The sequence below is a fragment of the Streptomyces sp. KM273126 genome (genome assembly GCF_004337435.2).
In the GTDB taxonomy this organism is placed as follows: Bacteria; Actinomycetota; Actinomycetes; order Streptomycetales; family Streptomycetaceae; genus Streptomyces; species Streptomyces acidicola.
This window is the reverse complement of record NZ_SJXB02000001.1, coordinates 2013023-2070693: the sequence shown is the minus strand read 5'-3', so window position 1 is coordinate 2070693 and position 57671 is coordinate 2013023. Positions and strand designations below refer to the sequence as shown.

The following is a 57671-nucleotide window of genomic DNA, read 5'->3' as shown; positions in this document are numbered from 1 at the left end:
GCGCCAGCATGTTGGCGCCGAAGTTCGTCTGGAGGTCGGTGTGCTTGTACAGGTTGTTCAGGACGACCTTGGCGACCGCGTCGCGCTTCAGCACGATGACCAGACGCTGGCCCGTCCGGGACGACGTCTCGTCACGGACGTCCGCGATGCCGCCGATCTTGCCGTCCTTCACGAGGTCGGCGATCTTCTGCGCGAGGTTGTCCGGGTTGACCTGGTACGGCAGCTCCGTGACCACCAGGCACTGGCGGTTCTGGATCTCCTCGACCTCGACGACCGCGCGCATGGTGATCGAGCCGCGGCCGGTCCGGTAGGCCTCCTCGATGCCCTTGCGGCCCACCACCAGGGCGCCGGTCGGGAAGTCGGGGCCCTTGATGCGCTCGATCAGGGCGTCCAGGAGCTCCTCGTGGGAGGCCTCCGGGTTCTCCAGGCACCACTGGGCGCCGGCCGCGACCTCGCGGAGGTTGTGCGGCGGGATGTTGGTCGCCATGCCGACCGCGATACCGGCCGAGCCGTTGATCAGCAGGTTCGGGAACCGGGCCGGCAGGACCGTCGGCTCCTGGGAGCGGCCGTCGTAGTTGTCCGTGAAGTCGACGGTCTCCTCGTCGATGTCACGGACCATCTCCATCGACAGCGGTGCCATCTTGCACTCGGTGTAGCGCATGGCCGCCGCCGGGTCGTTGCCCGGAGAGCCGAAGTTGCCGTTCGAGTCCACCAGCGGCATGCGCATCGACCACGGCTGCGCGAGACGGACCAGCGCGTCGTAGATCGAGGAGTCGCCGTGCGGGTGGTAGTTGCCCATGACGTCGCCGACGACGCGGGCGCACTTGTAGAAGCCCTTCTCGGGCCGGTAGCCGCCGTCGTACATGGCGTACAGGACGCGGCGGTGGACGGGCTTGAGGCCGTCCCGTACGTCCGGCAGCGCGCGCGAGACGATGACGGACATCGCGTAGTCGAGGTACGAGCGCTGCATCTCCGTTTCGAGCCCGACGGGCTCGATACGAAGGATGGTCTCGCCCTCGGAAGACTCAGGCGTGACTGGAGTGTTCTCGTCGGCCATTGCTGGTGAAGATCCTTCCTGGTGCGGTCAGCGGAGACCGACTCAGATGTCGAGGAAGCGGACGTCCTTGGCGTTGCGCTGGATGAACTGGCGCCTGGCCTCGACGTCCTCGCCCATCAGGACAGAGAACAGTTCGTCGGCCTGGGCGGCGTCGTCGAGCGTGACCTGGCCGAGGACACGGTGGTCGACGTCCATGGTCGTCACGCGCAGCTCCTCGGCGTTCATCTCGCCGAGGCCCTTGAAGCGCTGGACCGAGTCGTCCTTGATGCGCTTGCCGTTCTGGCGACCCAGCTCGATCAGTGCGTCGCGCTCGCGGTCCGAGTACGCGTACTCGAAGTCGTCACGGCCCCACTTGATCTTGTAGAGCGGGGGACGCGACAGGAACACGTGCCCGGCCTCGACCAGCGGCCGCATGAACCGGAACAGGAAGGTCAGCAGCAGGGTGTTGATGTGCTGGCCGTCGACATCGGCGTCGGCCATCAGGATGATCTTGTGGTAGCGCAGCTTCTCGATGTCGAAGTCCTCGTGGACCCCGGTGCCGAAAGCGGAGATCAGCGCCTGGATCTCCTGGTTCTGCAGGATCTTGTCGATCCGCGCCTTCTCGACGTTGAGGATCTTGCCCCGGATCGGGAGGATCGCCTGGTACTCCGGATTGCGGCCGGACTTGGCCGAGCCGCCGGCGGAGTCACCCTCGACGATGAAGATCTCGCACTTGGTGGGGTCGTTCGACTGGCAGTCGCTCAGCTTGCCCGGGAGGGACGCCGTCTCCAGCAGACCCTTGCGGCGGGTCAGGTCGCGCGCCTTGCGGGCCGCCACGCGCGCGGTGGCCGCCTGGATGGACTTGCGGATGATGTCCGCGGCCTCGTTCGGGTTGCGGTCCAGCCAGTCCGTGAGGTGCTCGTGCACGACCTTCTGCACGAAGGTCTTCGCCTCCGTGTTACCCAGCTTGGTCTTGGTCTGGCCCTCGAACTGCGGCTCGCCGAGCTTGACCGAGATGATCGCGGTCAGACCCTCGCGGATGTCGTCACCCGTGAGGTTGTCGTCCTTCTCGCGCAGCAGCTTCTTGTCGCGCGCGTAGCGGTTGATCAGACCCGTCAGCGCGGCCCGGAAGCCCTCCTCGTGCGTACCGCCCTCGTGCGTGTGGATGGTGTTGGCGAAGGAGTACACGCCCTCGCTGTAGCCGTTGTTCCACTGCATCGCGACCTCGACGGAGAGGAGCTTCTCCTTGTCCTCGGAGTCGATCGAGATGACGGAGGGGTGCACCACGTCTCCCTTACGGGAGTTGAGGTACTTGACGAAGTCAACGATGCCACCCTCGTAGTGGTACGTGACCGTCTTGGCCTCGTCCTTCTCGTCGGCACCCGCCTCGTCCGCCCCGGCGGTGGCCTTGGCCGACTCGCGCTCATCAGTGAGTTTGATCGTCAAACCCTTGTTGAGGAACGCCATCTCCTGGAAGCGCCGGGAGAGCGTCTCGAAGGAGTAGTCGGTGGTCTCGAAGATGTCGCCGTCGGCCCAGAAAGTGACCGAGGTGCCGTGCTCCTCCATGGCCTCGTGCTGGGCGAGCGGGGCGGTCGGGACGCCCAGCTTGTAGTCCTGCGTCCAGCGGTAGCCGTCGGTCTTGACCTCGACGGCGACCTTCGTCGACAGGGCGTTCACCACGGAGACGCCGACGCCGTGCAGACCGCCGGAGACCGCGTAGCCGCCGCCGCCGAACTTGCCCCCCGCGTGCAGCACGGTCAGCACGACCTCGACGGCCGGCTTGCCCTCGGACGGCACGATGCCCACCGGGATGCCACGGCCGTTGTCGACGACGCGTACGCCGCCGTCGGCGAGGATCGTGACGTCGATCGTGTCCGCGTGGCCGGCCAGCGCCTCGTCGACGGAGTTGTCGACGACCTCGTACACGAGGTGGTGGAGTCCGCGCTCACCGGTCGAGCCGATGTACATGCCGGGCCGCTTGCGGACCGCGTCCAGCCCTTCGAGGACGGTGATGGCGCTGGCGTCGTACGAGGCGTTGCCCTCGCTGTTCTCGCCGGCGTCGGTGGACGGGATGTTCTCGTTGGGGTTGCCGGAATCGGCCACGAAGCGCCCTTTCTGGCACAGCACAAGCCAGGCTCCCGGCGGGTTTGCCGGGATGACTGCCGCATGTTGCGGTGGAAGCCTTTGTCAGCGTTGCACGGTGTATCCGAAGCGGTCCCCACAAGTGGGGCGGGATTGGCCTCCAGTCTACCGGTAGCGCTGACAGTGATGGGGGTTTGCCGGTACCTGAGTCCGCATGTGCCGCCCTGAACCGGTCTCGGCCGACTCCCCATATGCGGAACGGGGCTCCAAGAGGCTCACAGAGGCACTCAGCGCTTCCGGGCGTCAACCCATCGCTACTCCCTTACGGGGGCGGCGTTCGCAACCGCGTGCGATCACGAGAACCGGCACGAACGGACAGTCGAAGAGCTATCAAATCGGCTCCAACCATCCCGTGACGGATTCGTCCGTGTGAATCCGGTCACGGCATGGCCGCGCTTCTCGGCGGGCTCAGCCGTAGGTGTCCCCGGGACCCGTGCTCCCGGGCGCGCGCAGCGGGCCGAAACGCCGGGCAGGGCCCGAGGGACCGTGCACCAGGAGCCGCCGCACCCTGCCGTGGCCAAGGTCCTCGTTGAGGCGCGCGACGATCTGGGGAGCCAGCAGGCGCAGGTTCGTCGCCCAGGCCGTGGAGTCGCAGCGCACGGTCAGGACCCGCTCGTCCTCGTCGTACTTCTCCGGGACGCAGTGCTTGGCCACGTCCTCGCCGACGAGCTCGGGCCAGCGGCCCATGACACCGCCGACGGCGGCCGGCGTCTCCCAGCCGCGCTCGGTGATCAGACGGTTGATGGCGGAGCCGAGCGCCATCGGGTCGCGGCCGTCGGCGCGCGCTCCGGAGCGCAGCCCGCCACCGCGCCGGGCCTGCCTCTTCTGCTGAACGGCATCCCCACGCGCGCGTGCCGCCTCTTTCGCGGCCCGCAGCGCCACGCGCGCCAGGTCGACGCCGGACGGCTCGGGGGCCTTCCGCGGCACTGGTCCAGAGGCTTTCGGTGCGGATCCGTCGGTGCTCATGCGCGCTCCACAGTGCCGTCCGACACGGTGTACCGCGTCCCCGTCAGTACATCCGGTACATCGTCCTCGACCGCCGCAGTCACCAGGACCTGCTCCCCAGGGGCCACGAATTCCGCGAGGCGCTCCCTCCTGCGGGCGTCGAGCTCGGCGAACACGTCGTCGAGCACGAGCACCGGCTCGTTCCCCTCCGCCCGCAGCAGGTCGTACGACGCGAGCCGCAGCGACAGGGCGTACGACCAGGACTCGCCGTGTGACGCGTACCCCTTCGCGGGCAGCTGACCGAGTTTGAGAATCACATCGTCCCGATGCGGTCCCACAAGGGTGACGCCCCGCTCGATCTCCTGCTTGCGAGCCTCGGTGAGGGCTGTCACCAGCTGCTCGCAGAGCTCCTCGCGTGCCTGGCCGACGATGCCGGGCGCGGAGGGCTTGTACTCCAGGGCCACCGGACCGCCGCCGGGCGCGAGCTGCTCGTACGCCTTGTCGGTCAGCGGCTGGAGCGTGGCGACCAGGTCGAGGCGCTGCGCGAGCAGTTCGGCGCCCGCGCGTGCGAGGTGCTGGTCCCACACGTCGAGCGTGGACAGGTCCATGGTGCGGCCGCCATGGCGACGGGCCAGCGCGGCCGTCTTGAGGAGGGTGTTGCGCTGCTTGAGGACCCGGTCGTAGTCGGAGCGGACGCCCGCCATGCGCGGCGAGCGGGCGGTGACCAGCTCGTCGAGGAAGCGACGCCGCTCCCCCGGGTCGCCCTTGACCAGGGCAAGGTCCTCGGGCGCGAACAGCACAGTTCGTACGATGCCGAGCACATCACGCGGCCTGACCTGCGAGGACCTGTTGATGCGGGCGCGGTTGGCCCGGCCCGGGTTCAGCTCCAGCTCGACGAGCTGCTGGCGCTCGCCCTGCCTCACCTGCGCCCGGATGACCGCCCGCTCGGCTCCCATACGGACCAGGGGCGCGTCCGACGCCACCCGGTGGCTGCCGAGGGTCGCGAGGTAGCCGATCGCCTCGACCAGGTTCGTCTTGCCCTGCCCGTTGGGGCCCACGAACGCGGTGACGCCCGGGTCGAGCGGGACCTCGACCCGGGCGTACGAGCGGAAGTCGGCCAGCGACAGGTGCGTGACGTGCATGGTCGGGTGCCGACCTCCCCCAACGTGGTGCTTCGGGCGTCCCCTTGCTGCGGGGCCGCCGTGGCCTGCGGGTTTACCCCGGTTGTCCACGGCTTGTGGACAACCGGGCCACTCCTGAGGGTGTCATGAAGGCGTCATCCTCAGGCTGTGGACTGCATCTTGCTGTGGACTACTTCTTCTCGACCGCGTGGCCGCCGAACTGGTTCCGCAGCGCCGCGATCATCTTCATCTGTGGCGAGTCCTCCTGCCGGGAGGCGAACCGCGCGAACAGCGACGCGGTGATCGCCGGCAGCGGGACGGCGTGGTCGATGGCCGCCTCCACGGTCCACCGGCCCTCGCCTGAATCCTGTGCGTAGCCGCGCAGCTTCTCCAGGTGCTCGTCGTCGTCGAGGGCGTTGACCGCCAGGTCCAGCAGCCAGGAACGGATGACCGTGCCCTCCTGCCAGGAACGGAAGACCTCGCGGACGTCCGTCACGGAGTCGACCTTCTCCAGCAGTTCCCAGCCCTCGGCGTACGCCTGCATCATCGCGTACTCGATGCCGTTGTGGACCATCTTCGCGAAGTGCCCGGCGCCCACCTTGCCCGCGTGCACCGCGCCGGAGTCGCCCTCCGGCTTGAGCGCGTCGAAGACCGGCTGCACCTTGGCGACGTGCTCGGCGTCGCCGCCGTACATCAGCGCGTAGCCGTTCTGCAGGCCCCAGACACCGCCGGAGACTCCGCAGTCGACGAAGCCGATGCCCTTGGCGGCCAGCTGCTCCGCGTGCTTCTCGTCGTCCGTCCAGCGCGAGTTGCCGCCGTCCACGACGACGTCACCGGGCTCCAGGAGCTCGGCGAGTTCGTCGATGGTCGCCTGGGTCGGGGCGCCGGCCGGGACCATCACCCACACCACGCGGGGGCCCTGGAGTTTGCCCACAAGCTCTTCGAGGCCCTGGACATCGGCGAGGTCCGGGTTGCGGTCGTATCCGATCACGGTGTGGCCTGCGCGGCGTATCCGCTCGCGCATGTTGCCGCCCATCTTGCCGAGGCCGACGAGACCGAGCTCCATCAGTTGTTCCTTAGGTTGCGACGTGGCATGAGGGCACCTTCGTACCCGTGTCCGAGCCTAAACCCGGACGCTCACGCACATCCGTGGGCATACGCGCTCAAACGTACCGCCCGACCTGCGGCTTCACCGGATCGTGCCCCTACTGCCGTTGCGCGGGGCCCGGCGATCCACCGGGCCCGTCCCGCGCTGTGGACAACCGTCAGCCGCTGAGCCGCACCGGCATGATCAGGTACTTGTAGGCCTCGTCCGCCTCGGCGTCCAGCGCGGGCTTGCCGCTGAGCAGCGCCGGCTTCGTGGACGTCGTGAAGGAGAGCTGGGCCACCGGGGAGTCGATCGCGCTCAGGCCGTCCAGCAGGAACGTCGGGTTGAAGGCGATCGAGATGTCGTCGCCGTCCAGCTGGGCGTCGACCCTTTCCACAGCCTGTGCGTCGTCACTGGAGCCGGCCTCCAGGATCAGCACGCCCTGCTCGAAGCTGAGCCGCACCGGGGTGTTCCGCTCGGCAACCAGGGCCACACGCTTGACGGCCTCGACGAAGGGGGCGGTCTCGATGACGGCCACGCTGTTGAACTCCGTCGGGAACAGCGTGCGGTACTTCGGGAGGTCGCCCTCCAGCAGGCGGGTGGTCGTACGGCGGCCCGCGCCCTCGAAGCCGATCAGGCCCTCGCCCGCGCCCGAGCCGGACAGCGCCAGCGTCACACTGTCGCCGCTGGTGAGCGCCTTGGCGGTGTCCAGGAGCGTCTTGGCGGGGACCAGCGCGACCGCGGACGCCTCCGGGTTCTCCGGCTTCCACAGGAACTCGCGGACCGCGAAGCGGTAGCGGTCGGTGGAAGCCAGCGTCACCGTGTCGCCCTCGATCTCGATGCGCACACCGGTGAGCACGGGCAGCGTGTCGTCGCGGCCGGCGGCGATGGCGACCTGGGCGGCTGCGGACGCGAAGACCTCTCCGGGGACCGTGCCCGTGGCGGTCGGCATCTGCGGCAGCGCCGGGTACTCCTCCACAGGCAGTGTGTGGAGGGTGAACCGCGAGGAACCGCAGACCACGGTCGCCCGTACACCGTCTGTGGAAATCTCCACCGGGCGGTTGGGGAGGGCGCGGGAGATGTCCGCGAGGAGGCGGCCGGAGACGAGGACGGTGCCCTCCTCCTCGACCTCGGCCTCCACCGACACGCGCGCGGAGACCTCGTAGTCGAAGCTGGACAGGCTCAGCTGACCGTCCTCGGCCTTCAGAAGGAGGCCGGCGAGGACAGGCGCCGGCGGACGGGCCGGGAGGCTGCGCGCCGCCCAGGCCACTGCCTCCGCGAGTACGTCGCGTTCCACCCGGATCTTCACTGTTGCCGCCTCCTGCTGTTGCCGGCGCTTCTCGCCCTGCCTGGCTTCGTCGTCTGACTCGGTGTCCCCGGCCCCTGTGAGGGGAAGGACACCGGGGAACAGTCTGACGCACCCCACTCACAGTAGGTGCCTCTCGGGGTCAAGTCGTGATGAGGGGCAGCCGGGAGCCGGACAGCGAGTTGTGCACAGGACCCCCTTCGAAGCGAATTCCCTGCTCTCTCTGGTTGGGAGTAGTAGTAGGGCCTGTGGAAACCGTGGATAACCGCGTTTTCGCAGGTCAGCGCCGAGATTTTGTCCACCGGGCCTGTGGGTGCGGGCAGTGGACAACCAGGTGTCTCTGTGGAGAACAGAAAGTTCTGCACACCCCGTGCACAGCCTCGGGGTACTTCTCCCCAGCGGCGTCCCCAGGTTTACCCGTCTTTCCCACAGCCCAACCCGGCACCTTGGTGTGACGCCTTTCACTCGACGCGGTGAGAGGGCGCGTTGCGTTGCCGAACAGTGGACAGGGCTGTGGAGAAGCCGGGGCTCGCTGGGGACAACCAGCCACTGCCTGTGGGTTGCCGGTGGACAACTCCGTGCACAGCCTGTGGATCTTCTGGTCGTCCACAGTCTGTGGAGATCCTTCGTCCACGAATCCACAAGCAGCTGACCTTGCCTGATGGCTCTTCACCAGGGCCGCCTGTGGACATGATCTGTATAACTTCCCAGTCCCCAGGGTGTGGACGCGAGAAAGTCCCCGAATCTGTGGAGAGCGGCCGTAACGCCACAGGTATTCGAACAGCGCGTGTCGGGCGCGGGGACGAGGAACGACCACCAGCACCCCGCCGCGCGCGTCCGGGAACCGTGGTGGATCGTCCGGGAACGGCGGTGGACGGGCTCGAAAACGGGTGGCGAAGCCCTCGGAGCGCCGTCCTGGGCGGCTTCACCGCGCATGACGAAGGCGCCCTCGGAACCTCTGTCCCGGGGCGCCCTCAGAGGCGTACGGCGGTGGCCGTCAGCCGTTCTTGATGCGGTTCGTGAGCTCGGTGACCTGGTTGTAGATGGAGCGGCGCTCGGCCATCAGCGCGCGGATCTTGCGGTCGGCGTGCATGACCGTCGTGTGGTCGCGGTTGCCGAACTGCGCGCCGATCTTGGGCAGTGACAGGTCGGTGAGCTCGCGGCACAGGTACATGGCGATCTGCCGGGCGGTCACCAGGGCGCGGCCGCGCGAGGTGCCGCACAGGTCCTCGACGGTCAGACCGAAGTAGTCGGCGGTGGCGGCCATGATGGCGGTCGCGGTGATCTCCGGGGCCGCGTTCTCGCCGCCCGGGATCAGGTCCTTGAGGACGATCTCGGTCAGGCCGAGGTCGACCGGCTGCCGGTTGAGCGACGCGAACGCCGTCACCCGGATCAGCGCGCCCTCCAGCTCGCGGATGTTGCGCGAGATGCGGGAGGCGATGAACTCCAGCACCTCCGGTGGGGCGTTGAGCTGTTCCTGCACCGCCTTCTTGCGGAGGATCGCGATACGCGTCTCCAGTTCGGGCGGCTGGACGTCGGTGATCAGGCCCCATTCGAAGCGGTTCCGCAGCCGGTCCTCCAGGGTCACCAGTTGCTTGGGCGGCCGGTCGGAGGAGAGCACGATCTGCTTGTTCGCGTTGTGGAGCGTGTTGAAGGTGTGGAAGAACTCCTCCTGCGTCGACTCCTTGTCCGCCAGGAACTGGATGTCGTCGACGAGCAGGATGTCCATCTCGCGGTACCGCTTGCGGAAGCTGTCGCCCTTGCCGTCGCGGATGGAGTTGATGAACTCGTTGGTGAACTCCTCCGAGCTCACGTACCGCACGCGCGTGCCCGGATAGAGGCTGCGCGCGTAGTGCCCGATCGCGTGCAGCAGGTGCGTCTTGCCGAGCCCCGACTCCCCGTAGATGAAGAGGGGGTTGTACGCCTTGGCCGGCGCCTCGGCGACCGCGACCGCGGCGGCGTGCGCGAAACGGTTCGAGGCGCCGATGACGAACGTGTCGAAGAGGTACTTCGGGTTCAGCCGTGCCGTGGGCTCGCCCGGACCCGCCGCGGGGGCGGGCTGGGCTGCCAGGGGACCGGGGGCGCCACTGGACGCGGGCAGCGCCGAGCCGACCGGTCCGCCACGGTGCACATGGCCCGAGCCCGCCGGAGGATCGGGCAGCTCACGGCGGTCGGGGCGCTGGTTGTAGTCGCCCCGACCCGGATCGAAGTCCGCGCGGGCCTGCTCGTAGTCGGCGCGGGCGTCGTATTCCGGTCGCTGCTGCTCGTACGGCGGCCGTTCCATCGACTGCCCGCGGTAGTCCTGCGAAGGCGATGCGTACGGGTCGCGCTCCGGGAAGCCGAGTCGCTGCTGCTGCCATCCGTAGTCGTCCTGGGACGGGCGCGGCCAGGCGCCGGGCTCGGGGCGCTGGTAGTCCCCGGGGTAGGCGGGGCGGGCGGTCGGGAGCTGGTCCGTGCGCGGGGGCGGAAGCTGGCCGCCAGGGCCGTCGGACAGGTGTTCGGGGCGGCGGCCGGGCGCGCGGTCGTCGGCGCGGTGGCGGCCGTAGTTCTCGTAGGGGTCCCGGGCCCGGCTGTCGTACGTGTCCGGGATCTGGGCGTCGTAGCCGTCGCGGTTCTGTGCCGGTACGGAGGGGAGCTCGGGCTCCTCGTAACGGGACGGAGCCGGGGGTGCCGGGTCGGGCGGTTCGCCGACCGAGCTGTCGACGGTGATCGCGATACGGATCGGCCGGCCGCACTCCCGGCTCAGGGTCTCGCTGACGATCGGCGCGAGCCGGCCTTCCAGTACGCCCTTGGCGAACTCGTTCGGGACCGCGAGCAGCGCGGTGTCCGCGACCAGCGCCAAGGGCTGGCAGCGCCTGATCCAGTGCTCGTCCTTGACCTCGACGCCCTGTCCTCGCCCCTCACCGAGAAGGTGCTCCAGTACTCGTGGCCACACTGCGGCAAGATCGGCAGGCAGGTCAGCCACAGGGCACGCTCTCTCACAGGTCCCACGAACGTGTGGTTCTGGGACGGATTGGGGTTTGAATCGGGTGGGACCTTCGGGGTCCCGGCGGTCGGGTCGGCGCAAAGCCGTTGGGTCAGGGAGCAGGAGACGAATCGGAGTCCAGTCACGGTAGTCAGGGCGACCGGTGCGGTTCAAGTTGTTGTCCCCAGGCTGTGGACAGTGTCCCTCCGTGACCCTTGGTTTGACCGGATGGCGCAGCCCCGCGTACCGTAACCAGGTCGAGTTGTCGATGGCTGCTGCCGCCTGCCTCCGATGGGCACAGATCGCTTTGGGTGATCGGTAAGCGGTGCACTCGGGCGTTGAGCGAGCTACTCGTGGGCGCACGGTGACAGCCAGGACGGCACCCGCAACCACCGATTTCTTTCTGGAGCCCCCGAGTGAGCAAGCGCACCTTCCAGCCGAACAACCGTCGTCGCGCGAAGACCCACGGCTTCCGGCTGCGTATGCGGACCCGTGCAGGCCGCGCGATTCTCGCGTCCCGCCGCAGCAAGGGTCGCGCCCGACTGTCCGCCTGATCCCGGTCAGGTCATGACGTCGTGCTGCCCACCGAGAACCGGCTGAGGCGGCGCGAGGACTTCGCGACCGCGGTACGACGAGGTCGCCGGGCCGGACGCCCGCTCCTCGTCGTCCACCTTCGAAGCGGTGCCACGGACCCGCACGCGCCTGGGGAGAGCGCTCCCCCGACGCGTGCGGGTTTCGTCGTGAGCAAGGCCGTCGGAGGCGCGGTCATACGTAACAAGGTCAAGCGCAGACTTCGTCATCTGATGCGTGAGCGAGTGGCCGTGCTGCCCCCCGGTAGCCTGGTAGTCGTACGAGCGCTGCCCGGTGCGGGCGACGCCGACCACGTACAGCTGGCCCGAGACCTGGATGCCGCCCTTCAGCGGCTGCTGGGAGGGGGCGCGCGATGAAGTATCCGCTGCTGGCGCTGATCAAGCTCTACCAGTGGACGATCAGCCCGTTGCTCGGGCCGGTCTGCAAGTACTACCCGTCGTGCTCCCACTACGGCTACCAGGCCATCGACCGGCATGGTGCGATCAAGGGCACGGCACTCACCGCCTGGCGCATCCTCCGGTGCAATCCGTGGTCACTGGGCGGTGTGGACCATGTCCCGCCGCGCAGGCGCCCGCGATGGCACGAGATGCTGCGCAACGCCTGGCGTGCACGCAAGGGCGGGACCTCCGCCGCCGAACCGGCCACTGAGGGGCACGGGGTGTCCGACCTCTCCTCTAGCCCGGCCGCCGAGAGCCCGTCCCATGCCCAAGGAGCATGATTAGTGGACACGATTGCCAGTCTCTTCAGCTTCATCACGACACCCGTCTCCTGGGTCATCGTCCAGTTCCACTCCGTGTACGGAGCCATCTTCGGTCCTGACACCGGGTGGGCCTGGGGCCTGTCCATCGTGTCCTTGGTGATCCTGATCCGAATCTGCCTGATCCCGCTCTTCGTGAAGCAGATCAAGGCGACCCGGGCCATGCAGACGCTCCAGCCCGAGATGAAGAAGATCCAGGAGCGCTACAAGAACGACAAGCAGCGTCAGTCCGAAGAGATGATGAAGCTGTACAAGGAGACGGGCACCAACCCGCTCTCCTCGTGCCTTCCCATCCTGGCGCAGTCGCCGTTCTTCTTCGCCCTGTACCACGTGCTCAACAGCATCGCGTCGAACAACACCATCGGCGTGATCAACCAGAGCCTGCTGCAGAGCGCGCAGAAGGCGCACATCTTCGGTGCCCCGCTCGCCGCGAAGTTCACTGACAGCGCGGACAAGGTCGCGGCACTCGACGCCTCGCTGACCAACGTCCGCATCGTCACCGCCATCATGATCGTTCTGATGTCGGCGTCGCAGTTCTACACGCAGCGTCAGCTGATGACGAAGAACGTCGACACCACGGTGAAGACGCCGTTCATGCAGCAGCAGAAGATGCTGATGTACATCTTCCCGATCATGTTCGCCGTGTTCGGTATCAACTTCCCGGTCGGTGTCCTCGTCTACTGGCTGACCACCAACGTGTGGACCATGGGTCAGCAGATGTACGTGATCCACAACAACCCGACCCCGGGTTCCAAGGCCCAGGCCTCCTACCTGGAGCGCCTGCAGAAGCACGTCACGCACCACGGCAAGACCCGCAACCGCGGTGAGCGCGCCATCGTGAAGGCGATCGTCGCCAAGGGCCGCGACCGCAACGAGTTCGAGCGCAAGTTCATCAACACTCTGACCAAGGCGGGCCTTGCGGCCCAGGCCGACGGCACCGTGGTCAAGAGCGAGACCTCGTCCGTGGCCGTGGCCGAGGACGGTACGCCGGCCACCGGCGCACCGAAGCGTCAGCAGCCCAAGCGGCAGAGCAAGTCCCAGCGCCAGTCCGGTGGGGCCAAGCCGGCGGGCGGCACCGAGCCGAAGACCACCGCCACGTCGCTGAGCAAGTCCGACGAGCCGTCCGACGAGCCGTCGGACGCCCCGGATGCCCAACCGACGGGCGCTGCCAATGTCAAGAAGACGGCCTCGAAGCCCGGCTCCGGCACCCGCAGCAAGGCCCAGTCCGGCCAGCGCAAGGGCCAGCAGCGTCCCAAGTCCCCGTCCAAGAAGTAAGAAGGAGTCCATCCCGTGACGGAAGGCACCACCTCCGCCGCCACCGAGGGTGGCGACACCCTGACCCGCCTGGAGCAGGAGGGCGAGATCGCGGCGGACTACCTTGAGGGTCTGCTGGACATCGCCGACCTCGACGGCGACATCGACATGGACGTGGAGGCCGACCGGGCCGCTGTCTCGATCGTCAGCGACGCGGGAAGCCGCGACCTGCAGAAGCTCGTCGGCCGGGACGGTGAGGTACTGGAGGCGCTTCAGGAGCTCACGCGCCTGGCCGTGCACCGGGAGACCGGGGACCGCAGCCGTCTGATGCTGGATGTCGCCGGCTACCGCGCCAAGAAGCGTGCAGAGCTCTCCGAGCTGGGTGCCAAGGCCGCGGCCGAGGCCAAGAGCTCCGGCGAGCCGGTGAAGCTGAAGCCGATGACGCCCTTCGAGCGCAAGGTCGTACACGACGCGGTCAAGGCGGCGGGCCTGCGCAGCGAGTCCGAGGGCGAGGAGCCGCAGCGCTTCGTCGTCGTGCTTCCCGCCTGATTCGGCACGTTCCTCCGGCCCCGTCTGTTGTGCAGACGGGGCCGAACTTTGTCAGCTTGATAGTTCCTGTCGGTCGCCGCGGCGCGTGGCGGCCGGTAGTTCCTGATGGTCCTGGTGATCTGCGCCCAGTGCGCCTGTGCGGTACGGAAGGACGGTCCCTCGTGACGGAGGCAGCGGAGCTCCCCCCGGCTCCCGAGCAGGCCCGGGCGGTTTTCGGCGAACGCTTCGCGGACGCGGTCCGGTACGCGGAACTGCTCGCCGAGGCAGGTGTGCAGCGCGGTCTGATCGGCCCGCGTGAGGTGCCCCGGTTGTGGGAGCGGCACCTGCTGAACTGCGCGGTGCTCTCGGAGGTCGTGCCCGAGGGCGTGACCGTGTGCGATGTCGGCTCGGGGGCGGGGCTGCCGGGCATCCCGCTGGCCCTGGTCCGGGACGACCTGAAGATCACGCTGCTCGAACCTCTGCTGCGGCGCACCAACTTCCTCACCGAGGTCGTCGAGCTCCTCGGCCTCGACCACGTCACGGTCGTACGTGGCCGAGCCGAGGAGGTCATGGGGACGATGCCGGCGGTCCACGTCGTCACGGCACGCGCCGTGGCTCCCTTGGACCGGCTGGCCACCTGGGGCATTCCCCTGCTGCGCCCGTACGGGGAGATGCTCGCGCTCAAGGGGGACACCGCTGTGGAGGAGCTGAAGAGCGCGGCCACTGCCCTGAGCAAGCTGGGTGCCGTGGAGACCTCGATCCTTCATGTCGGCGAGGGGGTTGTGGATCCACTGTCCACCGTGGTGCGGGTCGAGGTCGGGGAGAGCCCCGGCGGTGTGCGGTTCGCAGCCAAGCGTGCCAAGGCGGCCAGGACAGGGCGGACCCGACGGCGTCGTTGAGTCTCTCTGGGGGAGGTGGCCCTGTGGTTGATCCGTCCTGACGACGAGACGTACTCCACACAAGCTGCCAAACCTACGCATGTCGGAGTGTCGCGGCACTTCGGTTGCCGCGGCTGTGCATCGTGTTTCACGTGAAACGTCGCTCACTGCTGCACGGCATCATCAGTCGCGGCCGCGCCGCGGCCGACCCCCGCGTCCGTAAGCCTCTCGGGTCACTCGGAGAGGTATCGGAGTTGTCCACAGAGGTGGATTTCTCCACAGAACACCAGGCCTCACTGGTTCACGACCCCAAAGACATGGGAGGCTCTGTTCATTGCGAGCCTGAAGTCGAGGAGAGTGAATCCTTGCGGTCCGACGCCAACATCGCGGGACCGATGACCGATCCGGTCCCCGGCCCCCGTACCGAGTCGATGGGGGAGGATGTTTCACGTGAAACACCACCCCCGATGGACGACACTCCCATCGGTCGTGCTGCCCAACTGGCAGTGGAGGCTCTGGGGCGCGCTGGTGAGGGCCTGCCTCGGCCCGACCAGACGCGCGTCATCGTGGTCGCCAACCAGAAGGGCGGGGTCGGTAAGACCACGACGACGGTCAACCTTGCCGCTTCACTGGCCCTGCATGGTGGACGTGTCCTGGTGATCGACCTCGACCCGCAGGGCAATGCGTCCACCGCGTTGGGCATCGATCACCACGCCGAAGTTCCTTCGATCTACGACGTGTTGATCGACAGCAAGCCGCTGGCCGAAATCGTCCAGCCCGTGCCCGATGTCGAGGGACTCTTCTGTGCCCCCGCCACGATTGATCTCGCCGGTGCGGAGATCGAGCTGGTCTCTCTGGTGGCGCGGGAGAGCCGACTGCAGCGAGCGATCCATGCCTATGAGCAGCCCCTGGACTACATCCTCATCGACTGCCCGCCCTCGCTTGGTCTGCTGACGGTCAACGCGTTGGTGGCCGGGCAGGAGGTCCTGATCCCGATTCAGTGTGAGTACTACGCACTGGAGGGTCTCGGGCAGCTGCTCCGCAATGTCGACCTGGTGCGGGGGCACCTCAACCGCGCCCTGCATGTGTCGACCATCCTGCTCACCATGTACGACGGCCGGACGCGCCTCGCCTCCCAGGTCGCCGACGAGGTGCGTAGCCACTTCGGTGACGAGGTGCTGAGGACGAGTATTCCGCGTTCCGTCCGTATCTCTGAGGCGCCGAGCTATGGGCAGACGGTGCTGACGTACGATCCAGGTTCGAGCGGTGCCCTCTCCTATCTTGAGGCGGCACGAGAAATCGCGCTGAAGGGTGTCGGCGTTGGGTACGACCCGACGCCCGCGCATATCGGCGCACAGAGCAACCCGAGCATGGTGGAGGGGATCCAGTGAGTGAGCGACGGAGGGGGTTGGGCCGTGGTCTCGGCGCACTGATTCCTGCGGCCCCGACCGGGGAGAAGGTGGCGCCACCGGCGGGGGCGTAGGGTCCACGTCCCCTGCGGCTGTGCCCACCCTCACCGCCGAGCGGGGAGTGGCGGCCGCGAAGGTGACAACGCTGCCGCATGTTTCACGTGAAACAGAGGAACCGTCGCCGAACGGTGCCGTGGAGACACCGGCGACGTCTCTCGGCGCCCACTTCGCCGAGCTGCCCCTGGACTCCATCACGCCGAACCCGCGCCAGCCGCGCGAGGTGTTCGACGCGGACCTTCTGCAGGAACTGGTCACCTCCATCAAGGAGGTCGGTCTCCTCCAGCCTGTCGTCGTACGGCAACTGGGCCCCGCGCGATACGAGCTCATCATGGGTGAGCGACGTTGGCGGGCCTGCCGTGAGGCCGGCCTGGAGGCGATCCCAGCGATCGTGCGCGCCACGGACGACGAGAAGCTGCTCCTGGACGCACTCCTGGAGAACCTGCACCGGGCCCAGCTGAACCCGCTGGAAGAGGCGGCCGCCTATGACCAGCTACTGAGGGATTTCAAGTGCACGCATGACCAGCTGGCGGACCGCATTGGTCGGTCCCGTCCACAGGTTTCCAACACCCTGCGTCTGCTGAAGCTCTCGCCAGCGGTGCAGCGTCGTGTGGCTGCAGGTGTTCTCTCCGCTGGGCACGCCCGGGCACTGCTCTCTGTGGAGGACTCGGAGGAGCAGGACCGGCTGGCTCATCGGATCGTCGCCGAGGGACTCTCCGTGCGGGCGGTCGAGGAGATCGTCCACCTCATGGGTTCGCACCCGAAGAGCGCCCCGCCCTCCAAGGGGCCGCGTGCTGGCACCCGGGTCTCCCCGGCGCTGAGTGATCTTGCGACCAGGCTCTCGGATCGCTTCGAGACGCGAGTGAAGGTCGACCTCGGCATGAAGAAGGGCAAGATCACAGTCGAGTTCGCCTCGATGGAGGATCTTGAGCGCATCCTTGGCAGCCTGGCTCCAGGCGAGGGTCCCGTTCTTCAGAAGAGTCTTCTGGATCACGAATCCGACGAGACCGAGTCCTGAGGCTTCAGACTGTAGGACGACTTTCGACCGGTCGACCAGCAGAGCGGGCCGTGTCCGGTGTGTACCGGAACACGGCCTGCTCTTTGCTTTCAGGCGGTATCGATGGAATCACATCGTGGATACGATGCGTTTGGGTATGGCGCATCCACCTGGCGGCACCTTGATCGGGGAGGCGGGCGTCATGCGAAACATGAGCCGTTCCGAGTTGGTGACCGCAGGCTTTGGCCTGGGGGCGGTTGGCGGTTTCGTCGGCAGCCTGCTGAGGGAGCGGAGCGCCCTGAAAGCAGCCCGCGACGCAGCGGGCGAAGGAAGCGAGGAACAGCCTTCATGGGGCGTCGGCTCGTACCGCTCACCCTGGACAACCTTCAGGACCTTCCCCAGCGCTGTCGCTCGTGTGTCTTCTGGGAGTTGGACCCAGTCAGCGGTGAGGCCGCAGTAAATGCGGGTACCTCCGCACTGGAGAAAGAGGCCTGGATTTCCGCGGTCCTGCTGGACTGGGGATCCTGCGGTCGGGTCGTCTACGTGGACGAGGTGCCAGTGGGCTTCGTGCTGTACGCGCCGCCCGCCTATGTCCCACGCTCGACGGCGTTCCCCACGAGTCCGGTGTCTCCCGACGCCGTCCAGCTGATGACGGCCTTCATCATGCCGGGCTATCAGGGGCAGGGCTTGGGCCGTGTGATGGTCCAGACAGTTGCCAAGGACCTGCTGCGCAGGGGCTTCAAGGCCATTGAGGCCTTCGGGGATGTGCGTTGGCAGGCACCGGCGTGTGTGCTGCCTGCTGACCATTTGACGGCAGTGGGCTTCAAGACGGTCCGTCCCCATCCAACATATCCCCGGCTTCGGCTGGAGCTGCGGACGACGCTTTCCTGGAAGGAGGACGTCGAGCTGGCGCTGGACCGTTTGCTCGGCGCCGTACAGAAGGAGCCCGCGCTGCGACCGCTCTGATGGGTGGGCTCTCCATGGACTGTGCGTGCTCTTCTCATGCGAATGGGCCAGTCCTCAAGGGCTGGCCCATTCGTGTTTCACGTGAAACATCGCCGCTGTCGTGAATACGGCGGTGCCGACGACTCGGCTCAGTCAGCGATGAAGTCCTCAAGGTCGCGCACGATCGCGGCCTTCGGCTTGGCACCGACGATGGTCTTGGCGACCTCGCCACCCTGGTACACGTTCAGGGTCGGGATGGACATGACGCCGTACTTGGCGGCCGTACCCGGGTTCTCGTCGATGTTGAGCTTGACGATCTCGATCTTGTCGCCGTACTCGGCGGCGATCGCCTCAAGGGACGGCGCGATCTGGCGGCACGGACCGCACCAGGCGGCCCAGAAGTCCACCAGGACGGGCTTGTCGCTCTTGAGGACATCCTGCTCAAAGGAATCGTCGGTCACGTTCTTCAGGCTGCCGGCCACGGCGGTGCTCCTTAAGTGGTTGGTGCGGTGGGGCGGATGGGGGTCAGACGGCGGTCTTCTCGGGCTCGGCGGCCTGCCCGCTGTCAGCGAGAGCGGAGAGGAAACGCTCGGCGTCGAGGGCGGCGGAGCAGCCGGTGCCGGCTGCAGTGATCGCCTGGCGGTACGTGTGGTCGACGACGTCACCGGCGCCGAAGACACCGGTCAGGTTCGTCCGGGTGGAGGGGGCGTCGACCTTCAGGTAGCCCTCCTCGTCCAGGTCGAGCTGGCCCTTGAAGAGTTCCGTACGCGGGTCGTGGCCGATCGCGATGAACAGGCCAGTCACCGGCAGCTCCGACGTCTCGCCCGTCTTCACGTTGCGCAGCGTCAGGTGGGCCAGCTTCTGGTCGCCCTTGATCTCGGCGACCTCGCTGTCCCAGACGAACTTGATCTTCGGGTCGGCGAAGGCGCGCTCCTGCATGGCCTTGGAGGCCCGCAGGGTGCCCCGGCGGTGGACGACCGTCACGGACTTGGCGAACCGGGAGAGGAAGGTGGCCTCCTCCATGGCGGTGTCACCGCCACCGATCACCGCGATGTCCTGGTCCTTGAAGAAGAACCCATCGCAGGTGGCGCACCAGGAGACGCCTCGACCGGAGAGAGCGTCCTCATTGGGCAGCCCGAGCTTGCGGTGCTGGGAGCCGGTGGCGACGATGACCGCCTTGGCACGGTGCACGGTGCCCGCGGTGTCCGTGACGGTCTTGACCTCACCGCTGAGGTCGACGGCAACCACGTCGTCGGGAAGCAGCTCGGCACCGAAGCGCTCGGCCTGGGCGCGCATGTTGTCCATGAGCTCGGGGCCCATGATGCCGTCCTGGAAGCCAGGGAAGTTCTCCACCTCGGTGGTGTTCATGAGCGCGCCACCCGCGGTGACGGCGCCCTCGAACACCAGCGGCTTCAGCGACGCGCGCGCGGTGTAGAGCGCCGCCGTGTAGCCGGCGGGCCCGGAGCCGATGATGATCACGTTTCGGACGTCGCTCACGGCTTGATTCCTCGTCTCTGGAGACTGCTGCCTACTGCTGCCGGTGGGAGCTTCTCTCATAACTCTCACCCCACCCAACGGATCCTACGGGGCGTGCATTCCCGGTGTGTCCGGGCACACGGAGCCCCGGCATCGCGCAGGGATGCCAAGGGTGGTCGGTGTCGGGACGCGGCAGCTCAGCGACCGGTGGAAGGCGCTGCAGAGGGGCGTGGATAGGAGTGCTTCAGCAGGACGTCACCGGGGGATGCGGGAGTCTTGCCCACACAGGCGGCGTCGACGACGTACGCAGTGACGCGGTCGGTGTTGGAGCCATCGGGCATGACCACGAGATACGCGGTTGCCTTCTTGTACTCGCCTTCCTTGGCCGCCAGCGGGCTCTCGCTGCGGCCGATGCCTTCGGCGATGCAGCCGGGCACGTCGACCGCTGTGAGGGTCTTGTGCGGCCCATCGGTCTTGGAGCCCGGAGGCTTGGTGCTGGTGCCGAAGTCGTCCCGGCCTCCGGAAGCCTTCCCCTCGGTGTGGTTCTCGGCGAGGAGAGTTTCCACCTGGTTCTTCACTGTGTCGCCGGAGAACGTGCTCGCGTCCTGGCGGTGCTCTGTCCCGGGATTGTCTCCGGAGCTGGATTCCCCCATGGACTGGGCGAGCAGCGTGCCGAGCCCCAGGGCAGCAACCGTGAAGACGGCGCTCACTACGACGACCCTCCGGCGGGCGCTGCGCTTGCGGCCCGGTCGACCAGGGCCCGTGGCCCCGCGGGAGTGACCCGCGGGTCGGTCCGCCGACGGCGATGTTTCACGTGAAACATGCGCGCCGCTGTTCTCGTCGAGCTCCGGACGCGACGCCTCGGCAGGTCCCTGCGCTGTCGTGGCGTGGGGGTCGGGTGCCGTGGAGTTCAGCAGAGCTTCGGCCGCCAGGGCTGCGTCGATGCGGCCGGCGATTTCGGCAGGCATGCGTGGTGGCCCCGGCAGCGTGCCGAGCATGCCGCGGATCTCCTCCAGCGAGGCGTACACGTCGGCGCACAGCGGGCACTCGTCCAGGTGCTGTCGCACGTTCGCGGTACGAGACGGCGGGAGCAGACCTTCGGTGAGGTCGGAGAGCTCCGTGATCTCCGGGTGCTCGGCCGCGTCGGTCGTGGATGTCACGCTCGCCCACCTCCGCCCTTCACAGCAGCTGAATCGCTTGGCCCTGCATCATGTGGTCCTGCTGCGGGTGGGACGGATGTCCCCTGCGTCCGGTTCCTTCTCCCCGCCGACTTCTTGCTGTCCGCGCCTGCGCCGCCGTCCGCACGGAGATGGGTGAGCAAGGGGAGCAGTCTGGCTCTCCCACGGGCGCAACGGCTCTTCACGGTGCCGGTCGGCACGTCGAGGATCCTGGCCGCCTCCGCCACCGGGTAGCCCTGCATGTCCACCAGGACCAGGGCGGCACGCTGGTCGGCGGGCAGGGTTCCCAGTGCCTCCAGGAGCTGGCGGTGCAGGTCGTTGCGCTCTGCCGGAGCGGACGCCGACTCGTGCGGCTCCAAGAGCTGCTCCAGGCGCTCGGTGTCGTCGACGGGCGAGGTCTTCCGCGAGGCGGCCTTGCGGGCCCGGTCGAGACAGGCGTTCACCGTGATGCGGTGCAGCCAGGTCGTGACGGCCGACTGGCCACGGAAGGTGTGAGCGGCCCGGTAGGCGGATACGAGCGCGTCCTGGACCGCGTCGGCTGCCTCCTCGCGGTCCCCCAGCGTGCGCAGCGCCACCGCCCACAGCCGGTCCCGGTGCCGCCGCACGAGTTCACCGAAGGCCTCCGGATCGCCCTCGACATGGCGGGCGAGGAGCTCCTGATCGCTCACCCCGTCGTGACCGACGCCGTCTGCCATCCGGCCCCTCCCCTCAGTGCGCTGTCAGCCCTTGAACGTCACGTCGGTGATGGCCTGCTTGAAGCCGGAACCGCTGTAGTCGTCGCCCGGAGCGTAGGGCACATCAGTGATCCACAGGAGTACGTACTGTGTCTTCACCGATTTTGATGCCTTCACGCTCGCGGTGGTGCCGCTCGTCGTTACGGTGCCGATTTTCTTCATTCCGTCCACGGACGTCGAGGGGGTCAGCGAATCCGCGGCGTACAGATGAATCGTCGTGTGGTTGCCGCTGTAGCGGAGCCCTATCGACGCGGCTGAGACGTCCTTGGCCGAGCCGAGGTCGTAAACGATGCCGACGCCGGCCTTGTACGGCGCGAGAGTAGGGCCTTCGTTGTAGCTCTTGGTGCGCCAGTACGTGGAGCTCTTGCCGTCGTACGTGTTGCCCACGTCCCCGGGTGCCTGGGCGGAGCCTTCCGCCACGTACTCCTCGGCGCCCTTGATCGCTATGGGCTTGGTCGGCCTGGTCTTGCTGCCGTCCTTGTCGTTCCCATCCGTCGTCTGGTTCGTGTTCGTGTCGTCCGACGACTTGCCGCCCTGCTCCATGAGGGCGTCGGCAAGCTGCCAGCTGCCGAGGCCCAGGGCAGCGATGAGGAGTGCGGACACGGCCCACTTGAGCGCCTTGCCGGTACGACTCTGCAGCGGGGGCGGCGGCTGGATCGGCTGTGTGACGCCCGGGTGGGGCGTCTGGCGGCCGTACGTCCCCTGGTGGTAGTTGGTGCGCTGGTACTCGGGCGGCGCGGTGAACGCGGGCTCCGGGGGGCGGATGCGGGGCATCTCGCCGATCGCCTTCACCAGGTCCTCCGGCGTCGTGCAGGCGGACTCGTGGCGGGAGGCGGTCGCGCCGTCGTTGACAAGCGCGCGCATGGCGAGCTCCGACAGGCCGCGGTGGACGCCGGCCCGCACCTGGTCGGGAGCGATGAGCCCGACGTCCTTGGGCAGGCCGGAGAGGCCGTATGCGTCCTCCTCGTACGGCCAGCGCTGGGTGAGCGCGGCGTAGAGCAGGGCGCCGATCGCTTCCGTGTCGGCGCGCTGCGGGGTCTCGGAGCTGATCCCGCGCAGCGCGGCGTTCACCGCGAGCCCGCGGATGCGCCACTGACCCGAGCCGGAGCGGAGCACGGCACTGGGGGTGAGCCGCAGATGGGAAAGGCCCTCGCGATGCGCGGCGGCCATGGCGTGGGAGACCTGGGAGACCATCTGGTAGGCGTCGTGCGGCTCCAGCGGGCCTGAGGCGAGCAGTGCCGTCAGCTCCGTCGCGTCCGGCAACCACTCGTGCACCACGTACACGAGGTCGTTCTCCTCGACCGCGTCCAGGACCTGGACGAAGCGTGGGTCGCCCAGCAGAGCGGACGAGCGTGCCGCCGCCAGCACCGAGCGTGCCCGGGCGTGGTCGGCCGGCAGGATGTGTACGCCGACGGCGCGGCGGAGTTTCTCGTCCACCGCACGCCAGCTACTGAAACCGTCCAGACGGGTGACGCACTCTTCTAGCCGGTAGCGTCTGGCGAGCTTGTGGCCGCTGTGCAGTTCGGGCGGTGCGGTCTTCCCGACCTCGGTGCCGCCGCTCCCCTGTGCCTCTTCGCTCGCCGCGCTGTCCGTGTCCCGCTCCCGGTTCTGGGCCACCCCGTCGGCCGTGGACTGGTCCGCCTCTGCGGTCAGCGGCTTGTCGCCGCTGTTGTCTGCCACGTCGACGGCAGCCGTGCTCCGTTCCGCCACCGTCGTTCCTGCCTCCCCATCCGTTGCGCGTTGTCCGACGCCAAAGCCAATTGTGCCCACAGTCCGTCGCTATGAGCGACACACGACGGCGGACGATGGTTGTGCGCTTACCCCCGCCTCAGCGTCCCAGGCGCCCGCGGACCATGCCGACCATTGAGTTGAGCTCCTCGATGCGCATCCGTCGCGCCGCGACGAAGAAGACACCGAGCAGAGCGATTCCGCCGCCGACGAGGGCGAGCATCGAGCCACCGACGCCCTGTCCCAGAGTGCGGGTGATGCCGTAGCAGGCGGCACCGCTGAGCAGGGCCGCGGGCACCGAGGCGATGCACAGCCTCGCGTACGTCCGCAGCACCCTGGCCCCGTCCAGATCACCGCCCAGCCGCTTGCGCAGCCGACGCCAGGCCACGCCGACACCGGTCGCGTACGCCAGTCCGTACGCGGCAGCCATGCCCACCACGGCCCACCGGGCCGGCAGCACGAGGAAGCAGACCGCGGACGCCCCGGCGTTGACGGCCGCCACGATGACCGTGTTGTAGAAGGGCGTCCGGGTGTCCTCGTACGCGTAGAAGGCACGCAGCACGACGTACTGCACGGAGTACGGGATCAGACCGAGGCCGAACGCCATCAGCATGTAGCCCATGTTCGTGGCCGAGCCGGTGCCGGAGGAGCCGAAGATCAGGGTGCACATCGGGATGCCGAGAGAGACGAACCCGAAGGCGATGGGCACGATCGCGACGGCGGTCGTGCGCAGGCCCTGGGAGATGTCGTCGCGGACGGCACCCGGGTCGTCCTCGGCGGCGGAACGCGAGATCCGCGGCAGCAGGGCGGCCATCAGGGAGACCGTGATGATCGCCTGCGGCAGACCCCAGATGAGCTGGGCGTTGGCGTAGGCGCTGAAACCGGTGCCGGGGATGTTCGTGTCCGTGACCGCTGCGGTGGCGAGCTGGGTGACGACGAGGGCGCCCGCCTGGTTGGCGAGGACGAACAGGATCGTCCACTTGGCGAGCATCGCGGCCTTGCCCAGGCCATGGCCCTTCCAGTCGAAGCGCAGGCGCAGTTTGAAGCCCGTCTCCCGCAGGTACGGGATCATCGCGAGGGACTGGACGACGAGACCGAGAAGGACACCGATACCGAGGAGCCGTTCCCCCTCCGGCGGGATGTTCTCGACGGTCATGTGCGAGTTGGCCGCGCTGCCGTAGACCCAGAGGAACGCTCCCAGGGTCACGATGATGACGATGTTGTTCAGGACCGGGGTCCACATCATCGCGCCGAACCGGCCGCGGGCGTTGAGGATCTGCCCCATCACCACGTGGATGCCCATGAAGAAGATCGAGGGCAGGAAGTACTGGGTGAAGGTGACGGCGACCCCGTTGGCCGAGGGGTTGGTGGCGAGGGGGTTCGACAGGGCGCGGACCAGAAGCGGAGCCGCGAACATCGTGGCCGCGGTGAGCAGGCCGAGGACCACCATGACCAGAGTCAGCAGCCGGTTGGCGTACGCCTCCCCGCCGTCGTCGTCCTCCTTCATGGCGCGCACGAGCTGCGGCACGAAGACGGAGTTGAGTCCGCCGCCGACCGTCAGGATGTAGATCATCGTCGGCAGCTGGTACGCCACCTGGAAGGACTCGCCCAGGAGGCCGAGGCCCAGCGCGGAGACGATCATCGCGGAGCGGATGAACCCGGTGAGGCGGGACACCATGGTGCCGGCCGCCATCACGGCGCTGGACTTCAGCAGCCCCGAGGCGCGGCCGCCCTTCTTCGCCGGAGGCGCGGGAGCGGGCGCAGAGGCGGTCTGCTCCGGTTCGGAGCCCTGGGCGGGCATCGACGGCTGGGCGGGACCCGGTACAGAAGGCTGACCCATGGGTGCGTGCGCGCCGCTGGGTCCGTGCGCACCGCCCTGCTGCTGGTCGCGGAAGAGATGGGCGAAGGCATCGGGCTCGTGACGCTGCTGCCCGGCCCGCGTCACGAGATCGTCCACGCCCACGAACTGCGTCGTACGGGGGTCGTCGCCGTACGGCAGATGCTGTGACGGCCCCTCGGGCTCGGGCGGCGGGGTCTGTGCCCACACCCGCGGGTCGGGGGCGTACGGGGAGGACGGCGGCTGGGCGTAGAGCGGCTGCTGCGGCGGGTACGTGCCCGGAGGCGGCGGGGGTGGGCGGCGCGGTCGTAGAACGCCTCGGTGACCGGGTCCTGGGCGGAGAGGTCCTGCGCCCGGTAGGGGTCCTGGCCGTAGGCGTCCGGTCCTTGGGCGTCCTGCGGGTACAGGTCGGTGTGGGGCTGCGGCGGGACATGGCCCGGCCCGGGCTGCGGGCGCTCGGGGTAGCCCGAGTCGGCCGCGCCCTGACCGCGGTCACCGTCGTACGGCGCGTTCATCCTTACCCCACCTCATCGTCCCTGGCCACTGGCCACGACATCGCTCAACGGTCCACTCTCTCACCCGTGCCGGACGGGTCGGCGCTTTCCAGTGCGGTGTCCGTCGCCGGGTCACTCGGGTGCCCCGGCTCGTCTCCCCCGGACCGCGCGCGGGACTCCTCCTTGAGTCCGTCCGCCGCGAGGACTGCGGTGTCGCTCGTCTCCTCGACCGCGGTCTCCTCCTCGGTGCCCTCCTCCTCGGCCTGCTGTGCCGCCGCGCGCTTGCGCTGCGTGTACATCCGGAAGCCGGCGAGTACGAGCAGGAGGACTCCGCCGGCGATGACCAGCATCACCGTGGGTGTGAACTCGGTGACGTTCACGTCGAACGTGACGGAGGGACCATACTTCTGGCCGTCCTCCGTGTAGAGCTGCGCCTCCACGGCGACCTCGCCGTTGGCGTTGGCGTTGGTGTCGAACTTCACCGACTGGCTGTGTCCGCCCGAGACCCGGATGGTCTGCTCCGCGTAGTCCTTGCCGTCGATCTCCAGGCGCTTCGGCTGCAACGACGTGAGGCGCAGCACCAGCTTGTCGACGCCCTGCACGAGGTTGTTCTGCACCGTCACAGGGATCGTGGCGCTGCGGCCCGAGAGCTTTGTCTCCGACTTCTCGATCAGCCTGACCTGGTCGGTGAGGGTGCCCAGGTAGGACTGCACGCTGTCGCGGTAGAGCCCGGCCTCGGTGGCGCGGCCGCGCCAGGAGGTGGACATTTCCCGGTTCATGGCCCGTCCGAAGGGCGTGACGACGCGGGACTTGTCGGTGAGGACCACCTTGAAGCGGTTGAGATCGACCTGCGTGTCCAGGATCGTCTCGAAGGCCGATGTCGGCAGCTGCTGCTTGCGCAGGGAGGCGGGGTACGCGGCGGTCGTTGGGACCTTCGTGGTGGCATTCGGGTCGGGATTGGCGTCCGCGGCCGCCGACAGGTCCTGGGACTGCGACCAGTTTCCGTTCTGGAGAGCTGTGAGGGCCTGCGCCATCGTCTGGGCCTGGCTCGCGGTTGGCATGCGCTGTGGGGCGATCACCACGCTGCGCTGCTTGTCCGGGGCCTGCAGGTCGGTCATCAGGCTCTGTGCGAGGAACTTCTGCACGGCCAGCGTCGCGTTGTCGGCCTTCGTCATGTCGCCCTGGAACGCCGTCGACAGTCGTGAGTCCGCGACGACCGCCGTGGTGCCGCCGCCGATGGGGCGGGCAGCGTTCGGCGTGTACGTCAGGTTTCTGGTGTCCTGGAGGCTGTCACTGCGGGCGATCACCTTGTCGGCGCCCGCCGAGGTGGCGACCTTGACGATCGACGGGTCGACGGCGCCGTCCACGGGCCAGGAGAAGTCCGTCTCCGGTTTCACGTGGAGCACGGTCTCGACGGTGTCGGCGGCCACGTCGGTGGCGTCCTTGAGGTGGCTCAGAGAGCCGGTGACGTTCTTGCCGTTGTGCGCCAGAGAGGCGATGTCGGGGTCGGCGAAGGGGAGGGCGACGACTTCCTCGCCCTGGACGGCCTTCTCCAGTCCGGCGAGCCACCGCTTGGCGACCGCCTGGCTCTTGCCGGCCGTGGTCTCGTTGCCGTTCTTGACCCGGTAGCTGCGCGTCATCGCGTCGACGGAGGCCAGGAGATCCGGGTCGATCACCCAGGTGATGTTGAGTTCCTTGCCCAGGCTCAGCAGCTGGTCCAGTCGGCCACCGGGCGAGATCTCGTGGGCCAGGTCCTCGTTCTGGAAAACGGGCGTCTGCTGCTCGCCCGGACCGGTCTCCGCCATCAGATGGGAGGTGGAGATGAGGGGCCAGAGGTATGTCGTCTTCGTCTTGGTGTCCGCCGTGTCCGGCTGCCAGGGCAGGAAGGTCCGCTGGATGCCGAGCACGCGTTCGTAGGGCGTGGCCGCGGTCCGGCCCGTGAGGGAGACCCCGAGCTGGTAGACGCCGTCGGCACCGAGGTCCAGCTCCTTGACGGGGACCGAGATGCTGAAGGACTGGGCGACGCCCGGGGTGAGCCGGGAGAACTTCTCGACGTACTTCCCGCCGACCTCGGTCCCGTCGGAGTACTGGTTGAAGGCGCCGCGCTTGGCTGCGGCGTCGATCGCTGCACGGCTGGACAGGGACCCGCCCACACGGATGCCCACGTGGGCATCCGTGACCGGCTGCTTGCCGTTGTTCCTGACCGTGCCGGAGATGGTGACGGTGTCGCCGTCGGTGGGGAGACTGGGGGTGAGTGAGTCCAGGGCGACGTCGACCGCGTTCGACCCGCCAGCCTTGGCCAGCGAGGAGCTCTCCGCAGAGTGTGCCTCCGGGGCGGCGGGCAGCTGGAGCAGCCCGGCCAGCAGCGGCGCCCCGGCGACCAGTGCCCCGGTACGCCGGAGCCACCGGCGGGCAGGTGAGGGACTCGTCCCCTGGGTGTCTGCCGCCTCGGCCACGCGTTCGCCCGTCCCTCGTCGTGTCAGTGGTCGTCGGAATGTGCGTCCACGCATGGTAACGATGTGCGCCGAGGGGAAGTGCCGCGGTCTGCCTCACAAGATCGGCTACGGGACCATGAGTGTCCCGTATGTGTGCGTATTAAAGGGAGCGACCAGGGAGCGACTGTGGGGGACGACTGTGCACGTTCCATGGAGGCGCTCCGGGTCGCCGGGGCACGTACCCTTTTCTGTTGTGCCGAACGCCAACGAAGAAAAGCCCAGTGCCCTGAGCCAGGTGCAGCACCGTGCGGTGAGTGAACTGCTGCGGGTGTCCCCTGTTGCCGATGACCTCGCCCGCCGCTTCCAGGAGGCCGGGTTCTCGCTCGCCCTTGTCGGCGGCTCGGTCCGCGATGCACTCCTGGGCCGGCTTGGCAACGACCTGGACTTCACGACGGACGCCCGCCCCGAGGACGTACTGAAGATGGTGCGGCCCTGGGCGGACGCTGTGTGGGAGGTCGGCATCGCTTTCGGCACGGTGGGGGCCCAGAAGGACGGCTACCAGATCGAGGTCACCACGTACCGGTCGGAGGCGTACGACCGGACCTCGCGCAAGCCGGAGGTGTCCTACGGAGACTCCATCGAGGAGGACCTCGTACGGCGTGACTTCACCGTGAACGCGATGGCCGTGGCCCTCCCCGAGAAGGAGTTCATCGATCCTCACGGTGGCCTGGAAGATCTTGCGGAGCGTGTGCTGCGCACGCCCGGCACCCCTGAGGAGTCCTTCTCCGACGATCCCCTGCGGATGATGCGGGCTGCCCGTTTCGCCGCCCAGCTCGACTTCGAGGTGGCCCCGGACGTCGTTTCCGCGATGACCGAGATGGCCAGGCGGATCGAGATCGTCTCCGCGGAGCGGGTCCGGGACGAGCTGAACAAGCTGATTCTTTCCGCGCACCCGCGTAAGGGCCTGAGGCTGCTGGTCGAGACCGGGCTCGGGGACCACGTGCTGCCCGAGCTTCCGGCGCTGCGGCTGGAACGCGACGAGCATCACCGGCACAAGGACGTCTACGACCACACCTTGATCGTGCTGGAGCAGGCGATGGAGCTGGAGGAGGACGGCCCGGACCTCACGCTCCGGCTCGCCGCGCTGCTGCACGACATCGGTAAGCCGAAGACGCGTCGCTTCGAGAAGGACGGCCGGGTCTCCTTCCATCACCACGAGGTGGTGGGCGCCAAGATGACCAAGAAGAGGATGACCGCCCTCAAGTACCCCAACGAACTGATCAAGGACGTCGCGCGCCTGGTCGAACTCCACCTGCGCTTCCATGGCTACGGGACCGGGGAGTGGACGGACTCGGCGGTCCGCCGGTATGTGCGCGACGCCGGCCCGCTCCTGAACCGTCTCCATATGCTGACCCGCTCCGACTGCACCACGCGGAACAAGCGCAAGGCGAACGCCCTGTCGCGTGCGTACGACGGCCTGGAGGAGCGCATCGCGCAACTCCAGGAGCAGGAGCAGCTGGACGCCATCCGTCCGGACCTCGACGGGAACCAGATCATGGAGGTCCTGGGTGTCGGTCCCGGCCCGGTCGTCGGGCAGGCCTACAAGTTCATGCTGGAGCTGCGGCTGGAGAACGGTCCGATGGGGCACGACGCGGCGGTGTCGGCACTCAAGGAGTGGTGGACCGAGCAAGGCTGAACCTGCGGACGACTGGGGCCGAGCCGTGAAACGGGGTCATGTTTCACGTGAAACATGACCCCGGGGGAGCGATCGCGCAGATACCGAGGGGCGATGTTTCACGTGAAACATCGCCCCTCGGTCGTTCTGGCGTCAGTCTTGTTGTGCATGCGGCTGCCCGCGGAGGTGCTCTCGGCGTGGCCCTGACCCAGGTACCCCTTGCGCACTGTGGCGTTGGCGTGACACTTACTGCCGCTCAAAGCGGGCCATGGCCGCTGCAATCGCCGCGTAGACAACGGCAATTGTTACCACCAGGGCGGCTGAGCGGCCGTCAGGAGGGAGCATGAGGGCGGCCACTCCGGCGGCACCGACGAAAGCCACGTTGAATAGCACGTCGTAAACCGAGAAGATCCGGCCACGGAAGCCGTCGTCGATCGTGGACTGGACGATCGTGTCCGTGGCGATCTTGGCGCCCTGAGTGACGAGGCCAAGGACGAACGCCGCGATCAGTATGGGGGTTTCGGCGAACGGCAGCCCCAGAGCGGGCTCCAGAACGGCCGCGGCGGCGGCACAGGTGGCGATCCATATGCCCGGTCCGAGCCGCGAGACCGCCGATGGGGTCACCACGGCCGCTGCGAAGAAGCCCGCTCCCGAGATCGCCACAGCAAGGCCCAGCAGTGCCAGCCCGTCTTTGGCGTCGGACGAGAAGGCGTACCGGCACAGCATCAGCACCATGACCGTCAGGGCGCCGTAGCAGAACCGCATCAGCGTCATCGAGGCCAGGGCCCAGGTGGCTTCCCGCCGTTGGGGCTCCGCGAGATGCCGTATGCCCGCCACCAGGTCCCGTGCGGTGCCGGTGAGTGCCGTTCGTAGCCGTGGTTGCACCAAGTCCGGCTCGGGCCCGAGCAGTTCCCGCGTCATGCGCAGAGAGGCGAGGGCGGAGCACAGGTACAGGGCTGCGCCGAGGAGGACCACCGCGGCGTCGGAGTTCGCCACCACCAGCCGTACGACGAAGGCAAGTCCGCCGCCCGCGGTCGCGGCGAGTGTGCCGGCCGTCGGGGAGAGGGAGTTGGCCATCACCAGGCGATCGGCGTCCACCACGCGCGGCAGGGCCGCCGAGAGCCCGGCCAGGACGAACCGGTTGACCGCGGTGACGCAGAGCGCGGAGACATAGAAGAGCCAGCTCGGCACAGCGCTCAGCACAAGGAGGGCTGTCACACAGGCCAGGGCGGCACGCAGCAGGTTGCCGTACAGGAGGACCTGACGGCGTCGCCAGCGGTCCAACAGGACACCGGCGAACGGGCCGATGAGCGAGTACGGGAGGAGCAGAACCGCCATCGCCGAGGCGATCGCGGCTGCCGACGTCTGCCTCTCCGGTGAGAAGACGACGTACGCGGCGAGCGCGACCTGGTAGACGCCGTCGGCGCCCTGGGACAGCAGCCGTACGGCGAGCAGGCGCCGGAAGTTCCGGAAGCGGAGCAGGACGCGCAGGTCACGCACGACGGACATGAGGCACAGCCTCACATACGGGGAGGGTCCCCGGGGCCATGCGACCCGGGGACCCTCAGCAGGAATCGACGCGAGGTGCTTCGACGCCCCGTTGTGCCGGAGCGAAGCGCCCTGAGCGCTGCTAGCGCTCGACCTCGCCCTTGATGAACTTCTCCACGTTCTCGCGGGCCTCGTCGTCGAAGTACTGGACCGGCGGGGACTTCATGAAGTAGCTGGACGCGGAGAGGATGGGGCCGCCGATCCCGCGGTCCTTGGCGATCTTCGCGGCACGAAGGGCGTCGATGATGACGCCCGCGGAGTTCGGGGAGTCCCACACCTCAAGCTTGTACTCAAGGTTGAGCGGGACGTCACCGAAGGCACGGCCCTCAAGGCGGACGTATGCCCACTTGCGGTCGTCGAGCCAGGCCACGTAGTCGGACGGGCCGATGTGGACGTTCTTCTCGCCGAGGTCCCGGTCGGGGATCTGCGAGGTGACGGCCTGCGTCTTGGAGATCTTCTTGGACTCAAGGCGCTCGCGCTCAAGCATGTTCTTGAAGTCCATGTTGCCGCCGACGTTCAGCTGCATCGTGCGGTCCAGGACGACGCCCCGGTCCTCGAAGAGCTTCGCCATGACGCGGTGCGTGATGGTGGCGCCCACCTGCGACTTGATGTCGTCGCCGACGATCGGGACGCCCGCCTCGGTGAACTTGTCCGCCCACTCCTTGGTGCCCGCGATGAAGACCGGAAGGGCGTTGACGAACGCGACCTTGGCGTCGATGGCGCACTGGGCGTAGAACTTGGCCGCGTCCTCGGAACCCACGGGCAGGTAGCAGACGAGCACGTCGACCTGCTTGTCCTTGAGGACCTGGACGACGTCGACCGGCTCCTCCTCGGACTCCTCGATGGTGGCCTGGTAGTACTTGCCGAGGCCGTCGAGGGTGTGGCCGCGCTGCACGGTCAGGCCGGTGCTGGGCACGTCGCAGATCTTGATGGTGTTGTTCTCGGAGGCGCCGATGGCGTCGGCGAGATCGAGGCCGACCTTCTTGGCGTCGACATCGAAGGCGGCGACGAACTCGATGTCACGGACGTGGTAGTCGCCGAACTGGACATGCATCAGGCCGGGGACCTTGGACGCCGGATCGGCGTCCTTGTAGTACTCGACTCCCTGCACCAGCGATGCGGCGCAGTTGCCCACGCCGACGATGGCTACGCGAACCGAACCCATTCCGGTTGCTCCCTGTGTGTACGAGTGAGGCCCTGGCAGGGGCCTCACGTGGCGGTGTCGCCGGGCGTATCCGGTCCGGGGTCGCCCCCGGGCCGGGGCAGGACGCCCGGCGCTCCCTCTGTGGTGTCGCGAGCGGGTTCTCCGTGGCCGGGACCCTTCCGGTCCCGGCCTGCCCGCTCGCTCTCGATGAGCTCGTTCAGCCAGCGCACTTCGCGCTCCACGGACTCCATCCCGTGGCGCTGGAGCTCAAGCGTGTAGTCGTCGAGGCGCTCCCGGGTGCGCGCCAGGGAGGCGCTCATCTTCTCCAGCCGTTCCTCCAAACGGCTGCGACGGCCCTCCAGGACGCGCATGCGCACATCACGGGAGGTCTGCCCGAAGAAGGCGAAGCGAGCCGCGAAGGTCTCGTCCTCGTACGCGTCCGGACCCGTCTGCGAGAGCAACTCCTCGAAGTGTTCCTTACCTTCCGCCGTCAATCGGTAGACGATCTTGGCCCGGCGCCCCGTGAGCGGAGCGGCGGAAGCGTCCTCCTGCGCGCCCCCTGATTCCTCGATCAACCAGCCGTTGGCGACCAGCGTCTTGAGACAGGGGTAGAGCGACCCGTAGCTGAAGGCACGGAACACACCCAGTGACGTATTGAGTCGTTTGCGCAGCTCATAGCCGTGCATCGGAGATTCGCGGAGCAGCCCGAGTACGGCGAACTCAAGGATTCCGGAACGCCGGCTCATCGTCGCCTCCTCTCTGCCGCGGCCTCGCCGTCACGTCTTTATGCCGAGCTGATGTATCGACTCGATACATCTCGACGATAGGTTGCCCGTCCGGCTGCGACAAGAGGGGGCGCGGTGAACGGGATCACATCACCGATAAGTTGGAGGCAAGTTGCCTGGTTTGGGGTGAAGTTCGGTGCTCGGAGGGTTTTGGTGGTGCGTAGTCTGTGCGCCATGCACACCACCGGGAACCGAGTGACTTCCGAGCACGTCGTCGTCCTTGGTGCAGTACGGATGAATGCCAACACGACCGCATCCGTACTTCGGGGGGACAGGAAACCAGCCGCCGTTTCCAGGCGCGCACGGGTGCGCCTGCCCGAGGAGTAGTCGTTCGATGAGTGAGCACCGTCGCAAACCGACGCAGCCGCAGGGAGGCGGACGAGCCGCGGCCCGACGCGGCCAGTCGGCGTCCTCCGGCCGCCGCGCGGCACCGCGAGGCGCCACCGGGTCTCCTTCAGGCTCCCATGACTTGGGAGGTGAGGATCGCCCTTACGGCGGTCGTGCCGAGGCCCGGCGGGCAGCCCAGAAAAGCGGAGGGGGTGGCCGCCGCAGAGCGGCACCCGAAGGCGCCGGACGAGGTCCCGGGCGTGGCAGAGGGCGTGCCGCGCCGCCCGACAGGAAACGGATCATCGACTACCCGCGCGCCGGGAAATACGGCGGTGCCCGCTGGGTGCCGTCGTGGAAGCTGGTGACCGGACTCTTCATCGGCTTCTTCGGTGGTCTGCTGGCTCTCGCGGGTGTGGGATACGCCTGGGTGAACGTTCCGGACGTCCAACAGACGGCGACGTCACAGAACAACGTCTTCTACTGGGCGGACCGCTCTGAGATGGTCGCGACAGGGGGTGAGACGAACCGGCAGATCATCAACCTCTCGCAGATCCCGAAGAACATGCAGTATGCGGTCATCTCGCAGGAGAACAAGACTTTCTACGAGGACAACGGCATCGACCCGATGGGCATCGCGCGTGCCGTGCTCAACATGGCCAAGGGTGGTGAGACCCAGGGCGGCTCCACGATCACCCAGCAGTTCGTGAAGAACGCGATGCTGGACGATCAGTCACAGACGATCTCCCGAAAGTTCAAGGAGCTGTTCGTCTCCATCAAGGTCGGCACCGACATGGACAAAGACAAAATCATGGCCGGCTACCTGAACTCCGCCTACTACGGCCGCAACGCTTACGGCATCCAGGCTGCCGCGCGCGCGTACTTCAACAAGGACGCCGTCAGCTTGAACGCGGGCGAGTGTGCCTTCCTGGCGGCGACGCTCAAGGGCGCCACGTACTACGACCCCGCGGGCGCGACATCCATCGACCCGGCAGCGACCCCCCAGGACAACAGCAGGCGAGCCCTGCGGCAGATGCAGGACACCCTCGACAAGATGGTCGAGTACGACCATCTGAGCGCCACAGAGCGGGCCAAGTACACCAAGCTCCCCAAGTGGAAGAATCCGCGCGCGAACAACAAGTTGAGCGGCCAAGTCGGCTACCTGGTCGACCTGGCCAAGGCTTACCTGATCAACAACGACATCGTCAGCGCCGACAAGCTCCAGCAGGGTGGGTACTCCATCTACACGACCTTTGAGAAGAAGAAGGTCGACGAGCTCGAAGCCGCGGTGAAGAAGGTTCAAAAGGCGAACATCAAGCCCAAGGAGCGCCCGGAGACGGACACCCACGTGCAGTTCGGCGGGGCGTCCGTGGACCCGGCCACCGGCGCGATCAAGGCCTGCTACGGCGGCGAGGACGCGACCAAGCACTTCACCAACAACTGCGACGTGACCGGTGCCCAAGTCGGGTCGACCTTCAAGCCGTTCGTCCTGGCGGCCGCCATGAAGTGGGGTGTGCGCGACAAGGACGGCCTCCCGACTCAGCCGCAGGACGAGCGCACGATCGCCTCTCCGAAAAGCCTGTACAGCGGTAAGAACAAGCTGAAGATCAGGACTTACGACGGGGAGATCTGGCGAAACGAGAAGGACCAGGAGTGGCTGCAGGTGAACGACGGGGACGAGTCATACGGATCGCCGCCCGACAACAAGATTGACCTTCGCGAAGCGATGAGGGTCTCGGCCAACTCCGCGTTCGTCCAGCTCGGCATGGACGTCGGCCTGGACAAGGTGAAGGAGGCCGCGGTGGACGCGGGTCTCCTCGAGAGCAGTCTGACCGGCACAAGCTTCCCGTCCTTCTCGATCGGCATCTCCGACCCGAGCGCGATCCGAATGGCCGGGTCGTACGCCACCTTCGCGGCCAGCGGCAAGCAGCGTGATCTGTACTCGGTCACCGAGGTCACGAGCCAGGACGGCACGGTCTTCAATCACGATGAGGTCGCTGAGACCAAGACGGCCTTCACGGCCCCGGTCGCCGACAACGTCACCGACGTCCTCAAGACCGTGGTAGAGGACGGAACAGGCACCAATGCCCAGCTGCCCGGTCGTGACGTGGCGGGCAAGACCGGTACCACCGACGGTAACAAGTCCGCCTGGTTCGTCGGGTACGTACCACAGCTGTCGACGGCGATTGGCATGTACCGCATGGACGACAACGCCTCCGGCAAGGAGCGTGAGTTCCTGCAGATGTACGGGACCGGCGATCAGGAGTCGATCCACGGTGCTTCGTTCCCGTCCGAAATCTGGCACGACTATATGGAGCAGGCACTCAAGGGTGAGCCGGTAGAGGACTTCCCGAAGCCCGAGCCCATTGGTGAGATCGTCAACGACATTCCGGACCCGACCCCGACCCCGACCCCGACCGAAACGGAAGAGGAGAGCCCCGAGCCCAGCCCCACGCCGAGCGAGAGCGAGGCCGAGCCGTCGCCCTCGCAGTCCGAGACCTGTAACAACCCGTTCGACCCGACCTGCAACGACACGGGTGGCAACGACACGGGTGGGACGGACACCGGAGGGACGGACGGCGGTTCGAGCGCCTCACCGAGCCAATCCGAGGGCAACACCAGAGGCAATGGCAACAACGGAGGCATCTTCGCAGGCCCGAACGGCTAGTCGCCGTGGATGGTCACGAACGAGGGTGTTTCACGTGAAACATCCGCCGTGAGGTGTTTCACGTGAAACGAGGGCCGCCGCACCCCACCGGGTACGGCGGCCCTCGACGTGTTCCCAGGTACGTACGGCAGGATGTGCGACATGCCCAGTGCAGACACGACGCGAGTGAGCGTGGACGAGCCGGAGCCGGTGCAGCCGACCAAGGAGGACAGGGTCGCCGCGAACGGCAGTGAGCTCATCGGCGGACCTATCGGGCGGCGCGCACTGCTCGGGACGTCCTGGTGGACTCCCGTGCGGGTGGTCGCGCTCGTGGCGATCGGCATGTTCGCCCTCGGTATGGTGCAGAAGCTGCCCTGCTACGACGGTGCCTGGTTCTTCGGGGTGAGCTCCCAGTACACGCACGCGTGCTACTCGGACATCCCGCACCTTTACCAGGGGCGGGGCTTCGCCGACGGGCTTGTGCCGTACTTCGACAAGATCCCCGGCGACATGCAGTACCTGGAGTACCCGGTGCTGACCGGTGTGTTCATGGAGGTCGCCTCCTGGCTCACTCCGGGCAGCGGCAGCATCCAGGACCAGGAGCAGTGGTACTGGATGGTCAATGCCGGGATGCTGATGGTGTGCACAGCAGTCATCGCCGTTTGCACCGTACGCACTCAGCGTCGACGCCCCTGGGACGGCCTCCTGGTCGCGCTCGCGCCCGCGTTCGCGTTGACGGCCACCATCAACTGGGACCTACTCGCTGTCGCCCTGCTGGCCGCCGCGCTGCTGATGTGGTCGCGTCGGCGCCCCCTCGCCTTCGGCGTGCTGGTGGGGCTCGCGACGGCCGCGAAGTTCTATCCGTTCCTGGTTCTCGGACCGCTCTTCGTCCTGTGCTGGCGGGCGGGCAAGTGGCGGGAGTTCGGTACGGCGCTGCTCGGTGCCGTCGGTGCCTGGCTCGTCGTCAACCTTCCGGTGATGTTCCTCGCTCCGGAGGGATGGGCCAAGTTCTACAGCTTCAGCCGTGAGCGCGGAGTCGACTTCGGCTCGATCTTCCTGATCCTTTCGCAGCGGTTCGACATCCAGATCACCGCGGCCGCGGCCAACACCTCCGCAATGATCATGATGGTGGTCGCGTGTGGCGGCATCGCCGCGCTCGCCTTCAGCGCTCCGCGCCGACCGCGCTTCGCCCAGCTCGCCTTCCTGATCGTCGCGGCCTTCATCCTGACCAACAAGGTCTACTCGCCGCAGTACGTGCTCTGGCTGATCCCCCTCGCCGTGCTGGCCAGGCCGCGTTGGCGGGACTTCCTGATCTGGCAGGCGTGCGAGGTCGCGTACTTCCTCGGGATCTGGATGTACCTCGCGTACACGACCAGCGGGGACGCCCACAAGGGGCTCCCGACCGAGGGCTACCAACTCGCCATCGCCGTCCACCTGCTGGGAACGCTGTACCTGTGCGCCGTCGTCGTACGGGACGTCTACCTGCCGGAGCGTGATGTGGTGCGCCGGGCCGGCGACGACGATCCGGCGGGCGGCGTACTGGACGGCGCGGAGGACGTCTTCGTGCTCGGCGCGGCGGCTCATCCCCCGAGGCATGCGGCGCACCTCGACGGGCCGCACGTCGAGTGGGGCGGCCACGGCACCGGTGGGAGTTCGCCCTCAGCGAACAAGGTGTAGGGAAGGTACGCAGAAGGCCGTACACGGGCTCCGTGTACGGCCTTCTGCGTACTGGGCGCGATCCGGCAACCGAGGCTCCGCTCGGCCCGTGACCGTCCGGTCAGCGGTCGACGATCCGGTCGAACTGTGTGGTGGTGTGCCGCAGGTGGGCCACCAGTTCCTCGCCAACCTGGGGCTCCGGGGCGTCCGCGGGCACGAAGAGGATCGACACCTGCATGTGCGGCGGCTCCGCGAACCAGCGCTGCTTGCCGCCCCAGACGAACGGAGAAAGGTTCCGGTTGACCGTGGCGAGGCCGGCGCGGGCGACGCCCTTGGCGCGCGGCATGACGCCGTGCAGCGCCTTCGGGGCCTCCAGACCCACCCCGTGCGACGTACCGCCCGCCACGACCACCAGGAAGCCGTCGGAGGCCGCCTTCTGCTGGCGGTAGCCGAAGCGGTCGCCCTTGGATACCCGGGTGACGTCCAGGACGGCGCCCCGGTACTCGGTCGCCTCGTGGTCCCCCAGCCACAGCCGCGTGCCGATGCGGGCGCGGAAGCGGGTCTGCGGGAACTGCTGCTGCAGGCGGACGAGTTCGGCGGCCTTGAGATGGCTGACGAACATCGTGTGGAGCGGCAGTCGGGTCGCGCGCAGGCGGTCCATCCAGCCGATGACCTCCTCGACGGCGTCAGAGCCGTCGGTGCGGTCCAGCGGCAGGTGGAGGGCGAACCCCTCCAGGCGGACGTTCTCTATGGCGGCGTGGAGCTGCGGCAGGTCCTGCTCGCTCACACCGTGCCGCTTCATCGAGGACATGACCTCGATGACCACGCGGGCGCCCACGAGGCCGTACACGCCGTCCACGGACGACACGGAGCGGATGACGCGGTCGGGCAGCGGCACCGGCTCCTCGCCCCGCCGGAACGGCGTGAGCACCAGCAGGTCGCCGCTGAACCAGTCCTTGATCCGGGCGGCCTCGTATGTGGTGCCGATGGCGAGGATGTCCGATCCGAGGCGCGTGGCCTCCTCGGCCAGCCGCTCGTGGCCGAAGCCGTAGCCGTTGCCCTTGCAGACGGGGACAAGCCCCGGGAACTGCTCCTGCACGTGCTTGTGGTGTGCCCGCCAGCGCGCGGTGTCGACGTAGAGCGTGAGCGCCATGGCCGGTCCCGGAACCTTTCTCGTGGCTGCGGTGTATCAGAGGTATGAAGCGCAATTGTGATGCATCCGCCGGACCGGCGGGGCGATACCGGACCGCGTCAGCGGCGCGACATGTAGATGTCGAGCGCCTTGTGGAGCAGCTTGTTGAGCGGGAAGTCCCACTCACCCAGGTATTCGGCTGCCTGCCCGCCCGTCCCGACCTTGAACTGGATCAGGCCGAAAAGGTGGTCCGTCTCGTCCAGCGAGTCGGAGATGCCGCGCAGGTCGTAGACGGTCGCACCGAGGGCGTAGGCGTCACGCAGCATCCGCCACTGCATCGCGTTCGAGGGCCGGACCTCACGCCCGATGTTGTCCGACGCGCCGTACGAGTACCAGACGTGCCCACCGACGACCAGCATCGTCGCCGCCGACAGGTTCACGCCGTTGTGCCGGGCGAAGTACAGCCGCATGCGATTGGGGTCCTCCGTGTTGAGGGCCGTCCACATGCGCTGGAAGTACGACAGCGGGCGGGGCCGGAAGCGGTCGCGCACAGCCGTGATCTCGTACAGCCGCTGCCACTCCTCCAGGTCGTGGTAGCCGCCCTGGACGACCTCGACGCCTGCCTTCTCGGCCTTCTTGATGTTGCGCCGCCACAGCTGGTTGAAGTTCTTGTGGACCTCTTCCAGGGATCGGTTCGCGAGCGGCACCTGGTAGACATAGCGGGGCTGGACGTCACCGAAGCCGGCCCCTCCGTCCTCGCCCTGCTGCCAGCCCATACGGCGCAGCTTGTCGGCGACCTCGAAGGCACGCGGCTCGATGAAGTCGGCCTCGATGTCGCGCAGGCGCTTCACGTCCGGGTCCTGGATCCCCTTCTTGATGGACCCGGCCTCCCAGCGCCGAATGATCACCGGCGGGCCCATCTTCACGGAGAAGGCGCCCTGCTGCTTGAGGTGGGCGAGCATCGGTTCCAGCCAGTCGATGAGATTCGGCGCGAACCAGTTGATGACCGGGCCCTCGGGCAGATAGGCGAGATAGCGCTTGATCTTGGGCAGCTGCCGGTAGAGGACGAGGCCCGCACCGACCATCTCGCCCGTCTTGTCGAACCAGCCGAGGCTCTCGGAGCGCCACTCCGCCTTGACGTCAGCCCAGGCCGGGACCTGCATGTGGCTCGCCGCCGGCAGGCTCTGGATGTACGCCAGATGCTGCTCTCGGCTGATCGTCCTCAGGGTCAGGCTCATTCGGGGCGCTCCTCGGGCTGGTGTGTCCCCATGGGTACAGGGGCTCCGGCTCTAGCGCCGAAGCCTACTGCGCCCTGCGAGCGCGCCGTCTGGCCGTATGCAACCTGGGCTCCGACCGGTGCGTGGCCGGGACGCCGCGAGGTGTTGTGCGGCCGGCTGACGGGTCGTCGGCCGGGGAGTCCGTCGACGATCCGTCAGCCGCCGCGACGGGGTCAGCCGATGATCCCCCCGAAGAGGCCGCCATGTGCCATGCCGAGGAAGAAGCCGACTGCCGAGGCACCGAGACCCACGATCAGACCGAAGCGCTCACGGGTCGTCTCCGAGATGAACTGCCCGTACGCTCCGGTCAAGATCCCCACCAGACCTGTCCAGGAACTGAGCAGGTGCAGATGGTCGAACATCGCCGTGACGAAGGAGACCACCCCGAGCACAAGCGTCACGGCAACCAGGGTGTCCTGCACGGGGTGGGGCTTGTGATCGGTGGCGAACAGGGATCCGGCGATGTTGGGTCGCATTGTCTGTGCCATGGGGCACCTCCTGCGGAAGGCGGCGCATGGTAGCGCCTTACTCACCCGATCTGTACAGATTGACGGTCCCCACCGCCTGATTTCAACCGGAAGCGGGGATGCGGGTACTCTTTACCGTCTGCACTGGTGTCTGCCCAGGCCACGACGGGGGATCTCAGCCGGGACCCCCGATTGTCAGTGGCGGCCGATACCGTTGCGTACGCATCACAACCCTCCTGCCACGGAACGACCGTGGCCGCTGAGTCCAAAGGAGGTGGGTTCCACATGCGTCACTACGAGGTGATGGTCATCCTCGACCCCGATCTGGAGGAGCGCTCTGTCGCCCCCCTGATCGAGAACTTCCTCTCCGTGGTCCGCGAGGGCAACGGCAAGGTGGAGAAGGTCGACACCTGGGGCCGTCGTCGTCTCGCGTACGAGATCAAGAAGAAGCCCGAGGGGATCTACTCGGTCATCGATCTGCAGGCCGAGCCTGCGATCGTCAAGGAGCTCGACCGCCAGATGAACCTGAACGAGTCGGTCCTCCGGACCAAGGTCCTCCGCCCCGAGACCCACTGAGCACTCCCGCTCAGCTGATCTCGGGAATCGAGTAGCACCACAAGCAGCCAGCAGCAAACCCGCCGAGAGGTTCCCCATGGCAGGCGAGACCGTCATCACGGTCGTCGGCAATCTTGTCGACGACCCCGAGCTGCGCTTCACCCCTTCCGGTGCGGCGGTCGCGAAGTTCCGTGTCGCGTCCACGCCCCGCACCTTCGACCGCCAGACGAACGAGTGGAAGGACGGCGAGAGCCTGTTCCTGACCTGCTCGGTCTGGCGTCAGGCGGCGGAGAACGTCGCCGAGTCGCTTCAGCGAGGCATGCGCGTCATCGTGCAGGGCCGGCTGAAGCAGCGGTCCTACGAGGACCGTGAGGGCGTCAAGCGCACGGTCTACGAGCTCGACGTCGACGAGGTCGGCGCGAGCCTGCGCAACGCCACGGCCAAGGTCACCAAGACCGCCGGCCGCGGTGGCCAGGGCGGTTACGGCGGCGGGGGCGGCCAGGGTGGCGGTGGCTGGGGCGGAGGCTCCGGCGGCGGCCAGCAGGGCGGCGGCGCTCCTGCCGACGACCCGTGGGCGACCGGCGCTCCCGCCGGTGGCAACCAGGGCGGTGGCGGCTGGGGCGGAGGCTCCGGCGGCGGTGGCGGCTACTCGGACGAGCCCCCCTTCTAGGCCTTGGGGATCGGGATACCGGTCCATCACGGCGAGGGGCGGGGCCGCACCCTAAACTTCTTGATCACACAGGAGAAACACCATGGCGAAGCCGCCTGTGCGCAAGCCTAAGAAGAAGGTCTGCGCTTTCTGCAAGGACAAGGTCACGTACGTGGACTACAAGGACACGAACATGCTGCGGAAGTTCATTTCCGACCGCGGCAAGATCCGTGCCCGCCGCGTGACCGGCAACTGCACGCAGCACCAGCGTGACGTCGCCACGGCCGTGAAGAACAGCCGTGAGATGGCGCTGCTGCCCTACACCTCCACCGCGCGCTAAGGGAAGGGTGACCTACTCATGAAGATCATCCTCACCCACGAGGTCTCCGGCCTCGGTGCCGCGGGCGAAGTCGTCGACGTCAAGGACGGCTACGCTCGCAACTACCTGATCCCGCGGAAGTTCGCGATCCGCTGGACCAAGGGCGGCGAGAAGGACGTCGAGCAGATCCGTCGCGCTCGCAAGATCCACGAGATTCAGACCATCGAGCAGGCCAACCAGGTCAAGGCCCAGATCGAGGGTGTCAAGGTCCGCCTGGCCGTTCGCTCCGGCGACGCCGGTCGTCTCTTCGGTTCCGTCACCCCGGCCGACATCGCCTCGGCGATCAAGGCCTCCGGTGGCCCCGAGGTCGATAAGCGCCGCATCGAGCTGGTCACGCCGATCAAGACGCTGGGTGCCCACGAGACGTCCGTGCGTCTGCACCCCGAGGTGGCCGCCAAGGTCAGCATCGAGGTCGTTGCGGCGTAAGCGCCGCGCTCGCTGAAGCGGTATCCGGGGCCGCACCCTTCGGGGTGCGGCCCCCACTGCTTGCCTGGCGCCTCAGAGGGAGCCGAACCAGTCTCCGTGTGTGGAATGGCTGCCTGTTTCACGTGAAACAGGCAGGAAGCGGGGCGATGTTTCACCTAGCACGCGGGCGGCTCGACTCGGACCACGGCGCTGCCGAAACTGCATGACTCGAGCGCGGTCAACTTGCTCAGCGGGTCGCCCCCGTGACGATCCAGCGGCCTGAGCGGGAGCGAAGCCACAGTGTCAGCATGCGCATCGCCATCATCAGCGTCATTGCTCCCCAGAGTGCGGTCAGTCCGCCGCCGAAAGCCGGAACGAGAAGTGCCACGGGCGCGAAGACCGCGAGGGTCAGCAGCATCGCCCACGCCAGATACGGGCCGTCTCCCGCGCCCATCAGCACGCCATCGAGAACGAACACGATGCCGGAGATCGGCTGGGAGAGTGCCACCACGATGAGGGCGGGCAACGCGGCGTCCTGGACAACCGGATCGCCGGTGAAGAGCGGGATGAACACGGGGCGGCTGACGAGCACCAACAGTGCCAGCACGATGCCGGTGGCGATGCCCCACTGCACCATGCGTCGACAGGCCTCCCTGGCCCCTTGGGCGTCGCCCGCGCCGAGATAACGGCCGATGATGGCCTGCCCCGCGATGGCTATCGCGTCGAGCGCGAAGGCAAGCAGGGTCCACAGGGAAAGGATGATCTGATGCGCTGCGATATCGGCGTCTCCGAGGCGCGCTGCGACCCCGGTGGCGATCATCAGGATGGCCCGGAGTGAGAGCGTACGCACCAGCAGCGGTGCCCCGGCCTGGGCGCTGGCTCGTATCCCGGCGGCGTCCGGTCGCAGCGAGGCACCGTGCCTGTGTGCCCCGCGGACCACGACCCAGAGGTACACCGCGGCCATGCCGCACTGGGCGATGACCGTGCCCCACGCGGAGCCGGCGATGCCCAGATCGGCGCCGTAGACGAGACCCACGTTGAGGGCGGCGTTGGCAACGAAGCCCCCTATGGCGACGTACAGCGGAGTCTTCGTGTCCTGGAGTCCGCGCAGGACGCCTGTGGCGGCGAGCACCACCAGCATCGCCGGGATACCGAGTGCGGAAATACGGAGGTACGTGGTCGCGAACGGGGCCGCGGTGTCCGAGGCGCCGAACAGATTCACCAGTGCAGGCGCTCCGGGCAGGACGACGACCACGACGGCGGCGCCGAGAAGGAGAGCGAGCCAGATGCCGTCCATGCCCTGACGGATGGCGGCCCGCGGATCGCCGGCGCCCACTCGGCGGGCGACCCCGGCCGTGGTGGCGTACGCCAGGAAGACGAAGACGCTCACCGCGGTGGTGAGGAGGGCGGAGGCGACGCCGAGGCCGGCCAGCTGTGCGGTGCCGAGGTGGCCGACGATGGCGGTGTCGGCCAACAGAAAGAGAGGCTCGGCGACGAGTGCGCCGAAGGCCGGAACAGCCAGCATGACGATCTCTCGGTCGTGCTGTCGCCGAGCGGCCCTGGACGCCGCGGGAGCCTGTGTCATGGACATCAATCTAACCGTCCACAGGTAAGAGATGCAATGGGCGATTACCCCTTACTGTCGGCTCGCTCGGGCGTGTCGTGGCGGCTCGTTCGAGAGGATCTTGGTCTGGCTGTAAAAGTTTTTCTTCTGCACAGCCGGTGGATGGGAAAGTAGCAGGTCAGAGCCATTGGGTGCGGATGTCTCAAGGCTTGTTCACAGGCCTGTCCACCGTGTCGTGCACAGGTTTTGTGGAGTTCTCCACAGCATCAGGGCCGTCGTCCACATGGCCTGTGGATAACCAGATTGGCTGACGGTGCCGAGCGGCCTACCGTGGTGCGGCGCCCGCCCTGTCTTCAGGTCTCGGAATGCACGCAAAACCGACGTGCCAGAAGCGGAGTTGGGCCTCTTATTTGTCAGTGTCGTGCCGTAAGAAAGAGGGGCACGGCGAGGTCCGCTCGGGCGGACGGGAGGAGGTGGCCCGGTGAGCATTTCCGAGCCCTTGGACGAGCCGTGGGCCGACAGCGGACCCAGCGATCGTCTGCCCGCCTCCCGTCGCGGCAGCACTGGTGGCCGCGGCCGTGACGAACAGCACGACCGGGGCCGTGAGGACAGTGCGTGGGACGGCGCGGGGCCGTCGTTCGAGCGGGTACCGCCACAGGACCTCGATGCCGAGCAGTCCGTTCTCGGTGGCATGCTCCTGTCCAAGGACGCCATCGCGGACGTGGTCGAGGTACTCAAGGGCCATGACTTCTACAAGCCCGCGCACGAGACCATCTTCCAGGCCATCCTCGACGTCTACGCCAAGGGTGAGCCGGCCGACCCCATCACGATCGCCGCCGAGCTCACCAAGCGCGGCGAGATCACCAAGGTGGGTGGCCCCGCGTATCTGCACGCCCTCGTCCAGACGGTCCCGACGGCGGCGAACGCCGAGTACTACGCCGAGATCGTCCACGAGCGTGCGGTCCTGCGCCGCCTGGTCGAGGCCGGTACGCGGATCACGCAGATGGGGTACGCGGCCGATGACGACGTCGACGAGATCGTCAACAGGGCACAGGCCGAGATCTACGCCGTCACCGAGCAGCGCACCACCGAGGACTATCTGCCGCTCGGCGACATCATGGAGGGCGCGCTCGACGAGATCGAGGCGATCGGTTCCCGGTCGGGGGAGATGACCGGTGTGCCGACCGGCTTCACGGACCTCGACCAGCTCACGAACGGTCTGCACCCGGGCCAGATGATCATCATCGCCGCCCGTCCCGCCATGGGTAAGTCGACGCTGGCGCTGGACTTCGCACGGGCCTGCTCGATCAAGCACAACATGCCGAGCGTGATCTTCTCGCTCGAAATGGGCCGTAATGAGATCGCGATGCGTCTGCTGTCCGCCGAGGCGCGCGTGGCCCTGCACCACATGAGGTCCGGGACGATGACCGACGAGGACTGGACCCGCCTCGCGCGCCGGATGCCGGATGTCTCGGCCGCTCCTCTCTACATCGACGACTCCCCGAACCTGTCGATGATGGAGATCCGTGCCAAGTGCCGCCGTCTCAAACAGCGCAGCGATCTGAAGCTGGTCGTCATCGACTACCTGCAGCTGATGCAGTCCGGCGGTAAACGGTCCGAGAGCCGCCAGCAGGAAGTCTCCGACATGTCGCGAAACCTCAAGCTGCTGGCCAAGGAGCTGGAGCTTCCAGTGATCGCGCTGTCCCAGCTCAACCGTGGCCCCGAGCAGCGCACGGACAAGAAGCCCATGGTCTCCGACCTGCGTGAGTCCGGATCGATCGAGCAGGACGCGGACATGGTGATCCTGCTGCACCGCGAGGACGCCTATGAGAAGGAGTCCCCGCGCGCGGGCGAGGCGGACATCATCGTGGGCAAGCACCGCAACGGCCCGACGGCCACGATCACCGTTGCCTTCCAGGGGCATTACTCACGCTTCGTGGACATGGCGCAGACCTGATAAATCCGCTCGACTGCCGGTTCCGGGCCCGGTGGACTGGGACGCATGACAACACCTCAGGAAGAGTTGCTGCCCGCCACGCGTCGCGCCCTGCTGCACCGCATCGCCGTGGCTCAGGCCGAGGGGCGGGCGCCGTCCATGGTCGCTGCCGTCGTCCGCGGTGGCCGGACGGTGTGGACCGGGGCACGGACCTCCGTGGAGGGGCACGCTCCGGACGAGAACACGCAGTACAGGGTTGGTTCGATCACCAAGACGTTCACTGCCGTCCTGGTGCTGCGGCTCCGTGACGAGGGCGTACTGGACCTCGGCGACCCGCTGGAGAAGCACCTGCCGGGCACCGGCGCGGGGGAGGCCACGATTGCCGAACTGCTCGCGCACACCGCTGGCCTGGCGGCGGAGTCGCCCGCGCCCTGGTGGGAGCGAACCCCTGGCTCGCTGCGTCCGGAGCTCGCCGATGTCCTGGGCGAGCAGCCGCACCGGCATCCCGTGGGCCGCCGCTTCCACTACTCCAACACCGGCTACACGCTTCTGGGTGCCCTCGTCGAAGAGTTGCGAGGTGCCCCCTGGGAGAACGTGCTGCGGCGTGAGGTACTCGAACCGCTGAGCCTGCACCGCACGAGCGGCGACCCGCAGGCGCCCCATGCGGGCGGCTGGGCCGTACATCCCTGGGCGGATGTGATGCTGCCGGAGCCCACCGAGCACCTCGGACGCATGGCGCCCGCGGGACAACTCTGGTCCACGACCGGCGACCTCTCCCGCTTTGCAGCGTTCCTCGCCCGCGGCGACGACCGAGTGCTGAGCGCGGAGTCCCTACTGGAGATGCGGACGCCCGCCGCGCCGGCCGAGGCGGCGGATGTGGCCGCGGGCGTGGCGTACGGGCTCGGCATGAAACTCCAGCAGCGCGACGGCCGCTTCCTCGTGGGGCACAACGGATCCGTGCCAGGCTTCCTCGCGAGCCTCACGATCAGCATGGAGGATGACGTGGCGGCCGTCGTGCTGGTCAACTGCACCTCGGGGCCCGTCGCGTCGGATGTCGCCGCCGACCTCGTCGCCATCGTGGCGGAGGCCGAGCCCCGGATTCCCGAGCCGTGGCGGCCGCTGCCTGAAGTCGACCGGCCCGTTCTGGAGTTGGCTGGGCAGTGGTACTGGGGCACGCATGCCTTCGCGCTGCGGCTCGTGGCCGGCGGGGGTCTCTCGCTGGAACCGCTGTCGGGCAACGGCCGCCTGGGTGCGCGGTTCAGGGCGAACCGTGACGGCACATGGACCGGACTCGATGGCTATTTCGCGGGTGAGTCCCTGCGGGCCGTAAGACGGCACGACGGGTCCGCGGACCATCTGGACCTCGGATCGTTTGTGTTCACGCGGCAGCCGTACGAGGAGGGGGCTTCGGTGCCGGGTGGGGTGGACCCTGAGGGGTGGCGCGGGATCTCGTAGCCCCTGCGGAGCGTATGAGCTGTCTGTGTGGTGTTGGGTGCTGTTTCACGTGAAACAGCACCCAACACCACACAGACAGCCCGTCAGAGCGGCAACTTGAAGCCCACGTGAGAGGCCTCGAAGCCAAGCCGCTCGTAAAACCGGTGGGCGTCGGTGCGGGTGGCGTCAGAGGTGAGCTGGACCAACTGGCAGTCCTGGCGCTGGGATGTGTCGATCGCCCACTGGATGAGCCTCGTGCCGAGGCCGCTGCCGCGCTCGTCGGTGTGGATACGGACGCCTTCGATGACGGATCGGGTCGCGCCCTTGCGCGACAGTCCGGGAATGATCGTGAGTTGGAGGGTGCCGACGACCCGGCCCTCGCGTACGGCGACGACCAAGTGTTGATTCGGGTCGCCGCTGATGCGTTCCAGGGCTGTCAGGTAGGGCGTCAGGTCGTTCGGTGACTCCCGCTGGGCGCCCAGCGGGTCGTCGGCGAGCATGGCGACGATGTCGGGGACGTCGTCGGTGACGGCCGGACGTATTTCAAGATCTCCCATGGGCGCAGCCTATGCGGGCGTGCTCATTGACTCGACGACCCGGATGAGGGGGGCCAGTTCGGGAGTCTCGGCCGCCTTGTCGAGGGCCTCGCGCAGGGCGGCGTCGTTGGTGGGGCGTGCCTCTTCGAGAAGCGTGAGCCCCGCCTCGGTGACGTCCGTGTAGATGCCGCGGCGGTCGGTGGGGCACAGATAGCGCGCCAGGAGCCCCCGGTCCTCAAGGCGGGTGACCAGCCGCGTGGTGGCGCTCTGGCTGAGGACGACTGCGTCGGCGACCTGCTTCATCTGCAGATGGCCCCCATCGCCATTGTGCTGACGGCTGAGTACGTCGAGCAGGGAGTACTCGCGCACGCTCAGGTTGTGCTTGGTCTGCAGCGCGCGCTCGATGTGGACCTCGATCCTCCCGTGCAGCAGGGAGAGGGCGCACCAGCCCTGGGAGAGGGCGGTGAGTGCGGGGTCCGTCGCTGTCATGCGTCTTCCTCCGTCCCGGAGCGGCTGGATCCAGGATATGACACCGGAGCAATAGACGGCTTTTGCAGTTAGGGCGCGTCTGCAACTATTGTTGGCGCTGGCAAAGTGCTCCCGCAATCCACTCGGAAGGTGACACCCTTCATGCCTCTCGCGCTTCTGGCCCTGGCGATCGGGGCTTTCGGCATTGGCACGACCGAGTTCGTCATCATGGGCCTCCTCCCCGAGGTCGCCCAGGACTTCGGCGTCTCCATCCCCACCGCCGGCTGGCTGGTGACCGGCTACGCACTGGGCGTCACGGCGGGCGCCCCGATCATGACCGTCCTGGGCACCAGGATTCCGCGCAAGCGGATGCTGATGCTGTTGATGGGCTTGTTCATCGTCGGCAACCTGGTGTCCGCCGTCGCACCTGTCTTCGCCGTCATGCTGATCGGCCGTGCGATTGCCTCGCTCGCCCACGGTGCCTTCTTCGGCATCGGCTCGGTCGTCGCAGCCGACCTGGTGGCACCCGAAAAGAAGGCCGGAGCCATCGCGATGATGTTCACGGGACTCACTGTGGCCAACGTGGTCGGCGTGCCGCTGGGCACCTTTATCGGGCAGTCCGTCGGCTGGCGCGTCACCTTCGCCGTCGTCGCCGCCCTCGGGGTCCTGGGCCTGGCAGGCATCGCACGGCTCGTACCGGAGATGCCCAGGCCGGAAGGGGTGCACCTGCGCCATGAGCTGGCCGCCTTCAAGAACGTGCAGGTCTTGCTCGCCATGGCGATGACCGTCCTTGGCTTCGGCGGTGTCTTCGCGGCCATCACCTACATCGCGCCGATGATGACGCATGTCGCGGGCTACGCCGACTCCTCCGTCACCTGGCTTCTCGTCCTCTTCGGCCTGGGCATGGTCGTCGGCAACCTCGTGGGCGGCAGGTTCGCCGACCGCGCGCTCATGCCCATGCTGTACATCTCGCTGGGCGCCCTCGCCGTCGTCCTCGCGCTCTTCACCCTCACCGCGCACGACAAGATCGCGGCCGCGGTGACGATCGCGCTGGTCGGCGCCCTGGGCTTCGCGACCGTTCCACCGCTGCAGAAGCGCGTCCTCGACCAGGCGCACGCCGCCCCCACGCTGGCCTCGGCGGTGAACATCGGCGCCTTCAACCTCGGTAACGCGCTCTCTGCCTGGCTCGGCGGTCTCGTCATCGCCGCGGGTCTCGGTTACACGGCCCCCAACTGGGTCGGCGCCGCCCTCGCCGGGGCCGCCCTCGTCCTGGCTGTCCTCTCAGCCGCCCTGGAGCGCAGGGGTAGCGCATCCAGCACGGTCGTGGCCGGAGCTGGGACGGGCGACGGAGCCGCAGTGATGGGGAACGCCACCGAGCAACGGTCCGCTGTTCGGAGCTGACCCCCCGCGTCGGCTCCCCCAATCCCGGCCCGAAACTCGGCGCGGGGGCCACAACGGTCCCCGCGCTGCTTTTCGTGGATGCCCTCAGCCCGCCGCCACCGTCACGGGAGCGAACCGCCGGGTCCAGTCGCCCGGCAGTTCGGCGATCCCATAGGTCATCACCGCATTGAAGGCCATGGAGGTCAGCCCGCGGTCCTTCACCCACGTCAGCAGCTCGTCGTGGCGTACGTCGATGTCGGTACGCAGGGCGCGGTCGGTACGAGCGGCCAGGGAAGTGATGAGCGCCTTCGCTGTCTCCGTGTCCCGTGCGATGAGGGGACCGACGACGTGGGTGTCCACGTTGGGCCAGGCGGCCCCGTACCCGATGATCCGGCCGTTTTCCACGGCGACGTGAAGGTGGTCGACGAATGCCGGAAGGCGCGTGAGTACATGGGTGCGGTCGGCGCCGAAGACCTCTTCGTCGAGCCGGAGGATCGTGGTGACGTCCTCGGCTGTGGCCGGCCGGGTGGCGATCACAGGTGGCCGTCCGCCGGGCGTGAAGTGCCCGACTACCATCTCGGCCCGGCCGGTGACTTTGAAGCCCAGCTCCTCATAGAGAGGCCGGCCGTACGGCGTCGCATGAAGCGTCAGCGGGGTCGTGTCCGCCTCTGTGAGGACATGCTGCATCAGACGGCGGCCGACACCCTGACGGGCATGACGCTCGGCCACTAGAACCATGCCGATCGCCCCGAGATCCGGGCGGCCCGTTGTGCCGTACTCGGTGACGACGCAGGCGCTGACGAGGCCGCCGCCGGGGTCGTCGATGCCGTATCCCTTGCCCGCCGCGAGAAGCAGCCCCCATTTGTGTTCCTCACGGGGCCACCCCCGATCCTCGGACAAGTCGGCGCAGGCGGTGAGATCGCGAGGCGTCAGGCGGCGGATGGGGAGAGCGGCGAGAGAAGGTGTCGGCACGCAGGTCAGGCTGTCTGACCTGCGCCCCTGGCGTCCACCGGTTTGCGGGGACACGCATGAGCTTTTGGCCATGTACTCAAGACCACAGCAGGCGGACAGGTGTTTCACGTGAAACAACGATCACGCTCGTCGTGCCGACGGCACCTGATCTCCCTCACAGGTCAATCCGCCGACCTCCTGACCCGGCTGGTGGTGCGACGCTTCGATGTCTGGCTAGCACATGAATGGGTGTGCCGCGCCCAGCAGTTGAAGAAATCTTGACTTTCGCACGCTGTACAGATCGTGGTGAAGGAAGGGGGGACTTGTGTGTGGGACGTCTGCCGGTATGGTCGAGTCCGGTTCTTGTCCGGGGTGAGGTGTGCGCTCATCTCACCAGGGCATGAACGCAGGCCAATGAAGCGTAATGGGACGGAGAGATCGAAGACCCGCATTCTGCGTTAAGTGATCGGCCGCTGGTACACGGTGGGACGCTGCGGTGTGAGAACTGCGGTCCATCTCACTTGCCTACTTGTCCGTACGCGGCCGGAATCCGGGTTGAATGTGGCCGCTTGGCCGATGGGACCGAACGGGGAATGCAAGGCCGTCTGCGGGGGACAGCAGGCAACCTCCCGCCCGGGGGGTACGCAGAACGACCGAAAGAAGTTCGAGGCGAGGCACACCATGGACGCTCCGACCACCACGTCGGCCGATAACGGCACGTCCGGCGGCGACGGCGCGGGCGGCTGGTTCACCCCGCGTAAAAAGCCCACACCCGCCGGCGGAGAGCAGGAGACCGAGGGCAGCCGTCTGGCCGGGCTGCGCCCGCTCGGCCGGCCTGCGGAGGGTGAGCCCGCATCTGGCGGCGGCATCCCTGCAACAAGCGGAATCGCCGGTATTCAGGAACGAATACCGGACGAGGGCGTGCCGGCATCCGCCGAGGCCCCGCCGCCCCAGGCGACCCTCCAGCAAGAGCGTGTACCCCCCCAACGCTCCGCCTCCTCTCCCCAGGCCTCCCCGGACGCCGTGCTCATCCGGCAAACCATGGAAGAGATCAGCCCGGTCGCCGACAAGGTCACCTCCTACTTCTACGCCCTGCTCTTCGTGCGGCATCCCGAGCTGCGTCCGCTTTTCCCACCGGCGATGGACACCCAGCGCGATCGCCTCCTCAAGGCTCTGCTGATCGCGGCCGAACACATCGACAACGCCCCGGTGCTGGAGGACTACCTGCAGAATCTCGGCCGGGGACACCGCAAGTACGGCACCCGGCCCGAGCATTACCCGGCCGTCGGTGAGTGCCTCATCGGGGCGCTGAGCCGGTTCGCCAGCGCCATCTGGGACGAAAGGACCGAGGCGGCCTGGGTGCGGGCGTACACGACCATCTCCCAGGTGATGATCGACTCGGCGGCCGAGGACGAGCTGCGGTCCCCGCCCTGGTGGATGGCCGAGGTCGTCTCGCACGATCTCAGGACGCCGGACATCGCGGTCATCACCGTCAGGCCCGACCAGCCGTACCCATTCCTCGCCGGGCAGTACACGAGCCTGGAGACTCCCTGGTGGCCGCGGATATGGCGGCACTACTCATTCGCCTCGGCGCCCCGCTCCGACGGCCTTCTGTCGTTCCACGTGAAGGCGATCCCAGCAGGCTGGGTGTCCACTGCGCTCGTGCACCGGGCTCGCCCCGGCGACGTCCTACGACTCGGGCCGCCGGCGGGTTCGATGACGGTCGACCACACCACTGACAGCGGACTGCTGTGTGTCGGCGGCGGCACAGGCATAGCGCCCATCAAGGCGTTGGTCGAGGACGTCGCAGAGCACGGCGAGCGGCGTTCCGTCGAGGTGTTCTACGGCGCACGCGCCGATCACGACCTGTACGACATCGACACGTTGCTGCGAATGAAGCAGAGCCACTCATGGCTGGAGATCCGCACGGTCGTGGACCGGCAAGGGCTCCTGCAGCTCCCCGATGCCGTGCGCGAGTTCGGGCCCTGGAACGAGTACGACGCGTATCTCTCGGGTCCGCCCGGCCTGATCCGCAGTGGTGTGGACACGCTGAGGGGCATTGGCATGCCCTGGAACCGCATACGGCACGACTCGGTGGAGGAACTGGTCGCGGCAGCGGACTGAGGCTCGTCGGGCTCAGCCAAGGTCGGGCGCGTGCATCGCCCGGACGCCCTCGATGTTCCCGTCGAGGTAGTGCCGCAGGGACAGTGGTACGAGGTGGACGGACGCGATCCCGACCCGTGTGAACGGCACGCGCACGATCTCGTACTCGCCCAGAGGTTCGTCGACCTCGGGACCGTGCCGCTGTGAGGTGTCCATGGATTCCAGGCGGCAGACGAAGAAGTGCTGCACCTTCACGCCAGTCGCGCCGCCGTCCTCGCCGATGTGCTCGACGGTGTCCACGAAGCAGGGCACCACATCGGTGATCTTGGCGCCGAGTTCCTCGTGTACCTCGCGATGGAGCGCGTCGACGACGGTCGTGTCATCGGGCTCCACCCCGCCACCCGGTGTGAGCCAGTAGGGATCGACGCCTGGCTTGGTCCGCTTGATCAGGATCAGGTCGTCGCCATCGAGCAGGATGGCGCGGGCGGTGCGCTTGACCACGGGTCGGACGGTCATGGGAGAAATGTGGCCCGGTTGGTTCCACGTGAAACATTGCCCAGCCCCGGAAATGAAGCTCGGGACGATGCGTCGGAAAGAAGCCTGGGACGGGAGCCCCGGGAGAGACGAGTTCCGTGCTGCCGGCGCCCCGCTCCTGGGAGCGCACCCGCACGTCATGCCGTCATCGCGCCGACACGTGTGCCGTGTGCACAAGCAGTCTCCGGCGCTACGACCAGCCCGTGGCCGCCCGCAGCAGCCGCTCGTGTGCCCGCGCGATGTGCGGCATGGCCAGTGTGCCGGTCCGCACCACCAGGAAGTACGTGCGCAGCGGGGGCACCGCCGGTTCGAGGAGCGCCACGACGTCACCGCGCTCCAGGGCGGACGCGCACAGATAGCGGGGCAGCACGGCCAGGCCCGCGCCGGTGACGGCACAGGCGAGGACCGCGCGGAGGTCGGGCACGATGACGGTGCCCGAAGCGGCGGGCCGGGAGTCGAAGACGGAGGCCCAGTAGCGGGCGACGAAGGGCAGCGACTCGTGTACCTCGACCACCGGGAGGTTCTCCAGTGCGTGAGCGTCCTTGCGGCGCAGCTTGGCCGCACCGACACGGGAAGCCCAGCGTGGATCCGCGATCAGGACGTGCTCCTCGTCGCAGAGCGGAGTCGCGGTGAGCAGGGCGCCACGCGGACGTGCCGTTGTGATGGCCAGATCATGGTGTCCGGCGGCAAGCCCTTCCAGCGTCTCCTCGGCATTTCCGAACGAGGCCCGCAACGCAAAACCCTGCCCGCGGTCCCCGGTCAGCTCGGTGAGGGCGGGCAGGGCACGTTCGGCGGTGAACTCCGGTGGCCCGGCGAGGTGCAGGGTGCGTAAGGAGGAGTCCTCGTCCAGCCCGGTCTCGGTGATTTCGACCAGGGCGTCGAGATGGGGGGCCGCTTTGTGGGCGAGCTCGTCGCCGATCGTCGTGGGGGTCACCCCGCGCGCCTGACGCAGAAACAAGGGGCGTCCCAGCTGCTGCTCCAGCGTGCGTATCTGCGAGGTGACGGCCGGCTGCGAGAGACCGAGCAGTGCGGCGGCGCGGGTGAAGGAGCCGGCCCGGTGCACGGCGACGAACGTCCGCAGCAGGGCCAAATCCATGGTGCTCCCTCCCCTCCCATCCCCGGAGCGCCCAACTATAAATAAGTCGATAGGTCTCTGTCGCTACTGTGATTGGACACTGACACAGAGTCAACTAGCCTTGTTGACGCGGTTCTTCGCGCGCAGAACCGGGGGCGGTCCGAGCCACGAGGGGGGAGGTTCGGACCGCCCGATCCGCGTAGTGGGGTACCAGGCGGTAACGATCGGCTCCGTCAGCCCGCCGACTCGTCAAGGGCGCGCAGCACATCGGCCACCAGGTCGTCGGTGTCCTCGGCGCCCGCCGAGAAGCGGACGAATCCCTCGGGGACCGCGTCCCCGCCCCACCGGCCGCGCCGCTCGGCGGTGGACCGTACTCCGCCGAAGCTCGTGGCGTCGTCCACCAGGCGCAGCGCGTCCAGAAAACGATCGGCACGCGCGCGTGTGGGCAGCGAGAACGACACCACACACCCGTAGCGCCGCATCTGCTGCGAGGCGACCTTGTGCGCCGGATCGTCGGGCAGTCCCGGATGGCGCAGCCCGGTCACCTCGGGCCGCCCCTTCAGCGCTTCGGCGACGGCCAGGGCGTTGGCGCTCTGGCGGTCGGCGCGGAGGTGCAGCGTGGCCAGCGAACGGTGGGCGAGCCAGGCCTCCATGGGCCCCGGGATCGCCCCGGCGATCTTGCGCCAGCGCCGCACCGCCGTCAGCAGCCCCGCGTCGCGGCTCACCACGTACCCCAGCAGGAGGTCGCCGTGTCCGGTGAGCTGCTTGGTGCCGCTGGCCACGGCGAAGTCGGCCCCCAGTTCCAGCGGCCGCTGCCCGAGCGGGGTCGCCAGGGTGTTGTCGACGGCGACGACGCACCCACGCGCGTGTGCCGCCTCGGTGAGCCGCCGGATGTCGCACACGTCGAGACCCGGGTTCGACGGCGTCTCGATCCACAGCAGCTTCGCGCCGTCGAGAACGTCGAGCTGCGCGTTGCCGGCCGTCGGTGCCGTACGCACCTCGATGCCGTACGCCTCCAGTTGCTCACGCACCAGCGGCAGTGCCTGATAGCCGTCGTTCGGCAGTACCGCGACATCACCGGTGCGGAGCTGGGAGAAGAGGACGGCCGAGATGGCGGCCATGCCGGAGGGGAAGACGAGCGTCTCGGCGTCGTCCTGGCCCGGCGCCTCCAGCTCGGCTATGGCGCGCTCCAGGAGGGTCCAGGTGGGGTTCTCGTCGCGGCCGTAGGTGTAGGGGCCCGTGGGGTCGCCCGGCAGGTGGTAGTGGGCGGCGAAGACCGGGCCCGGGAGGGTGGGCTCGTGCTTGACGGGCTCGGGCAGCCCTGCCCGTACCGCACGTGTGCCGTCGCCGAAGACCGCCGAGTCGCTCATGCCGCCTGTCCTTCCACATGCTCCCGTACGACGGCGAGCAGGCCTGGGCTCGCCGCCTCCAGCATCTCAAGGCACTCCTCGAAGCCGTCCATGCCCCCGTAGTACGGGTCCGGTACGTCGAGGTCATCGCCCGCGGCGGGGTCGTACGAGCGCAGGAGCCGGACCTTCTCGGCGTCCTCCGGAGTGGGCGCCAGCCGGCGCAGGGCCCGCAGATGGCCGGAGTCGAGGGCGATCACGAGATCGAGGCGGGCGAACCAGGAGTCCTGGAACTGCCGGGCAACGTGCTCGCTCCCGTAGCCGTTCGCCTCGAGGACGGAGACGGTGCGCGGGTCGGCACCGTCGCCCTCGTGCCAGCTGCCCGTGCCCGCGCTGTCGACCTCGACCCGGCTGTCGAGCCCGGCCTCCTCTACGCGCGCGCGAAAGACGGACTCGGCCATCGGGGAACGACAGATGTTGCCGGTGCAGACAAAACAGACACGGTAGGTCATAGCGGGGTATTCAGTCCTCGTCGGGTAGGGCGAAGTGGAGGGCCCAGGAGACGATCGAGATGATCAGGCCGCCCAGGACCGCGGTCCAGAAGCCCTCCACCTGGAAACTCAGGTCGAGCTTGTCGGCCAGCCACGAGGTGAGCAACAGCATCAGTGCGTTGACCACCAGGGTGAACAAGCCGAGGGTCAGGATGAACAGGGGGAGGGTGAGCAGCTTGACTATGGGCTTGACCACGGCATTCACCAAGCCGAAGACGAGCGCTACGAGCAGCAGCGTCCCGACTTTCTGGACCGTGCTGTCACCGGTCAGAATGATCTTGTCGAGGACCCATACGGCGACCGCGAGGGCGCCCGCGTTGGCGATCGTCTTGACTACGAAATTCTTCATGTGTCTGATCGTGGCAGACGAGATCGGGCACGAGCACTGGGGCAAGGGGCGGACAAGGGCAATGAAGGCATTCCGGCTGGACGAACTGGAGGCGGAGCGCGCCGCCAATGACGGTGCCTACCTGCAGTTTCTGCGTGAGCGGAACATGTCGGTCGGTCTGTACGCGCTTGGCGCCGGTGAACACGACCCACAGAATCCGCACAACCAGGACGAGGTCTACTTCGTCGTGAGCGGCCGGGCCTCGCTCACGGTCGGTACGGAGACGACGCAGGTGGCGCGCGGCAGCGTCGTGTACGTGCCCGCCGGGGTGGCCCACAAGTTCCATCACATCACCGAGGACCTCCGGGTCATGGTGGTGTTCTCTCCGCCCGAGAGCTGAGGCGGCCCCGGGATTCCCTAGGGGAACGATCAGGGATGGACAAGGGGCGCGAGGCCCCCGGAGCCACCCTGTTCCGCCCTAGCATCGAAGGCAGGACATCACAGGACCCGGAGGCAGGCCCCGAACACGGGGCCCCGGGAGGCGACGGAGTAAGGACAAGGGCGATGCGGGAGATCTTCACGGGATTGCCGTGGTGGGTGAAGTGGGTCGCGGTGCCGGTCATCGCCCTGGTCGTGTTCGGCAGTCTGATATTGAGCGTGCTGCAGGTCGTCGTGGCCCTGCTCTTCAAGGTGCTGGTGTTCGTCGCTCTGGTCGGCGGGCTGATCTACGTCGTCCGGAAGTTCATGGCGGGCTCGTCGTCGCGCAGCGACTGGTGAGTCGTCAGCGTGCGGCGTGCAGTGACACGGAACCGAGTGAGCCGCCGGTAACGGTCGAGGTGCCAACAGGAACCCGAGGTTCCCTCGGGGGAGGGAAGTTTCCCGGCGGGGCCGTCTGCGGGGGATGACGGGCCGTTAAAGTCCG

General features: G+C 67.8%; 49 protein-coding genes and 2 pseudogenes (1 of these 51 cut by a window edge). 22 read left to right on the top strand and 29 right to left on the bottom strand.

Going from position 1 to position 57671, the window contains the following annotated elements; genetic code table 11:
- From gyrA to dnaA, 7 genes are all read right to left on the bottom strand, one after another.
- Positions 1–1057: the 5' end (the start) of a DNA gyrase subunit A gene (gene gyrA, locus E0500_RS08900; protein ID WP_131561833.1), read on the bottom strand. It extends 1544 nt beyond the left edge of the window; only the first 1057 of its 2601 coding nucleotides appear in the window; the start codon lies at positions 1055–1057; its stop codon lies beyond the left edge, outside the window.
- A 42-nt stretch (positions 1058–1099) separates the two neighbouring features.
- Entirely contained in the window at positions 1100–3163 is a 2064-nt protein-coding gene (gyrB, locus tag E0500_RS08895; protein WP_131561831.1) for a DNA topoisomerase (ATP-hydrolyzing) subunit B, read from the bottom strand.
- Between the two features lie 423 nt (positions 3164–3586).
- The gene (locus E0500_RS08890; protein ID WP_131561829.1) at positions 3587–4144 is read right to left on the bottom strand and encodes a DUF721 domain-containing protein; all 558 of its coding nucleotides are present in this window, start codon (positions 4142–4144) and stop codon (positions 3587–3589) included.
- The gene (gene recF / locus E0500_RS08885; protein WP_131561827.1) at positions 4141–5265 is read right to left on the bottom strand and encodes a DNA replication/repair protein RecF; all 1125 of its coding nucleotides are present in this window, start codon (positions 5263–5265) and stop codon (positions 4141–4143) included. Before recF ends, E0500_RS08890 begins: the two co-directional genes overlap by 4 nt.
- A gap of 169 nt (positions 5266–5434) precedes the next feature.
- Positions 5435–6310, bottom strand: a complete 876-nt coding sequence (gene gnd, locus E0500_RS08880) for a phosphogluconate dehydrogenase (NAD(+)-dependent, decarboxylating) (protein WP_131561826.1) — start codon at positions 6308–6310, stop codon at positions 5435–5437.
- A gap of 199 nt (positions 6311–6509) precedes the next feature.
- Entirely contained in the window at positions 6510–7640 is a 1131-nt protein-coding gene (gene dnaN / locus E0500_RS08875) for a DNA polymerase III subunit beta (RefSeq protein WP_131561824.1), read from the bottom strand.
- A gap of 994 nt (positions 7641–8634) precedes the next feature.
- On the bottom strand, positions 8635–10602 hold the full coding sequence (gene dnaA, locus E0500_RS08870) for a chromosomal replication initiator protein DnaA (protein ID WP_131561822.1): 1968 nt from the start codon (positions 10600–10602) through the stop codon (positions 8635–8637).
- A 416-nt stretch (positions 10603–11018) separates the two neighbouring features.
- On the opposite strand from dnaA, the gene rpmH reads away from it, so the two are divergent.
- From rpmH to E0500_RS08825, 9 genes and pseudogenes are all read left to right on the top strand, one after another.
- Complete coding sequence (rpmH, locus tag E0500_RS08865; protein ID WP_003956500.1) at positions 11019–11156, top strand: 50S ribosomal protein L34; 138 nt, start codon at positions 11019–11021, stop codon at positions 11154–11156.
- A 21-nt stretch (positions 11157–11177) separates the two neighbouring features.
- Positions 11178–11549, top strand: a complete 372-nt coding sequence (gene rnpA, locus E0500_RS08860) for a ribonuclease P protein component (protein ID WP_131561820.1) — start codon at positions 11178–11180, stop codon at positions 11547–11549.
- Positions 11546–11911 carry a membrane protein insertion efficiency factor YidD gene (gene yidD, locus E0500_RS08855; protein WP_131561818.1) on the top strand — a complete coding sequence of 122 codons (366 nt, stop codon included), beginning with the start codon at positions 11546–11548 and terminating at the stop codon, positions 11909–11911. The genes rnpA and yidD overlap by 4 nt, the downstream gene beginning before the upstream one ends.
- Before the next feature lie 3 nt (positions 11912–11914).
- Positions 11915–13225 (top strand): membrane protein insertase YidC, encoded by a 1311-nt coding sequence (yidC, locus tag E0500_RS08850; RefSeq protein WP_131561817.1) that lies wholly within the window; start codon positions 11915–11917, stop codon positions 13223–13225.
- Between the two features lie 15 nt (positions 13226–13240).
- Entirely contained in the window at positions 13241–13753 is a 513-nt protein-coding gene (locus E0500_RS08845) for a R3H domain-containing nucleic acid-binding protein (RefSeq protein ID WP_131561815.1), read from the top strand.
- Positions 13754–13914: 161 nt separating this feature from the next.
- Positions 13915–14631: a 16S rRNA (guanine(527)-N(7))-methyltransferase RsmG gene (gene rsmG / locus E0500_RS08840; protein ID WP_131561813.1), complete on the top strand. Its 717-nt coding sequence runs from the start codon at positions 13915–13917 to the stop codon at positions 14629–14631.
- A 296-nt stretch (positions 14632–14927) separates the two neighbouring features.
- Complete coding sequence (locus E0500_RS08835; RefSeq protein WP_131561864.1) at positions 14928–16001, top strand: ParA family protein; 1074 nt, start codon at positions 14928–14930, stop codon at positions 15999–16001.
- Positions 15998–17094: pseudogene (locus tag E0500_RS08830) on the top strand (ParB/RepB/Spo0J family partition protein). Before E0500_RS08835 ends, E0500_RS08830 begins: the two are co-directional and overlap by 4 nt.
- A 327-nt stretch (positions 17095–17421) precedes the next feature.
- Entirely contained in the window at positions 17422–18039 is a 618-nt protein-coding gene (locus tag E0500_RS08825) for a GNAT family N-acetyltransferase (protein WP_131561809.1), read from the top strand.
- A 128-nt stretch (positions 18040–18167) separates the two neighbouring features.
- Here the strand turns inward: E0500_RS08825 and trxA are convergent, their stop codons facing one another.
- From trxA to E0500_RS08790, 7 genes and pseudogenes are all read right to left on the bottom strand, one after another.
- Positions 18168–18500, bottom strand: a complete 333-nt coding sequence (trxA, locus tag E0500_RS08820; protein WP_131561807.1) for a thioredoxin — start codon at positions 18498–18500, stop codon at positions 18168–18170.
- Between the two features lie 43 nt (positions 18501–18543).
- A complete protein-coding gene (gene trxB, locus E0500_RS08815; protein ID WP_131561805.1) occupies positions 18544–19515 on the bottom strand; it encodes a thioredoxin-disulfide reductase in 972 nt (323 codons plus the stop codon).
- Positions 19516–19691: 176 nt separating this feature from the next.
- Positions 19692–20654, bottom strand: coding sequence for an anti-sigma factor (locus E0500_RS08810; RefSeq protein ID WP_131561795.1), 963 nt, complete (start codon positions 20652–20654; stop codon positions 19692–19694).
- Entirely contained in the window at positions 20651–21367 is a 717-nt protein-coding gene (sigM, locus tag E0500_RS08805) for an RNA polymerase sigma factor SigM (RefSeq protein WP_131561793.1), read from the bottom strand. The genes E0500_RS08810 and sigM overlap by 4 nt, the downstream gene beginning before the upstream one ends.
- A gap of 24 nt (positions 21368–21391) precedes the next feature.
- Positions 21392–23116, bottom strand: a complete 1725-nt coding sequence (locus E0500_RS08800) for a protein kinase family protein (protein ID WP_131561791.1) — start codon at positions 23114–23116, stop codon at positions 21392–21394.
- A 118-nt stretch (positions 23117–23234) separates the two neighbouring features.
- Positions 23235–25486 (bottom strand): annotated as a pseudogene (gene murJ / locus E0500_RS08795) (murein biosynthesis integral membrane protein MurJ).
- A 44-nt stretch (positions 25487–25530) separates the two neighbouring features.
- The gene (locus tag E0500_RS08790; protein ID WP_131558428.1) at positions 25531–27921 is read right to left on the bottom strand and encodes a DUF6049 family protein; all 2391 of its coding nucleotides are present in this window, start codon (positions 27919–27921) and stop codon (positions 25531–25533) included.
- Positions 27922–28153: 232 nt separating this feature from the next.
- On the opposite strand from E0500_RS08790, the gene E0500_RS08785 reads away from it, so the two are divergent.
- Positions 28154–29596: a CCA tRNA nucleotidyltransferase gene (locus E0500_RS08785; protein WP_131558430.1), complete on the top strand. Its 1443-nt coding sequence runs from the start codon at positions 28154–28156 to the stop codon at positions 29594–29596.
- 225 nt (positions 29597–29821) lie between these two features.
- Here E0500_RS08785 and E0500_RS08780 read toward each other — a convergent pair whose 3' ends face one another.
- The 3 genes from E0500_RS08780 to E0500_RS08770 form a co-directional block, all read right to left on the bottom strand.
- A complete protein-coding gene (locus tag E0500_RS08780; protein WP_131558432.1) occupies positions 29822–31084 on the bottom strand; it encodes an MFS transporter in 1263 nt (420 codons plus the stop codon).
- 121 nt (positions 31085–31205) lie between these two features.
- Positions 31206–32288, bottom strand: a complete 1083-nt coding sequence (locus E0500_RS08775; RefSeq protein WP_131558434.1) for an inositol-3-phosphate synthase — start codon at positions 32286–32288, stop codon at positions 31206–31208.
- Between the two features lie 44 nt (positions 32289–32332).
- A complete protein-coding gene (locus E0500_RS08770; RefSeq protein WP_131558436.1) occupies positions 32333–33013 on the bottom strand; it encodes a PadR family transcriptional regulator in 681 nt (226 codons plus the stop codon).
- A gap of 373 nt (positions 33014–33386) precedes the next feature.
- Between E0500_RS08770 and E0500_RS08765 the strand changes: the two genes are divergently transcribed.
- Together E0500_RS08765 and E0500_RS08760 are read left to right on the top strand one after the other, a co-directional pair.
- Positions 33387–36044, top strand: coding sequence for a transglycosylase domain-containing protein (locus tag E0500_RS08765; protein ID WP_131558438.1), 2658 nt, complete (start codon positions 33387–33389; stop codon positions 36042–36044).
- Positions 36045–36185: 141 nt separating this feature from the next.
- Positions 36186–37700 carry a glycosyltransferase family 87 protein gene (locus E0500_RS08760; protein ID WP_131558440.1) on the top strand — a complete coding sequence of 505 codons (1515 nt, stop codon included), beginning with the start codon at positions 36186–36188 and terminating at the stop codon, positions 37698–37700.
- 100 nt (positions 37701–37800) lie between these two features.
- On the opposite strand, the gene E0500_RS08755 is transcribed toward E0500_RS08760, so the two are convergent.
- The 3 genes from E0500_RS08755 to E0500_RS08745 form a co-directional block, all read right to left on the bottom strand.
- A complete protein-coding gene (locus tag E0500_RS08755) occupies positions 37801–38832 on the bottom strand; it encodes an alanine racemase (RefSeq protein WP_131558442.1) in 1032 nt (343 codons plus the stop codon).
- 98 nt (positions 38833–38930) lie between these two features.
- Complete coding sequence (gene femX / locus E0500_RS08750; RefSeq protein WP_131558444.1) at positions 38931–40049, bottom strand: peptidoglycan bridge formation glycyltransferase FemX; 1119 nt, start codon at positions 40047–40049, stop codon at positions 38931–38933.
- Between the two features lie 212 nt (positions 40050–40261).
- Entirely contained in the window at positions 40262–40576 is a 315-nt protein-coding gene (locus tag E0500_RS08745; RefSeq protein WP_131558446.1) for a hypothetical protein, read from the bottom strand.
- Between the two features lie 264 nt (positions 40577–40840).
- Between E0500_RS08745 and rpsF the strand changes: the two genes are divergently transcribed.
- The 4 genes from rpsF to rplI all read left to right on the top strand — a co-directional run bounded on the left by rpsF (position 40841) and on the right by rplI (position 42564).
- The gene (rpsF, locus tag E0500_RS08740; RefSeq protein WP_131558448.1) at positions 40841–41131 is read left to right on the top strand and encodes a 30S ribosomal protein S6; all 291 of its coding nucleotides are present in this window, start codon (positions 40841–40843) and stop codon (positions 41129–41131) included.
- Positions 41132–41207: 76 nt separating this feature from the next.
- The gene (locus tag E0500_RS08735; protein WP_131558450.1) at positions 41208–41780 is read left to right on the top strand and encodes a single-stranded DNA-binding protein; all 573 of its coding nucleotides are present in this window, start codon (positions 41208–41210) and stop codon (positions 41778–41780) included.
- An 82-nt stretch (positions 41781–41862) separates the two neighbouring features.
- Positions 41863–42099, top strand: coding sequence for a 30S ribosomal protein S18 (gene rpsR / locus E0500_RS08730; protein WP_003949403.1), 237 nt, complete (start codon positions 41863–41865; stop codon positions 42097–42099).
- An 18-nt stretch (positions 42100–42117) separates the two neighbouring features.
- A complete protein-coding gene (gene rplI / locus E0500_RS08725; RefSeq protein WP_131558452.1) occupies positions 42118–42564 on the top strand; it encodes a 50S ribosomal protein L9 in 447 nt (148 codons plus the stop codon).
- 226 nt (positions 42565–42790) lie between these two features.
- On the opposite strand, the gene E0500_RS08720 is transcribed toward rplI, so the two are convergent.
- The gene (locus E0500_RS08720) at positions 42791–44134 is read right to left on the bottom strand and encodes an MATE family efflux transporter (protein WP_131558453.1); all 1344 of its coding nucleotides are present in this window, start codon (positions 44132–44134) and stop codon (positions 42791–42793) included.
- A 454-nt stretch (positions 44135–44588) separates the two neighbouring features.
- Between E0500_RS08720 and dnaB the strand changes: the two genes are divergently transcribed.
- Positions 44589–46064, top strand: a complete 1476-nt coding sequence (gene dnaB, locus E0500_RS08715; protein WP_131558455.1) for a replicative DNA helicase — start codon at positions 44589–44591, stop codon at positions 46062–46064.
- Between the two features lie 45 nt (positions 46065–46109).
- Positions 46110–47498, top strand: coding sequence for a serine hydrolase (locus E0500_RS08710; RefSeq protein ID WP_131558457.1), 1389 nt, complete (start codon positions 46110–46112; stop codon positions 47496–47498).
- Positions 47499–47581: 83 nt separating this feature from the next.
- Here the strand turns inward: E0500_RS08710 and E0500_RS08705 are convergent, their stop codons facing one another.
- On the bottom strand, positions 47582–48034 hold the full coding sequence (locus E0500_RS08705; RefSeq protein WP_131558459.1) for a GNAT family N-acetyltransferase: 453 nt from the start codon (positions 48032–48034) through the stop codon (positions 47582–47584).
- A gap of 9 nt (positions 48035–48043) precedes the next feature.
- Complete coding sequence (locus E0500_RS08700; RefSeq protein WP_131558461.1) at positions 48044–48502, bottom strand: MarR family winged helix-turn-helix transcriptional regulator; 459 nt, start codon at positions 48500–48502, stop codon at positions 48044–48046.
- A gap of 141 nt (positions 48503–48643) precedes the next feature.
- Here E0500_RS08700 and E0500_RS08695 point away from each other — a divergent pair, with 141 nt between their 5' ends.
- Positions 48644–49882 (top strand): MFS transporter, encoded by a 1239-nt coding sequence (locus E0500_RS08695; RefSeq protein WP_165934834.1) that lies wholly within the window; start codon positions 48644–48646, stop codon positions 49880–49882.
- Positions 49883–49966: 84 nt separating this feature from the next.
- Here the strand turns inward: E0500_RS08695 and E0500_RS08690 are convergent, their stop codons facing one another.
- A complete protein-coding gene (locus tag E0500_RS08690; RefSeq protein ID WP_131558463.1) occupies positions 49967–50833 on the bottom strand; it encodes a GNAT family N-acetyltransferase in 867 nt (288 codons plus the stop codon).
- Between the two features lie 660 nt (positions 50834–51493).
- On the opposite strand from E0500_RS08690, the gene E0500_RS08685 reads away from it, so the two are divergent.
- Positions 51494–52936: a globin domain-containing protein gene (locus tag E0500_RS08685; protein WP_131558465.1), complete on the top strand. Its 1443-nt coding sequence runs from the start codon at positions 51494–51496 to the stop codon at positions 52934–52936.
- Positions 52937–52948: 12 nt separating this feature from the next.
- On the opposite strand, the gene E0500_RS08680 is transcribed toward E0500_RS08685, so the two are convergent.
- From E0500_RS08680 to E0500_RS08660, 5 genes are all read right to left on the bottom strand, one after another.
- Positions 52949–53431, bottom strand: a complete 483-nt coding sequence (locus E0500_RS08680; RefSeq protein ID WP_131558467.1) for an NUDIX domain-containing protein — start codon at positions 53429–53431, stop codon at positions 52949–52951.
- 208 nt (positions 53432–53639) lie between these two features.
- Positions 53640–54545: a LysR family transcriptional regulator gene (locus E0500_RS08675; protein ID WP_131558469.1), complete on the bottom strand. Its 906-nt coding sequence runs from the start codon at positions 54543–54545 to the stop codon at positions 53640–53642.
- Positions 54546–54757: 212 nt separating this feature from the next.
- Entirely contained in the window at positions 54758–55894 is a 1137-nt protein-coding gene (locus E0500_RS08670) for a cystathionine gamma-lyase (RefSeq protein ID WP_131558471.1), read from the bottom strand.
- Positions 55891–56382: a low molecular weight protein-tyrosine-phosphatase gene (locus E0500_RS08665; protein ID WP_131558473.1), complete on the bottom strand. Its 492-nt coding sequence runs from the start codon at positions 56380–56382 to the stop codon at positions 55891–55893. The genes E0500_RS08670 and E0500_RS08665 overlap by 4 nt, the downstream gene beginning before the upstream one ends.
- Before the next feature lie 10 nt (positions 56383–56392).
- Positions 56393–56770: a phage holin family protein gene (locus tag E0500_RS08660; protein WP_131558475.1), complete on the bottom strand. Its 378-nt coding sequence runs from the start codon at positions 56768–56770 to the stop codon at positions 56393–56395.
- Between the two features lie 61 nt (positions 56771–56831).
- Here E0500_RS08660 and E0500_RS08655 point away from each other — a divergent pair, with 61 nt between their 5' ends.
- Positions 56832–57149, top strand: coding sequence for a cupin domain-containing protein (locus E0500_RS08655; RefSeq protein ID WP_131558566.1), 318 nt, complete (start codon positions 56832–56834; stop codon positions 57147–57149).
- 164 nt (positions 57150–57313) lie between these two features.
- Positions 57314–57526, top strand: coding sequence for a DUF5326 family protein (locus tag E0500_RS08650; protein WP_131558477.1), 213 nt, complete (start codon positions 57314–57316; stop codon positions 57524–57526).
- Positions 57527–57671 lie beyond the last annotated feature (145 nt).

Bases quoted from the DNA above. Each gene is read 5' to 3' on its own strand.
- sigM (WP_131561793.1), bottom strand. From the start codon at position 21,367: ATGGCAGACGGCGTCGGTCACGACGGGGTGAGCGATCAGGAGCTCCTC.
- yidD (WP_131561818.1), top strand. From the start codon at position 11,546: ATGAAGTATCCGCTGCTGGCGCTGATCAAGCTCTACCAGTGGACGATC.
- E0500_RS08680 (WP_131558467.1), bottom strand. From the start codon at position 53,431: ATGACCGTCCGACCCGTGGTCAAGCGCACCGCCCGCGCCATCCTGCTC.
- E0500_RS08755 (WP_131558442.1), bottom strand. From the start codon at position 38,832: ATGGCGCTCACGCTCTACGTCGACACCGCGCGCTGGCGGGCACACCAC.
- E0500_RS08675 (WP_131558469.1), bottom strand. From the start codon at position 54,545: ATGGATTTGGCCCTGCTGCGGACGTTCGTCGCCGTGCACCGGGCCGGC.
- E0500_RS08765 (WP_131558438.1), top strand. From the start codon at position 33,387: ATGAGTGAGCACCGTCGCAAACCGACGCAGCCGCAGGGAGGCGGACGA.
- femX (WP_131558444.1), bottom strand. From the start codon at position 40,049: ATGAGCCTGACCCTGAGGACGATCAGCCGAGAGCAGCATCTGGCGTAC.
- E0500_RS08665 (WP_131558473.1), bottom strand. From the start codon at position 56,382: ATGACCTACCGTGTCTGTTTTGTCTGCACCGGCAACATCTGTCGTTCC.
- rpsF (WP_131558448.1), top strand. From the start codon at position 40,841: ATGCGTCACTACGAGGTGATGGTCATCCTCGACCCCGATCTGGAGGAG.
- E0500_RS08705 (WP_131558459.1), bottom strand. From the start codon at position 48,034: ATGGGAGATCTTGAAATACGTCCGGCCGTCACCGACGACGTCCCCGAC.
- gnd (WP_131561826.1), bottom strand. From the start codon at position 6,310: ATGGAGCTCGGTCTCGTCGGCCTCGGCAAGATGGGCGGCAACATGCGC.
- E0500_RS08695 (WP_165934834.1), top strand. From the start codon at position 48,644: ATGCCTCTCGCGCTTCTGGCCCTGGCGATCGGGGCTTTCGGCATTGGC.
- E0500_RS08700 (WP_131558461.1), bottom strand. From the start codon at position 48,502: ATGACAGCGACGGACCCCGCACTCACCGCCCTCTCCCAGGGCTGGTGC.
- E0500_RS08685 (WP_131558465.1), top strand. From the start codon at position 51,494: ATGGACGCTCCGACCACCACGTCGGCCGATAACGGCACGTCCGGCGGC.
- E0500_RS08660 (WP_131558475.1), bottom strand. From the start codon at position 56,770: ATGAAGAATTTCGTAGTCAAGACGATCGCCAACGCGGGCGCCCTCGCG.
- rpsR (WP_003949403.1), top strand. From the start codon at position 41,863: ATGGCGAAGCCGCCTGTGCGCAAGCCTAAGAAGAAGGTCTGCGCTTTC.
- E0500_RS08775 (WP_131558434.1), bottom strand. From the start codon at position 32,288: ATGGGTTCGGTTCGCGTAGCCATCGTCGGCGTGGGCAACTGCGCCGCA.
- E0500_RS08780 (WP_131558432.1), bottom strand. From the start codon at position 31,084: ATGTCCGTCGTGCGTGACCTGCGCGTCCTGCTCCGCTTCCGGAACTTC.
- E0500_RS08745 (WP_131558446.1), bottom strand. From the start codon at position 40,576: ATGGCACAGACAATGCGACCCAACATCGCCGGATCCCTGTTCGCCACC.
- E0500_RS08825 (WP_131561809.1), top strand. From the start codon at position 17,422: ATGGGGCGTCGGCTCGTACCGCTCACCCTGGACAACCTTCAGGACCTT.
- E0500_RS08720 (WP_131558453.1), bottom strand. From the start codon at position 44,134: ATGTCCATGACACAGGCTCCCGCGGCGTCCAGGGCCGCTCGGCGACAG.
- E0500_RS08655 (WP_131558566.1), top strand. From the start codon at position 56,832: ATGAAGGCATTCCGGCTGGACGAACTGGAGGCGGAGCGCGCCGCCAAT.
- E0500_RS08770 (WP_131558436.1), bottom strand. From the start codon at position 33,013: ATGAGCCGGCGTTCCGGAATCCTTGAGTTCGCCGTACTCGGGCTGCTC.
- E0500_RS08735 (WP_131558450.1), top strand. From the start codon at position 41,208: ATGGCAGGCGAGACCGTCATCACGGTCGTCGGCAATCTTGTCGACGAC.
- E0500_RS08835 (WP_131561864.1), top strand. From the start codon at position 14,928: ATGGGAGGCTCTGTTCATTGCGAGCCTGAAGTCGAGGAGAGTGAATCC.
- recF (WP_131561827.1), bottom strand. From the start codon at position 5,265: ATGCACGTCACGCACCTGTCGCTGGCCGACTTCCGCTCGTACGCCCGG.
- E0500_RS08670 (WP_131558471.1), bottom strand. From the start codon at position 55,894: ATGAGCGACTCGGCGGTCTTCGGCGACGGCACACGTGCGGTACGGGCA.
- E0500_RS08760 (WP_131558440.1), top strand. From the start codon at position 36,186: ATGCCCAGTGCAGACACGACGCGAGTGAGCGTGGACGAGCCGGAGCCG.
- E0500_RS08890 (WP_131561829.1), bottom strand. From the start codon at position 4,144: ATGAGCACCGACGGATCCGCACCGAAAGCCTCTGGACCAGTGCCGCGG.
- E0500_RS08650 (WP_131558477.1), top strand. From the start codon at position 57,314: ATGCGGGAGATCTTCACGGGATTGCCGTGGTGGGTGAAGTGGGTCGCG.
- rplI (WP_131558452.1), top strand. From the start codon at position 42,118: ATGAAGATCATCCTCACCCACGAGGTCTCCGGCCTCGGTGCCGCGGGC.
- E0500_RS08710 (WP_131558457.1), top strand. From the start codon at position 46,110: ATGACAACACCTCAGGAAGAGTTGCTGCCCGCCACGCGTCGCGCCCTG.